Here is a 57671-nt window from a genome sequence, read left to right on the forward strand (position 1 = left end):
ACAATTATTAATTATAAACTAAAAAATTTTTTAAATAAATAATTTTAAAATTAATATTAAAAAAACAAATAAATATTATAACTAATTTTTTACTTATAATAAATATGGATTATTAAGATAAAAAACTTAATAATCCATATTGTCATAGTATTTTTATTTATTACTTCAAACTACCATAATATTATAAAAACTTTAAACCATAATTTTATTTAACAATTATACTATAATCTTCTTTATCTATTACTTTTCCAACAACCCAAGCTTTTATATTTTTTTCTTTAAATTCTTTTAATATTTTATTTCCTTCATCTTCACTACAAGAAAATAAAAGTCCACCTGAAGTTTGTGGATCAAATAATATGTCCTCAAGCCAATTTGGAATATTCTCTAATTTATATTTATCTTTAATGTAATATTTATTTTCATATGCACCTTTAGGAATAAGTCCATAATTTGCATACTCCTTAGCTTCTTTTATGTATGGTATACTTTCTTTATAAAATTCAAATGTTTTATTTGAACCTTCAGCCATTTCATATCCATGACCTATAAGTCCAAAACCAGTTATATCAGTACAAGCAGATATATTATAATTTTTTATGATTTCACCAGCATACTTATTAAGAAGTGCCATCCACTTTATAGCTTCATCTAATGCTTCTTTTGATGCCATTTCTCCCTTTGCAGCTGTATTTACAATTCCTACCCCTAATGGTTTTGTAAGTATTAAAATATCTCCTTCTTCTGATCCACAATTTTTTAATATTTTCCTTGGATGTACAACACCTGAAACAGAAAGTCCATATTTTGGTTCATCATCTTGAACAGAGTGACCTCCAATTACAACTGCACCTGCTTCTAATACTTTATCTGCTCCACCTCTAAGTATCTCTCCAAGTATTTTTTTATCTAAACAATTTGGAAAACATACTATATTTAAAGCTACCTTAGGTTCTCCACCCATTGCATATACATCACTTAAAGAATTTGCAGCTGCTATTTGACCAAAGGTATAGGGATCATCTACAACTGGTGTAAAAAAGTCTAAAGTTTGTATAAGTGCTATATCATCACTTAGTTTATATACTGCACCATCATCTGAAGTATCAATTCCTACTAATAAATTTTCATCTACCATATTAGGTATACTTTTTAAAATATTTGAAAGAGCACCCGGCTCTATTTTAGCTGCTCAACCAGCAGTTTTTGCGTAACTTGTTAACTTAATCACGTCTATCATCCCTTCTCCCCTAGGATTATTATCTATTTGTTCTACATAATTATTGTAACACATGAGAATAATTTATACACAGATGGAATCTTTTATTTTTAAAAATGTACCTTCTCCAATTCCACTTACATTTTTAATATCTTCAATTGATTTAAAATCTCCATTTTCTTCCCTATAAGTTATTATTGCTTTTGCTTTTGAAGGTCCAATTCCATTTATTTTATTAAGTTCACTTTCATCTGCTGTATTTATATTTATCTTTCCTTCTTTTTTTGAATTAATATCACTTGATTTGTGATTTGAAATTGATAAAGTTTCTTTACTTTCTTTTTCTAGCTTCTTAATATTCTCTTTATTAGGAATTATGACACACATATTGTTTTTTAATTTTTCTGCTCTATTTACATAATCTAAAGCTGCTTTTTTTGTTAATCCACCAGCCTCATTTATTAAATCTTCTATAATACTTCCCTCTTCTAAATAATATACTCCTTCTTTTTTAACTTCTCCTTTTATATCAACAACAATCTTATTATCTTTTAAATTAATAATTTCTTCTTTATCATTATCTTGCAAATTAATTTTTTCATTTTTATTATTATTTTCTTCACTATTATCATTATAATGGGAATTGTCTTTATTTTCTTCTACAAATATATTTTCCTTATTATTTTTATCCAAGTTTTCTTTACCATTAAATAGGTAGGTTCCAAAAACTATTCCTCCAAAAATTAATCCTATTAAAATCAATCCAATACTTTTTTTCTTTATATCCATTTCTTTCTCCTAATATAGTTTTTTCTAAATTATTAACAGTATTCTTTAAAATTATCCTTATGTTGTGGAAAATTAAAGAATTTTTTGATAAAATAAAAAAGGTAATTTACTAAAAAAGGAGAACTTATGAGAAGATTTTTAAATACTATTATAAAATATTTATTATTTATCCCTATCTTCTATAGTTTAATTTTAAGTACTGCACAAGCTACAGAAAAACCACCTAAAATAAATGCAGAATCTTCAATATTAATGGATGCAAATACAGGTCAAGTACTTTATTCTAAAGAAGAAAACGCTAAACATTTTCCAGCTTCAACTACAAAGATTCTTACAGCATTAGTTGTATTAGATAATTCAAATTTAAAAGATATTGTAACTATAGGACATAATCCACCTTTAGCAGATGGTAGTTCTATTGGATTAAAAGAAGGGGAAAAATTTACTGTTGAAACACTTCTTACAGGACTTTTACTTGAATCTGGTAATGATTGTGCTGAAGCCTTAGCAGAACATGTTGGTGGATCTATTAATAATTTTGTAAAAATGATGAATGAAAAGGCAAAAGCGTTAGGATGTAATGATTCAAACTTTGAAAACCCAAGTGGGCTACCAAATGATAAACATGTAACAACAGCTCATGATTTGGCTTTAATAATGAAAGCTGCATTAAAAAATCCTGAGTATGTTAGAATATCAAGAATTATATGTACTCAATTACCAGCTAGCAATTTAAATGGAGAAAAAAGATGGGTAAACAATCACAACCATTTACTTGATAAAAACTCAAAATACTATTATAAATATACTCTTGCTGGAAAGAGTGGTTATACAAATGTTGCAAAACATACATTTGTTATTTCAGGAGAAAAAAATGGTGAAAAATTAATAGCTGTATTTTTGAAAGCTAATAATAAAATTAAAAATTATGAAGACATGGCTAAATTATTAGACTATGGATTCAACAATTTTAAAGAAGTAAAACTTTACTCAAAAGGTTACAAAGTTGATGACTTAAAAATAACAAATGATTTAAATATTCCAATAGTGCTAGGTAATAATGTACTATTTACTACTGAAAAGTCAAAAGATACACACATAGATAAATCATTAAAATATAATTTACCTAAAGATATAAAAAGAAGGGAATTAAAAAAAGGTGATGTAATATGTGAAGCTGATGTTATAGTAAATGGTAAAAAAGTATCCACTGTAAACTTATTAAGTGGAGGAAATCATGCCTATAATTTTAAAATTGGTGTTTATGAATTTATATCTAATAATTTAATTGCAGTAATTATAGCTTCAATAATTATACTTATAACTATAATATCTACGATTATATTTATCATAAAAAAAAGAAAGAAAAAGAAATTCCAAAAAAAGTGGAAACACGTTATAAATAGAAAAAAATAAAAGGTATAGATTATTTTAAAATAATCTATACCTTAATTTTTATTTAATTTTTTCAATTAAGTTTTTTAAATCCTCTGGAAGATCTGCTCTTAGACTAAGCATTTCTCCACTTCTTGGAGATTTAAAATCTAATCCATAAGCATGAAGTGCTTGTCTCTCTATTAATTCCTTTTCTTCATCTCCATTTCCATAAAGGAAATCTCCATATATAGGATGACCTAAATAGGATAAGTGAACTCTTATTTGATGAGTTCTTCCAGTTTCTAATAGACATTCAACTACATCTCCATTACTAAAACTTTCTAACACTTTATAATGAGTTATACTTTTTTGTCCTCTTTCATCAACTACTCTTTTTATACTATTAAATCCATCCTCTTTTTCTGGTCTATATATAGGAACATTTATAGTTCCTTCTTTTTCTTTAAGGTTTCCATGAACAATAGCAATATATCTTTTTTTCATATTGTTATTTTTCATTTCTTTTGATAATGCCATATGAGCATATTGATTTTTTCCTATTACAATTAGCCCTGAAGTATTCATATCAAGCCTACTTACAAGTCTAACTATACAATTTTGACCTGTTTCCTTAAAGTAATTTAAAACTCCATTAGCTAATGTTCCTGATTGATAACTTTTTGTTGGATGAACAACCATAAATGGTTTTTTATTTACTACTAATATATCTTCATCTTCATATACAATATCTAAATCCATTTTTTCAGGAGTTATATCTTGACTTTCTTCTCTATTTAAGTCAATTTTTACTTTGTCGTAAGATTTAAGTTTAAAATTCATTTTAACAGCTTCATCATTTACAAATATTCTTTTTTCAACTGAAGCTCTTCTTATAAGTCTTGAAGATAATTCAAGTTCTTCTTTTAAATATTCTCTAATTTTAACTCCATCATATTCTAATGGAACAATCTTTTCTAAGATGCTCATATTTTTTCTAAATCCTCCTAAGCTTCAAAATGTTTAATAACTTTTAGCATCATTTCCTAATATAACTACTACATCATAGCCAGCATCTGAATACTTAGAACTAATACTTTCATAATCTTTTATTGATTTAAATTTGTTTTTAAGAGTATTTTTTATATTTTCATTATCAACCATAATAACACTTTTTTCTCTAAGATCTGTATTTCCAGTGTCAACATTATTATATCCTAATTGTTTAAGCTGTATTTGATAAGTAGCTGCTAATCCACTTATTTTTGTTGCATTTAAAACTTTTATTTTTACATTTTCAGGATTTAAATTGCTACTTACTGAATTTCCAGAATGAAGTTTTTGAATTAGCCCTGCATTTTCATCTCTATCAAATACAAAGTATGATTGTCCCGCAATCATTTTTGCAGTTCCTTTAACTGTTGTCATTGATATATTACTTGGTTTTAATGTTACAGCCTTTAAGGCATATTTAAACATAGTTTTACCAGTCATATTAGTTTGAACATTTTGTTCTATAGTTTTTAATATTGCAGGTATTTTAAAAATAATTGATGGACTTGTGCATTTTTTCACTACTTGCTCTAAGAATAAGTGTTGGTTCTTAATTCTATCTATATCTCCATTTGGAAGACCTGTACCATCATTATTTTTTCTCCATCTAAAAAATTCTTCTGCTTTCTTTCCATCTAAATGAACTGTAGTTCCTTTATCAAATTTAATACGAAGATGTTGAGATTTATCAGTATAATCCATATTATGAGTTATCTTCATATCAACTCCACCTATTGAATCAATAAAATCTCTAAAGCCTTTATAATTTACCTTAGCTAAATAATTTATATTAATAGATAAAAGTTTCTCAACTTCCTGAATTACTCTTGCATCTCCTCCAATAGGATAAGCTGCATTTATCTTCCACCTATGTCCATTTATATTTATTAAAGTGTCTCTTGGTATTGAAACTATATTGACTTTTTTTGTCTTAGGATTAAAATTTAATACCATCATAGTATCTGTTCTTTTTAATGCTTCATTATTTGGATTATTTATATCTCCAACGTCCATTCCAAGAAGAAGTATGTTTACAGTTTGATCCATAGGAACTGTAACTGGAGCTATCATGTTATCTGTACTTATATTAGATAAAAGCTTACCTATTCTCATTCCAGCAATAACAATAATAGCTATTAAAGCAATTGCAATTATTCCAAATATTTTCTTAAAAGATATTCTCTTTTTCTTTTTTTTCTTTCTAACAGCCCCATTTAAACTTCTAGGTCTTTTATTTGTTGCATTTAAAGATGGATCTCTTCTACCATCATTAAAATTCCCTTGTGATCTTCTTTCTTGCCTATCATCAACTCTTCTTCTTACATCATCAACAGGAATACTCGAAGATCTTCTTCTTCCATCTCTTCTTAGCTCTTCATTTCTTTTTGCAATACGCCTCTTTCTTCTTATGGCCTCTTCTCTTTCGCTTAGTCTTCTCTTTGATCTTCTATCATCAGCCAAACTTGTTACACCCCATCTCATGTATAAAATGTATGTTAATTATATTTTTTATTCATTATTAAATAATTTCTTGCTTTAACAGTATTTAGGTCAATAAGAGCCCCTCTAGTTAATAAATATTTTATTGTATGATTCATTCCCATAAGAACTCCTTCATCTAAATCCTCTAAAACTTTTTCTCTAATTTCATCCACTCCATCATATACTCTTGATGGTTCAATCATATCAGCAATATAAATAATTTTATCTAATTTGCTCATATTTTCTTTTCCTGTAGTATGCCATCTCATAGCAGATAACACTTCTTCATCATATATATCAAACTTTTCTTTAGCAACTATTTCTGATACTATTCCATGCCAAAGCTCTGGTGTTTTTTTCTCACTTAATGTTAATTCTATATTGTTATTTTTAATAATATTTGTTAATTCTTCTAAAGTTAAATTTTTTGCTACATCATGACATAAGGCAGCAAGTTCTGCTTTATCTTCATCTACTCCATTTAATTTTGCTAACTTTTTAGCTGTAGATACAACGCCTAATGTATGAATATATCTTTTAGGTTGTAGATTTTCTTTTAAATAATCATATATATACGTAATTTTCATTCTATTTACCTTCATTATAAAGATTTTCTCTATTTATTACATCTAATACTTTATTAGGTAAGAAAAAATCAACTCTATTCCCTTCTTTAATTCTCTTTCTAATTTCTGTTGAGGATATCTCTAAATCTAACACATTTAAAAATATAATCTCCCCATTATATTTTCTTTCAAGTCTATCTTTTTCACTTTTTAAATCTTCTTCTCTAAAACCTGGTCTTGTAAAAACCACTAACTTGCAAAATTCAAAAATTTCACTTACATTTTTCCATTTTTCTAAATCAATAAGACAATCTGCTCCTGTTATAAAGTATAATATTACATCATCTTTTTTAAAATGTTTTAATGTCTTATAAGTATAACTTAAACCACTTTTCTCTATTTCATAATCTGAAACCTCAAATTCCTTAAATCCTTCAATAGCCTTTAAAACCATCTCATATCTTAAAGAAGCCCCCGTAATAGGTTTTTCCTTCTTATGTGGGGGGCTTCCATTTGGTACAAAAATCACTTTATCTAAGCCTAATCTCTTCCTTGCCTCATAAGCTATATAAAGATGTGCATTGTGGATAGGATCAAAGGTTCCTCCAATAATCCCATACTTTTTCATACTACTTCTTCTGATTCTTAAATTTTCTTGGTAATTCTATTTTTGGTTTCTTTGAAGATCTTTTGTATAATACTATTTTACTTCCTATTGCTTGAACCCCTTCACATTTTAATTCTTTACATATAAAATCTGAAGCTTCTCTTGCTTCTAATCCACTATTTTCTAAAACTTTTATCTTTATAAGCTCTCTTGCTTCTAATGCATCTCTTACTTGATTTAAAAAGCTCTCCTCTATTCCATTTTTACCAATCTGAAATATTGGTTGAATATCATTAGCTAAGCCTCTTAAGTAAGCTCTTTGTTTTCCAATTAGCATTATTGTTCCTCCTATAATAAGTATTCAAATTCAAAATCATTAAGATTTACCATATCACCATCTTTAATTCCCATTTCTCTTAATTCATTAAGTACACCTTTATTACCTAATACTTTATGGAAATATCTTAAGGAGTCTGCATCATTTACATTAACTGCATCTAAAAGTCTATCTACGAAACTACCTTCAACAAAGTAAGTATCAAACTCTTCTCCTCTTTCAATTCTAATTTCATAAGTAAATCTCTTTTCTTCTGGAATATATCTTTCTTCATCTGAAATTTCAAGTCCTGTTATAGGAATTTCCTTAAGCATTTTAGCACATTCCTTAATTACATCATCTACACCTTCTCTAGTTGCAGCTGACATCTTATATACTTTATCAAAGCCTAATTCATTAACTTTCTTCTTAAAGTTTTCAAATACGCCTTCTTCAAATACTAAATCAGTTTTATTTGCTACTACTATTTGAGGTCTATCCCAAAGTTTAACTGAATATTTCTTAAGTTCTTCATTTATCTTTATGAAGTCTTCAACTGGATCTCTTCCTTCAAGTCCTGATATATCAACAACATGAACTAAAAGTCTAGTTCTTTCAATATGTCTTAAAAATTCAAGTCCAAGACCTATACCTTCACTAGCTCCCTCAATTATTCCTGGAATATCTGCCATAACAAAAGGCTCCACTCCATCTACTGCAACAACTCCTAAATTTGGTTTAAGTGTTGTAAAGTGATAGTTAGCTATCTTTGGCTTTGCTTTAGTTGTCATTGATAGAAATGTTGACTTACCTACATTTGGGAAGCCTAAAAGTCCAACATCTGCAAGTAATTTTAATTCTAAAATTATTGTCATTTCTTCTCCAGGCATTCCTGGTTCTGAAAAATCTGGCGCTTGTCTTGTAGGTGTACAGAATTTGCAATTACCCTTTCCACCTTTACCACCTTTTAAAAGAACATATTCATCATCTTTTTCTGAAAGATCACAAATAATTTTATTACTTTCAGCTTCTCTTATTATTGTTCCCATTGGTACTCTAATATAAAGGTCTTCACCATCTCTACCATAACATTTTGATCCAGCACCATTTTCTCCTGATGATGCCACAAATTTTCTTTTATATTTAAAATCCATTAATGTAGTAATTCCTGTATCTACTTTGAAGATGATGCTTCCGCCTCTACCACCATCTCCACCATCTGGTCCTCCAAGTGGAACATACTTTTCTCTTCTAAAAGAAATTGCTCCATCTCCACCTTTACCAGACTTTACAAATACTTTGGCCTTATCTATAAACATATAATCACCTTTCCTTTTGTAAAATCTACACATTCATATTATTCCTAATATAAAAATATTAAATCCATATATTAAAAAAATATTTTCTTCATTATAACATAATACTAATATATATAACGAAAAAAAACATTACAAAATACTATTATTTAAGGAAATATTTAATTTTTTACATTTAAAAAGCACCCAAATTCATGGGTGCTTTATATAAATAACTACTATTCAGCTATTTCTTCAACGTTTACTGGGTAAACAGAAGCTTTCTTCTTGTCTCTTCCCATTCTTTCGAACTTAACTACTCCATCAATCTTAGCAAATAGAGTATCATCCTTACCCTTTCCAACATTGTTTCCTGGGTGGATCTTAGTTCCTCTTTGTCTTACTATGATGTTTCCAGCAAGTACGAATTCTCCGTCAGCTGATTTAACACCTAGTCTCTTTGACTCAGAATCTCTACCATTCTTTGTACTACCCATTCCTTTTTTGTGGGCAAATAATTGAAGGTTCATTATCATCATGTCACTACACCTCCTCTTTTAATAATCTTATATATTCTCTACGTTTATTATTTCCAAACATGTCATCTAAGCTTAAAATTACACTCTCTAGACTTTTTTCAAAAGTTTTAAGTAAAACCTGTGATTTTTCTAATTCTTCTTCAGAAAAGTCAGATAAGTCTAGTTTTAAATATCCGTCTGCTACCTCGTATGTACAGTTAAGTTTTAAAACTTCATCTATACCTATAAGAACACTTTGTGATAAGACTGAAACTGAGTTACAAACCATATCAAAAGCTTCTCCTACCAATAAAACATCATTATTAAAATCTCTGTCTTCTGGCATTGCGTGGTTGTCAATAACGAACGCTATAATGTTATCATTTTTATAAAAAATCTTTGCATTAATCATAATACTATGCTTCGATCTTTTCGATAACTAACTTAGTGTAAGGTTGTCTGTGACCATTTTTTCTTCTATAGTCCTTCTTACGTTTGTACTTAAATACTGTTACCTTCTTAGCTTTTCCTTGTGCTAAAACCTTAGCTACAACCTTAGCTCCTTCAACCATTGGCTTACCAACTGTTAAAGTTTCTCCATTAGAAACAGCTAATACTTCTGTTAATTCAACTTGTGAATCAACTTCTGCGTTAAGTTTTTCAACGAATAATACGTCTCCTTCTTGAACTCTGTATTGTTTTCCTCCAGTTAATACTACTGCGTACATTAAAAACACCTCCTCATAACGGTCTCGCCACTACGGGTACAAAGAAAAAACTTTGTTTAATAAAAAACCCTATCGTGAGCGGTTTACTAAATAATATTAACACATACTATATTTTTTGTAAAGAAATTAATTAATATTTTTCAATTGATTTAACTTTATAATCTAATAAATTTTCTTTTTGATTTTTAAATATTAAAGGCTCTATTTTATATCCATCTATTCCATCAGAAAACTTTAAGAAAATCTCTTTATCTAAACCATCAATATTTTTAAGAAAATTAAATATATCTCCTTGAACTTTCTCTTTATAAATACTATCAAGTTCTATAAAAAAACTTTTAATTGTATTATCTTCAAAAGATTTTAATATATCATTTCTTATTAAATCTTCAATATAAGATAATTTAAGAATATTTCCACTTCCTTTACATAAAGGGCAACTTTCCTCTATAGAATCATAAATGCTCTTTCCTCTACGTCTTCTTGTAATTTGAACTAAATCAAGCTCTGTAAAAGGATATATTCTGCTATTTCCTTTATCATTTTTAAGGGCTTCTTTTAATTCTTTCATTATAGTAAATCTTTGATTTTGATCCCTCATATCAATAAAATCTATCAATATTATGCCACTTAGATTTCTAAGCATTATTTGCTTTCCAATTTCTTTTGTTGCTTCTAAATTTGTTTGAAATATTGTTTTGTCAAAACTTCTACCTTTTATATTTTTTCCACTATTTACATCTATAACATACATAGCTTCAGTTTTTTCAATTACAATATCTCCACCACAATTTAATTTAATTTTATTATGTCTAAGCTTTAATATTTCTTTTTCAATATTATAATAATCAAACAATGTACGAATTCCTTCATATAATACTATTTCAACATTGCCTTCGCCATCTAAAAAACTTCTAACATAAGCTTCATCTTCTTTATTATCAACATATATTTTAAGATTTCCTTTTGTAATATTATCTCTTAAAACTTTATTTAATGAAATATCTTCCCCATAAACCTTTGAAAGTTCTGTACTGAATTTAAGTTTTCTATTCATTTCATCTAGAATCTTTTTAAGCTTATCTCTTTCTGCCTTAAGCATATCAATTGAAACATTAGCTCCATCAGTTCTAACAATTATATTTATTCCTTCAACTTCATTAAGTTCTGCCAAAATAAGTTTCTTTTTTACTTCATCAGTTATTCTTTTAGAAAATGAAATTCCTGTTTCTCCATAATTAAACACAAGATATTTTCCTGGAATATTAAATTTATTAGTAAGCTTTGCTCCTTTTTCATTTAAAGGCTCTTTTAAAACTTCAACTAAAAATTCATCACCTTTTTTAATTCCTATTTTTTTAAGTTCATCACTATAATACATATAGCCTTCTTTTTCTAATCCAATATCTAAAAACAATGAATTTATTGCTGGTACTATATTTTTAACTCTTCCTTTATATATCTCTCCACAAACTGGTTCATTTCCTGCTTCTTCTATGAAACATTCTTCTAATTCATTATTGTCTCTAACTGCAATTCTTAAGGATTTTTCTCTTCTTTCAATAAAAATTTCTCTCATAGTTCCACTTCCTATACACATTCGTAAAGAGGTACTAAAGTTTCCCCTTTCATGAAATACATCTCTTCTCTTTTTATTTGAACGAAAGATTCTTCATTACAGTTAGTTGTATTATCTTTTATAAGTTTAACAAAAAGATCTGGTGATAAATGTTCCCTACTTCCTGAACTTATTAAAATATTTAATATAACTTCATTATTTTCTACACAGTAATTAACTTCATGAACTAAAGGTTTTATATCAACTTCTCTTTCACCCTTTTTAGTTCTTTTAATCATTACCCATTCTTTTTTTGCTAAAAGATTTTTAATCTCTTCTTCAAATTTTGATGTATCATTATATTCCATCTTTATTGTGTATCTTGCAGCGTCAATTAAAGCCATACCTTGAGGTAATTTTTTTTCATTAGGCTTTGGTGGTTCTACACCTACTGCCTTTAAAAATTTTATTCCACTTACAGTACTTTTATTTAATCTATCTATTATTTCATCTTCATTAACTTTATCTTTAAAAACTACATCCATATATTCTCCACTTGAGAATACTCCAACAGATAATGGTTGGGCTATTGATAGAGACATATGTGGATTAAATCCCTTTGAGTAATCTACTGGAAGTTCTGATCTTCTAATAACCCTTTGTATTGTTCTCATTAAATCTAAATGAGCAACAAATTTTATTTCTGGCTCTTTAGTAAACTTTATTAGATATCGCACCTTCAAAACACTTCCCTTCCTTAAAATTAACGTTTATTCCACATCCTGTACATCCTTTTCTACAGTTTTGAGTAAGTTCAACTTTTTTTGCCTTTTCATTTTCTCTAACTAAATATGATCTATTAACTCCAATGTCAATGAAATCCCAAGGAAGTATTTCATCATAGCTTCTTTCTCTATAAGCATAAAAATCTCCATCTACATTACACTCTTTTAAAGCTTCCATCCAAGCATCAAATTTAAAGTATTCTGACCAACCATCAAATTTACATCCTTTTTCAAAAGCTTTAATTAATACATCACAAAGTTTTCTATCTCCCCTTGCAAAAACAGCTTCCATATATGAAGTCTTTTGTTCATGATAATTGTACACTATACTTCTTGATTTAATAGAGCCTTTAACAGCCTTAATCTTTTCATTTACAACTTCCATCCTCTCCATAGGAGCCCATTGGAATGGTGTAAATGGTTTTGGTACAAGTATTGAAGTACTTACTGTAATTCTAAGTCCTTTTTTTCTAACATCCTTTGGTATTTCATAATATTCATTTACCATTTTTTCTGCAAGTTCTCCAATTGCAGCACAATCTTCTAACTTTTCATAAGGAAGTCCTATTATAAAGTAAAGCTTAATAGTGCTCCATCCATTTAAAAACGCACTCTTTGTAGCTTCAAGTATTCTCTCTTCAGTTAACCCTTTATTTATTACATCTCTCATTCTTTGAGAACCAGCCTCTGGTGCAAAAGTTAATCCTGTTTTTCTTACCTTTTGAATTTCCTTTATTAAGTCAACTGAAAAAGCATCAACTCTTATTGATGGAAGAGCAATACCTACTTTATTGCCTTCATGTTCTTCCATTAATCCATGTATAAGACCTTGAATATCTGAATGGTCACATATACTTAATGATGCTAATGATATTTCTTGATATCCTGTTGATTTAACTAATTCTCTAGCTTGCTTAATTAATGTTTCTCTAGTTTTTTCTCTAACTGGTCTATAAATCATTCCAGCTTGACAGAATCTACAGCCGTTAGTACATCCTCTTGCAGTTTCTAAAACTATTCTATCATGAACAACTTCTGTATAAGGTACTATCATATCTTCAATTGGAAATTCTACCTTATCAAAGTCTGTTACTATTCTCTTTTTAACAACTTTAGGCACATCATCATATTTTGGAGTAAATTCCTTTATTGTTCCATCTTCATTATAAGTTACATCATATAATGAAGGTACATATATACCTCTTATTTTGGAAATCTCTCTTAAGAATTCTTTTTTCTTACCCTTACCTTTATACTTAGCATATACATCTAAAACATCATTCATCATTTCTTCACCTTCACCAAGTTCAAAGAAATCAACAATGTCATATAAAGGTTCTGGATTATATGCACAAGGACCTCCAGCCATAACTATTGGCTCCTCTTCTCCTCTTTCTGATGCTCTAATTGTTATATTTGCCATATCAAGCATATTAAGTATGTTTGTATAACTCATTTCATATTGAAGAGTAAAACCTAAAATATCAAATTTATTTAATGAATCTTTAGTTTCTAAAGCATATAATTCTACATTGTTCTTTCTCATTTCTGCTTCCATATCTGGCCATGGTGCAAAAACTCTCTCACAATATGTGTCTTCTCTATTATTTATAGTATGATAAAGTATTCTTGTTCCTAAATGAGACATTCCTACTTCGTAAACATCTGGAAAACAAAAAGCAAATCTAATATCTACTTCTTTTGGATCTTTAATTACTTGGTTTAATTCTCCACCAATATATCTTGCTGGTTTTTCAACCTTACATAAGATGTTATCTGAAATTTTATTCATTAAATTACATCCTCCTAAAAATTACTATGTATATAGTTAAATTAAGTTATTCTCCATATACATCCCTATATTCTAGCATAAATTAAAATTTTGTTCTACTAAAAAACTAGTGTCTGTATCTTTGTTTAATTATAAGTTTATTTTTGTTTTGATATTTACAGTTTTCAATTGAATTTTAATTTATTCAAGTCGTGTATTTATATCATCACCTTTATAAATAAATTATCATATCTTTGCTATTTAATAATAAAAAAAATATGATATTCTTGTAACGAATATCATATTTTTAATTCTATAAAATTATATGTTTTTTTCATAAATTTATTTGATATACTTAAATTTAGCTATCCATTAAAGTTATTGTTCTCTATCGATTAAATTTTATAAAGAATACTAATTTATTTATCTAAATTTTACAAATATTTATATATTCTTCCAAAGTTATATTACCATAATTTTTAAGGCCTTCTAAAATTTCATCTTCATGAATTATCTTAAGAAGCTTTAACTCCTCATCTAATATATAAAATGTATTAAATTTACTTTTATCTAACATTCTCATTACATCGAGTAGCTCATTTTTATAGAATACTGATATTGTTTTATTTTCAATAAAATTATACTTTTCAAGCTTCCTTCTTTTTTTAATAATATCTCCCATTATTATATACATTGTCCACTTTTTTTCTAATATGGTAGAATAAATTATTAATATTCCAATTAAAAATAAGCTTATGTTTACTCTATGTAAAAATATCATTATGAGAAACAATATTATAAAACATGTGGAAAAAAAATAACTTACATATGTAGTTATTTTCTTTGATTTCATATATGAAATATATTTTGAAAATATCAACTCTAAAATTCTTGATCCATCTAAAGGATAAGCTGGAATTAAATTAAATATAAAAAGACTAAAATTAACACTATAACAAACCTCTAACAAGCTAAAAGATGTTACTTTATATAAACAAAACAAACTTACTCCTAAAAATAAATTCATAGTTGGACCGCTTAAATACAATATAAGTTTTTCCTTATCTAAAAGATCCTCAATATTTGTAATTTCAGCTTTTGCTCCAGTTAATCCAAACTCTAAAGCAGAAAGCTTGCATCCTAATCTATTTCCAACAAAAATATGTGTAAACTCATGAAGTATTATAGATATAACTCCAATTAAAACCTTACTTTCAAAACTAATTGCAAGTAATAATAGTATAAATTCTATAATAATTAATTTATAAGATTTTCTCATTTAAAACTCCAAACTTAAAATTCTTATATATCTTTTTTATTTTCAATTAGTTTTTTCTTAAATTCATTAAAAACATCAAAAACTTTAGACTCATCTAAATTATATCCACTTGCTATAACTTCCTTTGCATTTGAATAAACTTTATTTCCAGCATCATATGGTAAATGTTTCAAAGCCATCATTAAAACAAATAAAGTTAATGCCCCTATAAATTGAACTAATAATACATTTAATATGGTGCCCTTTCTTTTCCTTTTGTTTCCATAACCAATAGTTTTTATCCCTTTATTGTCAAAAGATTTATATCTATTATTTTTTCCTCTTAAGTTTTCATAATAATTTTCATATAATCTCTTATAACTTCCCATACATTCTCCTTTTCCTTGTTACTTCTATTACTTTATTTATATTTATTAAATATATGTTTTATGAAAATATATGCTTTAAAACTTATATCTTAAATGTGAAATATAATGTTTTATTTCTATTAATAATGTAAATGTATTATGTATTATATTGAATTAAAATAACATTAGTAATAAACTTTTGTTGTAAACGTTATCTGTGGAAAATAAAATACTAACCCTTTAAGGAAGTGGAATTATGTTAACTAAAAAAATATCTAAATTTATTGTAATGGCTTCAATAACCTTCGGCTGTTTATTAGGTCCATTAGCATTAAATGCTTTTGCTTGTACAACTGTAGTTGTAGGAAAATCTGCTACTGCAGATGGTTCAACTATCGCAGCTCGTAATGAAGATGCAAAGACTGCTTGGGATAAAAGATTTGTTGTACACAAAAGAAAAGTATCAAAAACACATAAAACTTATAAGTCAAATGGAAATGGATTTACATGTACTTTACCAAAGGTACAATACAAATATACAGCAACTCCTGAATGGACTCAAAAAGATGGCCAATATGAAGAAGATGGAATTAATGAATATGGAGTTGCAATGAGTGCTACTGAAAGTGCTACTGCAAATGATAAAGCATTAAAAGCTGATCCTTTAATAAAAAATGGAATAGGTGAAGATTCTATGGTATCTGTAATCTTACCTTACATAAAAAGTGCAAGAGAAGGTGTTGAAAGACTTGGTAAAATAGTAGAAAAAAAAGGTTCTGCTGAAGTTAATGGTGTTATCTTCTCTGATAAAAAAGAAGTTTGGTATATGGAGATAGGTTCAGGACATCATTGGGTTGCAGTAAGAGTTCCAGATTCTTGTTATGCTGTAATTCCAAATAAATTATGTATAGATAAAGTAAATTTAAATGATAAAAAGAACTTTTTAGGTTCAAAAGACTTAGTTAAGTTTGCGAAAGAAAAAGGATTATATAATCCTAAAGAAGATAAATATTTTAGTTTCAAAAAAGCCTTTGGAACTAATAATGCTGAAGATGCTCAATATAATAACCCAAGAATTTGGGATGGTCAAAGAATATTAACTCCTTCTGTAAAACAAAATATTACAGATAAAGATTTCAAGATGTTTATGAAACCAGATGAAAAAATAAAAATTTCTGATGTAGAAAAGGTTTTAAAATCTCACTTTAATGGAACTGAATATGACCCTTACGGAAAATATGTTGGTAAATATAGACCTATAAATGTTGCTTATACAATGGAATCTCATATTTTACAATGTAGACCAAATCTTCCAAGTGATATTGGATGTATTCATTGGTTAGCCCTTGGCATTCCAGAAACTAGTGTTTATGTTCCTTTTTATTCAGGAATAAAACAAACTCCAAAAGCATATAGAGAAGGAACAGATACACCTGATTTCACTTCTGCTTATTGGATTTATAGAACAACAGGTGCATTAACTACCCCTTATTATTCTGAATATTTAAGCAAATACACTAAACCACAATTAGATGCTATAGAAAATAAATTAACTTCTAGCCTAAAAGAAAGTGATGAACATGCATTAAAACTTTACAAGAGAAGTCATAAAAAAGCTGAGGATTATATGACTAGACATTGTACAAGAATGGCTGAATACTCACTAAAAAAAGTTAATGAATTAAATGGGACTTTAATTAAAGCAACAACTGCTAAAACTCCTGTTCATCATAATTCAAACCTATAACTTTTATAAATATGAAATTGCATAATATTTATCTAAATATTATATAATTTATAAAATTTTAAATATTAATATTATTAATTTTTAACTAAAACCTTTAGGCTGTAACAAAATAATTTTGTTGCAGCCTATATTTATAATCTAATTAACTCTATATTTAGATGGTGATACTCCAAATTTCTTTTTGAATACATAACTAAAATAATTTGCCTCTGTGTACCCAACCTTTTTAGCTATAATATAAAACTTATAATCAGTAGTATTTAATAAATTTAAGGCAGCATCTAAACGCACTGTATTTACGTAATCTGTAAAACTTGTACCTGCTTCACGTTTAAATATAGTAGAAAAATATGTTGGACTAACATACAAATGCTTACAAATCTTTTCTACTGATATATCGCTATTATTATAATTTTCACATATATACTGCTTAGCTTTTTCTATAATAAATTTAGAAGAATTTAAATGATCTTTTCTTATTAAATTATTTATTTTTATAGCTTTTTCTATAAACCATTCCTTAGCATTTTCTATTGAATTAAACTTGTCCAAATGACTATAACAATTAAAATCTTCATAAAAAATATTTTCTATATCTAAATTATATGTTTTTACAAGTTTTAATAAAGCTATAGTTATCTCTATTAAATATATTTTATATTTATTAAATGGCAAAAGTAAATTTTCTATTCTAAAAAATAGATTTTTTATTATTTCTTTAATTTCATTTGTTGATTTAACTTTAATTGCATTTAACAATTCCCTTTCGTCATTCTCATCAAATTGCAATTGTAATGACTTATTAAAATCAAAATCATTTATATAAATTGCTTTTCCACTTCCTAAAACTAACCTATAATGAATAGCAGATTTAGCTAATTTATAAGAAAATTTTAAACTTGAGTGATTTTCAATTACTTTACCAACTCCTGCCGATATGCTTTCCCCTATAATAGACTTAACTACTTTACACGTCTCATTAATTCCTTCAATAAACTTAAATACATCTTCTTTCTTATCAAAATTACATATTAAAACTACATCTCCCATATACATAAAACTTATACAGTTAATATACTTTTTCATAATATCATCGGATATTTGTTTAATTGATATATCTATTAAATTATCTTTCTTTGCAAATTCTTCATTATTTTCATATAAAAAATTATCAGCATGTATAACTGCTACTGAGTAAAATTTAGAATTAAATTTTATACCAACTTTTTTTCCTTCATCATTTAATCTTTCATAGATTATTCTTCCTTCTATTAATTCAATCAAAAACTTCTCTCTTAAAAGTGGTAAACTCTCAATATAATATTTATATAGTTTTTCTATATTTTTCTTTTCAGCATATTCTTTATCTAATTTATTTTTTAATTCTTCTAATATTTCTATTAACTCATTAAATTTTAAAGGTTTTAAAAGATAAGCTAAAGGATTTATCTTTATAGCCTTATGTATATACTCAAACTCATTTGAACATGATAAAATTATAATTTTTGTATTTGGCATAACTTCCTTTATCTTTTCTCCAAATTCTATTCCATCCATAAGTGGCATTTTTGTATCTGTTATTATTATATCCGGCTTAAGTATTTTTGCCTTTTCAAAAGCATCTATTCCATTTCTCCCTTCTCCAACAACTACAAATCCATATTTTCCCCAATCTATTTTATTTATAATATTTTTGCGAATCTCCCTCTCATCATCAACTATCAAAACCTTATATAACTCCATAACCTACCCCTTAGTATTTCATTTTATTTACATATAATTAAATTATTCCCACAGATAAATTATCCCATTATATTCCATATTATTCAATATTATATTTTATTTTAGACTAAATATTTTTTAATATGTATTTATTTTTATATAAACTAGCTGTTTTATATATTCTTAAATATACATATAAGATTTTATTAAAAATTCTAAAAATATTATGCATAAAATAAAAAGGTAGGTAAAATTTAAATTTTACCTACCTTAAATATTTTTATTATTTTTAAATTTAAAGAATAACTCCAAACATAATAGCTAACCCTAATGCTATTAGTAATCCAGTAATAACTTTGTCCATTGTTTCTACTGATACATCAATACTTCCATATAAAGTATCTCTAACTCCCTGCTTTTTATCATCGGAAGAATTTTCTAAAATCTCTTTTTGATTTTCTTTTTGCATATATTATCTCCCTTTGTTACTTTTTAGCTAAATATTTTCTTACATCAAGTGAAACTGCAACTATTATAATTAATCCTCTAATTATAAATTGCCAATAAGCATTAACCCCTATGAAGTTTAATCCATAGTTTATAACTTGAAGAAGCACTGTACCTATAAGAACTCCTGGTATAGTTCCAACTCCACCAGTAAATGATACTCCTCCAACTACACAAGCTGATATTGCATCAAGTTCATAGTTAAATCCTGTGCTAGTAGTTGTAGAACCAGCTCTTGCTGCTTCTAAAAATCCTGCCATACCATAAAGTATTCCTGAAATAATAAATATTATCATAATATTTTTAGCTAAGTTTACTCCAGATACTGCTGCAGCTTCTGGATTTCCACCAATAGCAAACATATTTTTTCCAAGTTTTGTTTTATTCCAAATAAACCACATAATTAATGCTATAATTGCTAAATAAAAAATTAAATATGGTATTTCAATTGCTCCTAAATTTAAAGATCCTGTTACAAAATTTGTATATCTTTCATCTAAGTTAGCAACTGGTTGTGCTCCAAGTGGTGGTCTATCAATATATAAACAAGATGCACCATAAGCAATAAGCTGAGTTCCTAAAGTAATTATAAATGCATGTACCTTTAATTTTGCAACACCAAACCCATTAATAGCACCAAATAATGCTCCTATTAAAATTGCTATAATTAATGGAACAACTAATGGTAACACCGGTAAGTCTGGATACATTCTTGCAGCATATGTTGAAGATTGTAATAATGAAGCTGAAACTATTGCAGTAAATCCTAAAATACGTCCTGCTGAAAGGTCAGTTCCTTGTAATACTATAAGACCTGCAACTCCTAATGCTAAAATACCACGAGTTGATGCCTGACTTAAAATATTAGTAAGATTTTTTAATGATAAAAATGATGGTTCTTTTATTACAAAGAAAACTATCATCATTGCTAACACTATATACAATGCATAATTAACCAAAAAATTGGTTACTTTTTCTTTATTAATTTTTGTGTTTTCCATACCTTCTCCCCCTAAAAGCTCTAAATGTACTTAGCAGCTAATTCCATAATTTTTTCTTGATCAAGATTATTTGTATCTTCTATACCTGCAACTTTACCATTTGACATAACAAGAATCCTATCACAAATTCCAAGTAATTCTGGCATTTCAGAAGAAACAACAATTATTCCCTTTCCCTTATTAGCTAAATCTATAATTAATTGATATATTTCATATTTAGCACCAACATCAATTCCTCTTGTAGGCTCATCTAATAATAATACTTCTGGATTAGTTAATAGCCATCTACCAATAATAACTTTTTGTTGATTTCCTCCAGATAAAGTTTTTATTTGAGTTTTTTGGCTAGGAGTTTTAACTCTCATACTATCAATAACCCATTTCGTATCATCTACCATTTTTTTATTGTTTAATACACCATATTTACTATAGTTATCTATATTTGCAATCATAGTATTAAATTTTATGTCAAGTCCTCCAAAAATTCCTGTTGATCTACGTTCCTCTGTTAATAAAGCAAATCCATTTTTTATAGCAGTTCTTGAATCTTTATTATTAACTGGCTTACCATGTAAAATAACTTCTCCATCACTATGACGTGCAATTCCAAAAATCGTTTCTAAAAGTTCTGTTCTTTTAGAACCTACAAGTCCAGCTACACCTAATATTTCACCTTTTCTTAGTTTAAAAGAAGCATTTTGAACAGAAGGCTGATATGTTCCTGTAAGATTTTTAACTTCCATTATAACTTCACTTGGTTTATTAGTTTTTGGTGGAAAACGATTAGTTAAATCTCTACCAACCATTAATTTTATTATTTTATCTGTAGTTAAATCCTTTGATGGAATGGTATCAATCCATTTTCCATCTCTCATAATTGTTACATCATCAGATATTTTTAATATTTCTTCCATTTTATGAGATATATATATAATTCCGCATCCTTTTTTTCTAAGTCTATTAATAATCTTAAAAAGATGATTTACCTCTTCTTGAGTTAATGATGAAGTAGGTTCATCAAGTACTAATATCTTAGCATTGTAAGAAGCTGCTTTTGCTATTTCTACCATCTGTCTTTGAGAAACAGATAACTTTGCCATTTTTATTTTAGGATCTATATCCATATCTAATTCTTCAAATATCTTCTTTGTTTCTTCATACATTTTTTTATGGTTTACAATACCCTTACTACCTGGATATCTTCCAAGCCAAATGTTATCCATTACATCTCTTTGTAATACTTGGTTTAATTCTTGATGTACCATGGATACTCCATTTTCCATTGCTTGTTTAGGATTTGAAAATTTGCATTTTTCTCCATTTATAAGTATTTCTCCATCATCTTCTATATAAACTCCAAAGAGACATTTCATTAAAGTTGATTTTCCTGCTCCATTTTCCCCCATCAAAGCATGTACAGTACCAGGACGTACTTTAAGTTGTACAGAATCTAAAGCTTTTACTCCAGGAAAGCTCTTGCATATGTTATTCATTTCTAATATATACTTTGTATTTTCCATAACTTTAGTTATCACCACTTTTCTGCTTATTTTAAGTTGCACTATATTAATTACTTAATATAGTGCAACTACTTCTTTAAACTATAAAATTATTTTTTAGTATATTCTTGATATGGTATACGTACTGCAACACCTGTGTCATCAAATTTATAATCTGTTCCTTCAATTGCACTCTTACCCTCTACTAAATTCATACCACATTTATAAAGAGCATTTGCCATTGCTGGAGCATCTTGAAGAACTGAACCTGTCATAAAACCTTTACCAATAAGATCTTGTGCTGCCTCTGTAGCATCAACTCCAACTACTGGAATTGTCTTTTTCTTGTCACCTTTGTTATAACCTTGAGCTTGTAATGCAGCAATAGCTCCTTGAGCCATACCGTCATTATTTGCAATTACAGCTTCAATTTTGTCACCATGTCTTGAAAGCCATGCTTCCATAGCATTTTGTGCTGCACCTTGTTCCCAATTACAAACTTGAAGAGCTAATTCTTTTGTTTTTATACCAGCATCATTAATTGTAGATACTGAGTATTTAGTTCTTGCAATAGCTTCTGGATTATCTGGTTCTCCTTTTAACATTACATATTGCATTACTCCATCGCCATTTTTATCTAATTTCTTATTATTTTTCCATTCATTTACAAGGATTTTACCTTGTAATATTCCAGCTTCTTTAGCATTTGTTCCAACAAACATAGATTTTTCATAAGATTTAACTGCATCTGGTGTAGCAGGCTCTCTGTTAAATAAAACTACTGGAACATCTTCAGCTTTAATTTTATCTATAACTGTTTGTGCTGCTCCTGTATCAACTAAATTAACCATTAAAAGATCAGTATCTTTTTGTAATAATGTATCTATACTATCATTTTGTGTAGCTTGGTCACCTTTTCCATCATAAAAAGTAAATTCTACCTTTCCTTCATTTTCTGATTGAATTTTTTCTAAGCTTTGACGAACTGTTGAAATATAAGTATCATCAAACTTATATAAACATACACCAACTTTTACAGGCTTGCCTGAACTAGCTGCTCCCTCTTCTGTTTTGCCTTTGTCTCCTCCACATCCAGCAAGGATGCCTCCAACCATCATTGTAGCCATTGCCATGGCAACTAATTTTTTAATTTTTCTCATACTAATCCCCCATTTAAATAATTATTTTTTAGTATTGTAACCCTTTTATTACGTTTTCATTATAGGAATTTTTTAACTATTATTCCATACAAAATTCTTAACACTTCTATCGAAATTCTACTGTATTTAATTATTTTTAATTAAAAAAGGTGATTTTTATATATAATAAAAATCACCTTTTTTATAATATTTCTAAAATCTAATTTTCTTTCTTCTCATACCTACATTTAAAACTAATCCTATTGACATTACTGTAGTAAGTAGTGAACTACCTCCATAACTTATAAGAGGTAATGTTATACCTGTTATTGGTAATAACCCTATTGTCATTCCAATATTTTGTAAAATAGCAAATAGGAAATATGAAACTATTCCAACACATATAATTGAACCAAATATATCCTTTGAAGTTCTTGCTATATTTATCATTCTGCTTATTAAAAATCCATAAAGAACTAATAATAATATAACTCCTATTAATCCCCATTGCTCTGCTATTGCTGCAAATATAAAATCAGTTTGTACTTCTGGAACATGTTGTGCTGCATATCCTGAAGTAGCATCATTTGCCATTGACGGCCTGTTTCCTAAAATTCCACCAGAACCAATAGCTATTAATGATTGACTTAAGTGATATCCTGACCCTGCCATATTTGCTTCTGGATTCATAAATGATGTTATTCTTGTTTTTTGGTAATTTTCTATAAGTCCTGAGTTCCACACAAGAACTATACCAATAACCAATGATAAAAGACCACCACCAATTACTTTAATATCTAATCCTGCAATATAAAATATTCCAAGAACTATAAAGAAACAAACCATTGTCATTCCCATATCTGGTTGTACAATAATGAAAACAACTGGAACTGCTGCATAAAAAACAAGGGTGAAGAAATTTCTTAAATTATTTATTTCCAAATCCATTTCTTCTAATTTTTTTGCAAGCATAAGTATCATACCTATCTTCGCAATTTCCGCTGGCTGGAGGGATACTGGACCGAATACAAGCCAACCCTTAGCTCCTCCTCTAACTGATCCTAAAAATCTTGTTGCAATAAGTAATAAAACTCCTCCCCAATAAAATATTGGTACATAATTATAAATTACTCTATAATCAACAGCCATAAATATGTAAAGTGCTATAAGAGATGCAACAAACCAAATTAACTGTCTTTTAGCAAAAAAGAAACCGCGCTCTCCTTTTGTACAAAGATATATATTTAAGATACCAAAAAGTACTAATGCTATTGTACAAAATAGTAATACTTTATCTATATCTCTTATTTTCTTAAAATCTAATTTGTATTTGTCATAACTTCCTCTTCTATCAAATAGCAAGTCTCCTCTTAACAAAATCTTTCACCTCCCGAAAAACCTGTATTTCTATTATATATCATAAAAGATTTATTCTCTATAATAAATCTTTTATAAAAAGAAAAAATAATAAATTTTTAATAATAACTATAAAAAAACTGTATATTTAAATATACAGTTTTTTAATTTAATATATTTTATTTTTTCCTTAACGTCCTCTTATATTTTTAATAGGAATATTTGCAACTAATGATGAAGCTGCTTCTCCCTCTTCAATATCACTTTTACTTACTGATATTTCTACATCTTCAGCTGAAATTTCTATATACTTTGAAAGTACCTCTAATATTTCCATTCTAATTTTCTCTAAAGTTTCTGCTGGAAGATTTCCTCTATCATGAATAAGTATTAACTTAAGCCTATCTTTAGCAATATCTTTTGGTTTAGGTCTATTTGTAAAACTACTAAAGAACCCCATTTCAAATACCCCCTATTTACGCTTGAATAACTTCATTATAGATCCAAAGAAACCTTGAGGTTCTTCATTTAAATCCATAAAAGGTACTTTTTCACCAGTTATTCTCTTTGCTATATTTCTAAAAGCTTCTCCAGCTCTTGCTGATTCTTCTAAAACTATTGGTTCTCCTTTATTTGTGGAAACAGTTATTTCCTTGTCATCAGGTACAACTCCAATAAGTTCAATTGAAAGTGTTTCAATTATATCACTTACATCAAGCATATCTCCTCTTTGAGTCATAGCATAATTCATTCTATTTATAATAACAGAATGATCCTCTAATCCTTTTGCATCAAGTTTACCAATTACTCTATCAGCATCTCTAACTGATGTTATTTCTGGATTTACTACAACTATTGCTTTATCAGCTCCAACTACTGAATTTTCAAAACCTTGTTCTATACCTGCAGGAGAATCTATTATTACATAATCAAAATCTTCCTTTAATTCTTTTACAATCTTAAGCATTTGTTGTGCACTTATATCATCTTTATCTCTTGTTTGAGCTGTTGGTAAAAGACATAAATTAGGAAATCTTTTATCCTTAATTAAGGCTTGCTTTAATCTACATCTTCCTTCTAAAACATCAATTATAGTATATACTATTCTATTTTCTAATCCCATTAATACATCTAAATTTCTAAGTCCTGTATCTCCATCAACAACAACAACTTTTTTGCCAAGTGCAGCTAATGCCGTACCAATATTAGCTGTTGTTGTAGTTTTTCCTACTCCACCTTTTCCTGATGTAATTACAATAGATACTCCCATTTAACAATCCCTCCAAGTTTTAATAAATATATTTATTCGGTAAATACGGTTCTACTATTATTGCCCCATCTTTTATTTTTGCCACTTCTGGGAACTCTGGCTTTTCTGTATCTGGTGATAATGCTATAACATCTGCAATTTTCAAAATTTCTGGTTGAAGACTAAAGGATGCAATTATCGCCTTGGAATTTCCATTAGAGCCTGCACTAACATTCCCCTTTATACTTCCTAAAACAATAATGTTTCCAGTTACTATAACTTCTGCTCCACTATTTACATCACCAACTATAACAATGTTTCCATTATAGTTTATACACTGTCCACTTCTTACTGTTTTTCTCAAAAACTTTGTTCTACCTTCATATACTCCTGAAAAAATTTTTTTCTCTTTATCTTTTTCTTTACATATTTCATCTTGTAATATAATGTCTTTTATTTCTATCTCATCAAACAACACTTCTTTAAGATGTGTTAGATTTTTCTCATTAATTGAATTTAGGCTAGTACTTATTGTTAAAGTTGAATTTTTATAAAAACGCTTTCCTTTTGATAGCTTTTCTATTAAATTTTCAAGCATTTCTTCAAAACTACTAAACTTATTCATATTTATAATAGCACTTAAACCACTTCTATTACCTTTTATAATTATTTTATCATCCATTATTGGTTTCCCTCCACCAATTTCTATCACTATACATTATTCTACAAAACATAATAAATTCCTTCTACTATTATAGCATTAAAATGTAAGTATTTGTAGTTTAGTTTTTTCTTTAAAGATAAAAAACAACATTAGATATATAGTAATCTAATGTTGTTTCTTGTTATTTTTAATCTTACTTATCTTTTGAGTTATCTACAGCTTTTTCTTTATCCTTTTCCTCTTGCTTCTTTTTGCTAGCCTCACTATTATCTTTTGGTGCATCTAATACATACTTCTTAAAAGTTGATGAGCTCTTTGCATATTCTGGATATTTTTTTAATATTTCATCTTTGAAATATGCTTCATAAGTTGCTTTTGCAACTGGAGCTGTATAAGAACCATGTCCACCATCATATATAACACCAACAAAAGCAATTTGTGGTTTATCAATTGGAGCAAAGCTGACATAAGTTGCATATGGTTCTCTACCATATTCTCTTTGATTATTATTATAATCCGCTGTACCTGTTTTACCAGCTGTTGGTATTGGGAATGAACTAAATATTGCAGAAGCTGTACCACCTTCAGCATCATTAGCTCTTCTCATACCAGCTTTAACCGCATCAATAGTAGACTTTTTAAGATTTATTTTTTCAAGTACTTTTGGTTTAAATTCTTCCACTATATTTCCTTGTGGATCTGTTATCTTATCAACTAAATGAAGAGAATATCTTGTTCCTCCATTTGCAAGAGTTGATATATATGCTCCAAGTTGAAGAGGAGTATAGTGATTTATACCTTGACCTATTCCTGCATAAATAAGCTGAGCTGGTGATGTCATTTCTGATGATTTATCAGTAACAACATATCTTGAAATTGCATTTGATACAATTGAAGCTTGTTCATCTATCTTTACTTGTTTATTATATTTACTTTCATATTTCTTAACATTATTTTTATAAAGATCTGAATTCTCCATTATGCCTTTAACATCTGGTAAAATACTTAATGCAAAAGCGTCTTGATTTGAAAGTGCTTTTCCAGTTCCTACTGCTTCAAATCTATCTTTAATTTTTTGTTTTAAATCTACTTTAAATTCTTTTAATTTTTCAGAGTCATCATCTCTATAAGAGAAATCAAAAGGAACAAAAGTATATGTGCCTAAATAACTTGCAACATCTGAGCCATTTGATGTTTCTTTTTCTAAATAACCTGCTAATTCAAAATTTGAAAGAGCAATTGTATTTTCTTTTACTGAATCAAAATTGTATGTTTGACCACTAGTATTTTCTTCTATCTCTATTCCTGTTGAAGGATTTGTTTTACTATTTGGATCAACACCAAGTCCAAATTTCCAAGCATATTTTGCAATAGCATTTAATGATTCTGGCCTATTAGTATCTCCTCCATTTTTCATATATAGCCTATAAGCTGTTTCGTAGAAGAAAAAGTTACATGAAACTTGAAGAGCCTTTTCAACATTAGTAGGTCCATGGCTTCCTGGATATATCCAACATACTGGACCGAATCCTTTACCAAATGTTTCAGGATGAATATTAAATTTACCTGTTGCATTTACAACAGTATCTGGATTAATTACTCCTTCTTCAAGTCCAGCAACAGCTGTTAATGGCTTAAATATTGATCCTGGAGGTAATGTACCAAGTGTTGCATAATTATAAAATGGCTTTGGATACAAGTCATAAGGATCTGTTCTATATCCATTTTTATCTTTAGGGAATAACTGATCTACAGATTTTTTTACTCCTGTCTTTCTTATAAGTTCCTTACCAAACTTTTCAAGGTTAGGTGAAAAATATTTTTCTGTTTGATCCTTTGTAAGTTGACCTGGAATTGCAAAAAGATTAGGATCAAAATCTGGATAACTTGCAAGAGCAAGTATTTTACCAGTATTAACATCTATAGCAAGTGCTGCCCCTCTTGTAGCATTTGGAAAACCATGTCCATCACTAGAAGCAGATGTTCTAACATGATTTATTGTATCCTTTAATGCTTCTTGCATTGCATATTGAACATTTTTATCTATTGTTAAATTTACATTATTTCCTGGATATGATTCTAACTTAAATAACTCTTCTGTTATTCTTCCCTCTGAATTAACCTTAACAGTCTTACCACCTTTAACTCCTTTAAGTTCATCTTCAAAAGCGGCTTCTATACCAGATTTACCAATAAGATCTGTTGAAGGATCATATCCTCTTAGTTTATAATCATCCTCTAATGAACTGTCAATTTGACCAACATATCCTATTACAGCAGATCCTAAATTTTTATAAGGATATTCTCTAACTGGTTGAAGCTCAACACCAATACCTGGAAGATCATTAAGTTTTTGATATATTATAAATGCTGTATCTTTCTTTATATTACTAGCAATAGTTACAGATTTATAGCCTTTAAAACTTTGCATCTTTATAGCATCTTTAACAACCATATAATTTCTTATATCCTGTAATGAATACTTTTTTAAAATAAGATTTGTTAGCTGCTCACCACTCATTTTTTTGTATTCTGACTTCTCTGCATCACTAGGATTTGGATTAACAAGTTCTATCATATTGTAGCTTTTTACCAAATAATAGAAAGCTTGTTGTGGAGTTACTTGTAATAATTTTTGATCTATTTCAGATATTTGATTATCTGTTAAGTCTTTACTATCTTCTCCAAAAAGTTCTTTTTGAACTTGTTCATTCATTCCTCTATCTTTTAAAAATCTAAGTTTTTCATATTGTTGATTGTCAGGAGAGGAATCTTTGTATGCGTAATAAAATTGACCTTTATCATCTACTTTTAAAAGTAAATCATCTTGAACACTTTCTCCATTACTATTTAAAATTTTAAAGATTGACGCCATAGTATTATAAAAATTTTTCTTTGCATCATCTGTTGTTGTATATGTTAATGTATAAGTCTGTCTATTAGTTGCTAATACATTACCATTTTTATCTAATATTTCTCCTCTTGGAGCTTTCTCAGCAATAAATCTAGTGGCGTTTTGGTTTGCTCTATCTTCATAATCATCATGCTTATATATTTGTAAATAAACAAGTTTCATAGTTATTGCAGAAAATATTATAAGCATTATTATAGTAAGTACTGTATATCTGGAAAGTTTTTTCTTTTTGTTTTTTGGCTTGTTAACTATCATCTAAACCTCCACTTATTGTTTACATCTTCAGTATTAGAAAACATTAATACAAATCTATATACTATGAATGCTACTATCGAATTATATATTGCAACTAGAAGTATATTATTTATAACTACCTTGTAATTCATAAGATAAAATATTACAAAGATAATTAAATGTTTTATAATTGTAAGTCCAAAGACAGTTGCTACAGGAACTAATTTTCTTTTCTTAAATACTCCGTTTCCTATATAAGCTGCTACTAAACATAGAAATAAATTAACTAAAGAATTTATTCCAAATCCACTTGAAAAAAATATATCCTGAAGTAATCCACTAACTACTCCAATAAAAACTGCATCATAATATCCATTTATTAATGAATATAAAATTGCAAAAGTAAATAGTAAACTAGGAAATGCATTATATATACCTATAAATGGCATTACTGCATTATCAAGTACTAATAAAAGTATTGATATTAAAACTACTATAACTTTTTTCATATCATCACCTCTTAATACTTAATATCACGTTTATCTTTAGGTACTACAATGAATAATTCTTCAAGTTTATTAAAATCTACATTAGGTTTAACAACTGCGTTTTTCATTACATTTACTTTATCTTCTTCAACTGATTCTACTTTTCCAATCATTATATCTTTAGGATATATTTGACCAAGTCCTGATGTAACTATTGTGTCTCCAACTTTTATATTAGAGTCCATTGGAAGATTTTCAACTTTACATACAGATGTTCCATCTGATTCTCTATACCCTCTTAATATTCCAGTATTTTCTTTTGTACTATCTACTTTAACACTTACTGCAACATTTTCATTTAAGATACTCTTTATTATTGACCAGTTACTAGCAACTGAAGTAACTTGACCAACTAATCCATTAGCAGCTATAACAATCATACCTTTTTCTATACCATCATTTTTGCCTTTATCTACAATATAACCATCTAATATATTACCTCCACTATAACCTATAATATTAGTAGCTATATAATTATAATCATCTCTTGAATCTTTAAATTTTAATACTTTTCTAAGCTCATCATTTTGCGCTTTTAAATCTGAGTATTCAAGTAACTTTTGTTTTAATTTTGCATTTTCAGCAGCCAAACTTTTGTTTTCAGCTTTAACTGTTGAAAAATTCAAACATAAATCCACAAACTCTTTAAGTTTTGAATTAGCTGTATATGCAATTTTTTGTATTGGATTTAATGCTGCACCTGCACCACTTTCAACTACATCCTTATTAGGGTTTTGAAATGTAAAAATAATTAATCCTAAAAATGCAACTGACAGCACTATTATAGTGACTGCCAGTTTGTTCTTAAGACGCTTCATGTCTCTATCTATCTTCCTTACTAATTTTGTCGAAATCTTCTAAAGCTTTTCCAGCTCCTAGAACAACACAATCTAATGGTGTTTCTGCAATATGTACAGGCATATTAGTTTCTTTCATTATTAAAACATCTAATCCCTTAAGCATTGCTCCTCCACCAGCTAACATTATTCCCTTTTCCATTATATCAGCCGCAAGTTCTGGTGGTGTTTTCTCAAGTGTTGTTTTAATTGATTCAATTATTGCATATACTGGCTCTTTTAGAGCTTCTCTAATTTGTGTTTCTGTTATTTCTACTACTTTAGGTAGTCCTGTAATTAAATCTCTACCTTTGATTTCCATATTTCTTTCTTCATCATCAACTTTATATGCTGAACCTATTTCCATTTTAACTTGTTCAGCAGTTCTTTCACCTATCATTAAATTAAATTCTTTTTTTATGTAAGCTATTATAGATTGGTCTAATTCATCACCAGCAACTCTTAAAGATCTACTTGTAACTATTCCACCAAGTGAAATAATTGCAACTTCAGTAGTACCTCCACCGATATCAACTATCATACTTCCTGTTGGTTCACTTACTGGAAGTCCTGCTCCAATTGCTGCTGCCATTGGTTCTTCCATTAATATAACTTCTCTTGCTCCTGCAAGCTTAGTTGCTTCTTCAATAGCTCTCTTTTCTACTTCAGTTACTCCAGAAGGATAACATACTATTATTCTTGGTGCTTTAAATGCACTTTTACTTGCTGCTTTTTCTATTAATGATTTTATCATTGTATGTGCAACATCAAAATCTGCAATTACACCATCTCTAAGTGGTCTTATTGCAATTATGTTTCCTGGTGTTCTACCTATCATCATCTTTGCTTCTGTACCAACTGCAAGTGGTTTTCTTGTTGTACTATTTATAGCTACAACTGATGGTTCTCTAAGAACTACACCTTTACCTTTTACAAATACAAGTGTATTAGCTGTTCCTAAATCTATTCCCATGTCTTTACTAGTTCCGAAAAATCCCATTTTTCATTCCCCTTTCGATTATAATATTCCTTTTTCTTTTAAACTTACGTAATTATTTCTACCTATTATAATGTGATCAATAAGATTAATTCCTATTATCTTTCCACTTTCATTAATTCTGGTAGTAACATTAATGTCTTCACTACTTGGAGTTGGGTCTCCTGATGGGTGATTATGACATATTATTATTGAAGCTGCACTATTTTTTATTGCTTCATTAAATATTTCTCTTGGATGAACAAGCGATGAATTTAAACTGCCTTTAAAAATATCTTTAATTTTAACAACTTCATTTTTAGTATTTAATGTTATTAATTTCAACACTTCTTGATTATCTGTTCCCATTTCACCATATAACATATTTGCGACATCTTTAGGTGAATTAATTCTCTTGATTTCATTAAAAGATTTATAGGTATTAAACCTTTTAAAAAGTTCTGCAATCGCAAGTATTTGTGATGCTTTTGCCTCTTTTACACCTTTTATTTTTGTCATCTCTTTCATAGATGCGTTTAAAATGCCATTTAATCCATCAAGTTTTGTAATTATTTTTTGGCTTAAATTTAATACATTTTCTCCTTTAGTACCAGTTCTTAGAATAACTGCTAATAGTTCTGGATTACTTAAAGATTCTGCACCATATCTTAATAATTTTTCTTTAGGTCTTTCACCTTCTGGCATATCTAATATTTTAAGATTATTCACTAAAATTCTCCTTATCTTTATTAGAATACCCATCCCCTATAAAAATTATTTCATTATTCTTTTAATCATCTTATATGTTGAATTAAGTGGTAATCCAACTACATTATAGTAACAACCTTTTATTCCTTCTACAAAAACTCCTCCATTATCTTGTATTCCATAAGCTCCCGCTTTATCAAGAGGACTTCCACTTTCAATGTATTCATTTATTTGGTCATCACTAATTTCTGAAAAAGTTACTTCTGTTTTAAAACTTTCACATAATATTTCTTTTGTTTTATTGTTTATAATACAAACTCCAGAGTAAACTTCATGAGTATTTTTGCTAAGCATTTTTAGCATTTTAAAAGCATCTTCTTCATCCTTAGGTTTTCCTAATATATTTCCATTAAAAGAAACGACTGTATCTGCTGATATTATTATGTCATCATCAGTTGCATTTTTAAGAATTGCTTTAGCTTTTCCTAATGCAATTTCCTCTACATACTTATTAATGTCACCTTTGAATTTCACATTATTTTCATCAAAATCGCTTACTATAATGCGAAAATCTTTTACTATTCTTTTTAATAGTTCCTGCCTTCTTGCAGAGGCTGATGCTAAAATAAACTTCATAATATCCCTCTTTGTTAAAATATGTAATTTATCTTTTGTATATTAATATATTCATTGATAAATTATCATATTTTTTAAATAATATTAGGTGTAGTATCCTTTAATAAAAAAGATTACTACACCTAATATAGTTTATCATTTTATAAGATCATAAACAAGTAAAAACCATCTATAAAAATAGAATTAATTTTTTTTTAAGAATTGCTTACTGTCTATGTTTTATAAGCATTTTATATATAAATTCTAAAGATTTTTTTGCACCCTTTCTATCTAACTCTTTAGGTAGCTTTTCTATATGTTTCTTTAAATTTATAATCTCTTGATTTTCTATTTTATTATTTGAATTTTTTAATAATTCACTCATCCATTTTTTAAATTCTGTTGTATTTACACTTCTTACTTGAGTATTTTCTAATTTATTTAAAATTTTCATAAATCCTGTAATAATTTCATAAGTAATTTTTTCATCTTTATCATTAATATAATAATTACAATTTATTTTTACATTAGTTATTTTTTTCTTATTTAATTCATCTGATATTTTATCTGCCTTTTCCTTTGGATATATTCCTGCTATTACTCTAAATTTTCCTTTTTCTTCAATTATTAATTTGTTAAAACTTGAAGGAATTTCACTTAAAGCATTCTCTGCATTTTTTATTTTGCTATAAACTCCACATTGAATAATAGTAAATTCTTTTTTTTCATCTTTTTTTAAAATTCCAGTTGAAGCTTCTGTATCCTTACTTTCTTCTGCATTAACATTTATCTTATCATTTTCTTTATTATATTCTTTATCTTCCACTATTACTTTATTTTCATCATCACCAACTGGAAATAAAACTTTTCCAAGAAGTAATCCAATGACTATAGCTAAAAGTATAATTATTACCCCTCCAAGAAAAAAGTTTCCACCTTGCTTTTTTCTTGGTTTATAATTATATCTTGTGTATCCCATTTTACCCCTCCTAAAATATTACTTAATTAAAATATATTAAAAGGGACTTAATAATATTCATTATGTAAAAAATACTCACCTAAAATAAGGTGAGTATTTTTTAATTAAATTTATAAAGATATTATTTTATTTCTTTTAGAACATTAACTAAATATTCCCAAACATTTTTAACTGATTTTATACTCATATGTTCTTGTGGAGTATGTGCATCATAAATATTTGGTCCAAAGCTTATCATATCTAAGTCTCCTATTCTTTCTTCAAATAGTCCACATTCAACGCCTGCATGAATTGCAACTACCTTTGGATCTTCTCTATACATTTTCTTATATACATCTTTACATATTTCTCTTATCTTTGATTCTTCTTTATATTCCCATGCTGGGTATGGAGCTTCTGTTATTAGTTCCCCACCTAATGTTTCTGTTAAAGTTTTGCTTCTTAAAACTATTTCATCATTTAATGATGGAACTGAACTTCTTACAGCACTAGCTATTCTAACTTTATCTCCGTCAGTTTCAACAACACCAATATTTGTTGAACTTTCAGGTAATCCGTGAATTGCTTTGCTCATTGTATTAATTCCATTTGGGTAAAGATATAAAAGTGTTATTACTTTTTTAGTAGATTCTTTATCAAAAGTCTTTTTAGTTCCTTCATGATCTACTACTTCTATAGTTAGATCTGGATCTTGAATCTTAAATTCATGTTTAAATATTTCTTCTAATTTAACGATTTCATTTTTTATATTATTAATATCTTCTTTTTTAGCAGTTATTATTGTTTCAGATTCTCTTGGAATAGCATTATCTTTAGCTCCACCTTCTATATAAGCTAATCTTATATCATATTTATCAGAAATACCTTTTAATAATCTTGCCATTATTTTATTTGAGTTTGCACGACCTTTAGTTATATCGCTTCCTGAATGTCCACCTTTTAAGCCTTTTATTTTAATTTCTAAAGCTTCTTGACAATCACATTTGTCTTCCCAAGTAATTGGCATTATTGCTCTAGTTCTTATACCACCTGCGCAACTTACTAAAAGTTCACCTTCTTCTTCTGAATCAATATTTAATAATATTTTTCCATCAATATTTTCTGGTGATATATTTTCAGCACCTGTCATTCCTGTTTCTTCATCTGTAGTTAATAAAACTTCAAGAGATGGATGTTCTATAGTATCATCAGCTAATATTGCCATACAGTATGCAACTGCAATTCCATCATCTCCACCTAAAGTTGTTCCATTTGCATATATATTATCTCCATCTATCTTTAGCTCTATTGGATCTTTTGTAAAATCATGTACTGTATCTTTATTTTTTTCACAAACCATATCCATATGACCTTGAAGAATAACTCCTGGAGCATTTTCATATCCCTTTGATGCAGGTTTTTTAATAACAATATTTAATACCTCATCTTGAATAACTTCTAATCCATGCTTTTTAGCAAATGAAACTAAATAGTCACTCATTTCCTTTTCATTTCCTGAACCTCTTGGAATATTTGAAATCTCCTCAAAATATTTGAAAACTAACTTTGGTTCAATATTTTCTAAAATACCCATTTCCTATCTACCTCCTATTATTTTATAATAAATTTATATTATGGATAATTTTAGTATATCACAGTATTACATTTTATTATATTTAAATTATAATTTTTAAATCTAATTTATATAAATTTGTATATACTAAAAAATATTATACTAAAGAATTTCTAATAAAAATTAAGAGGTGAATTTTATGCAAAAAACTAAAATGATTTTTACTATTGGACCTGCAAGTGACTCAAAAGAAGTTTTAAAAGAATTTATAAAAATAGGTATGAGTGCTGCACGACTTAATTTTTCCCATGGAACTCATGAAACTCATAAAGAAAAGATTGACTTAATTAAAAGTTTAAGAGAAGAAATGTGTTCATCTACTGCTATCATATTAGATATTAAAGGTCCTAAAATAAGAACTCATAAATTTAAAGGGGACGAAGCTATTTTAAAAGAAGGAAGTGAATTTTCTTTTATATGTGGAGAAGAAATACTTGGAGATAACACAAAATGTTCAGTTTCCTATGATGACCTTTATAAAGATGTTAAACCAGGTGGAACTATATTAGTTGATGATGGTCTTTTAGTTTTTAGAATTAAAGATATAAAAGGAAAATCAATTAATTGTATAGTGGAAGTTCCTGGAATAATAAAAAATCATAAAGGAGTAAATGTTCCAAATGTTAGCATAAATCTTCCATCTATTACTGAAAAAGATAAAGAAGATATAATATTTGGTTGTAAAAATGGTGTTGATTTTATTGCTGCATCTTTTATTAGAAAATCATCTGACATATTAGATATAAAAAATATATTGAAAAATGAAGGAAGTTCTAATATTAAAATAATTGCTAAAATCGAAAATCATGAAGGTGTTAAAAATATAGATTCAATAATAGAAGAAGCTGATGGTATAATGATAGCCCGTGGAGATATGGGAGTTGAAATTCCAATAGAAAAAGTTCCTATAATTCAAAAGAAAATAATAAAAAAATGTAATAAAGCTGGTAAAATAGTTATTACTGCAACTCAAATGCTAGATTCTATGATAAGAAATTCTATTCCAACTAGAGCTGAAGCTTGTGATATATGTAATGCAATTTTTGATGGAACTGATGCAATTATGCTTAGTGGTGAAAGTGCTTCTGGAAATTTTCCAATAGAAGCTGCTAAAACTATGGCTAAAATTGCAAAGGAAACTGAAGATAATTTAGATTATAGTCATTTACTATCTAAAGAACCTGAACCATCAAATACTTCATTTGCTGATGCAATAAGTTATTCAGCCTGTAAAACTTCGTATGCAATAGGTGCAAAAGCTATTGTTGCAGCAACAAAAAGTGGTGCTACTGCAAAGCTTCTTTCAAAGTATAGACCAAAACCTCCAATAATTGCAATTACACCTTTTGATTATGTAATGAGAGGTTTAGCACTTAACTTTGGGGTAATTCCAGCTAAATGCAAAATGTTTAATACAACAGATGAAATAATAGCAGAAGCTAAACAAAGAGCCAAAACTTATGATTTTGTAAAAGAAAATGATGAAATAGTAATTGCAGCTGGTATGCCAACAGCTCATATTGGTGGAACAAATATGTTAAAAATAGAAAGAGTATAATATTAAAATAAAGCTCCTTTAGTATATACTAAAGGAGCTTTTAAAAACTAATAACATTTTTTTGTATTAAAATAAATCCTTAAATAAGTCTCCAAGACTTACACCATCATCTTCATTATCTACATATTGTAAATAATCATTACTTTTTTCTACAGCATCTTTAATGCTTAATGCTAATTTCTTCTCATTTTTATCAACATTTAATACTTTAACCTTAACATTTTGACCTATCTTTAGAACGTCACTTGGTTTAGCTATATTTTCATCAGTTATTTCACTAATATGAACTAAGCCTTCTATTCCACTAAATACTTCAACAAAAGCTCCAAAACTTGTAAGTCTTACAACCTTTCCACTTAAAGTATCTCCTGTCTTTATTGAATCTCCATGGACTGTCCATGGTTCTTTATTTACATCTTTTAATATTAATGATACTTTTCTATTTTCTAAATCTATATCTCCAACATAAACACAAACTTCATCATTAACTTTAACAACGTCTTCAACTCTTTTAACTCTTTCCCAAGCTAAATCATTTATGTGAATTAATCCTTGTATTCCACCAATATCAACAAATGCTCCAAATTTAACTATATTTTTAACTATTCCTTTTCTCTTTTCTCCACTTTTTAGTTCTTTCCATAGCTCGTTTTGTTTCTTTTCATAAGCTTCCTCTTCAATAACTCTTCTTGAAGCTACAACTTTATTATTATTAAAATCTAACTCTATTATTTTAACTTCTAATTCTTTTCCTACTACTGTCTTTATATCTATCTTTTCTCTTGAAACAAGAGATGCTGGTATAAATACTCTAATTGATCCATAATATGCAACTAATCCGCCCTTAACTTCTTGTGAAACATTAACTTTTATTGTTTCTCCATTTTTAAAAGCTTTTCTTATTTCTTCTCTTTCTTCCTTTAATAAAGCTCTCTTTCTTGATAACTTTACAAATCCATCCCCATCATTTGGTGAAAGAACTACAACCTTAAATTCATCATCTGGCTTTACAACATCTAATGGATTTTTATCATCTACAGTAAGTTCTTCTCTTGAGATTATTCCATCAAAGGCATATTTTATATCAACTGTAACCTCTTTATCATTTACATCTATAACTCTACCGTTTAATATGTCCCCTTTATTTATTCTCTTTACATCATAAGAATCAAGTAACTGTCCCATAGTATTTTCATTTGCCATTTAAAATCACTCCTTATAACTTTCCAAGCTATACTTCAAATTTAATTTTAATCTATCATTAAATTTAATACAAGAAAAAGCCCATATTTAATATAAACATTATATCACTAATCATTCATATAGTAATTATATAAACAATATTCTTAAGTTATTGGAGGTAATTATGGAGATTTTAAAAAAATTAAACTTTAAAAGAAGATTGTCCATAAAAAAATATGAAGAAATAATTAATTTAAAAACTATTTTGGATGCTAGATCAAAGGATTTTTCTAATTTATTAGATAATTTATCTATTTTAAATGGAGATATGGAGTGGCTTAAAGATAGATCCTATGACCTTCACAATAAAATTAAAATTGCAATAGAAAAGGATAATATATCCCTTGCTAAAAGAGGCTTAAATAAAAAGTTCTCCTTTGATTTAGAAATAAAAGCTTTAGAAAAAAAAATTAATAAATTGGATAACTGTAAATCAAAAATACAAAATCTCTTAAAAAATTTAGAAGAAGAATATGACAATATAGTTTTAAACTATGAGAATAAACTAAATAGTAAAACTTTATTATGCATAAAAAATTTTTCAAAAATAGAAAAAAATTTAAGAAAAGAACTTATAATTACAGAAAACTTTATTACAAATACAGAATATGAAGATGAAGTGATAAATATAAATGAAGAATTAAAGAAATATCTTAATTAAAATTCATAGTTAATTAATTGAATAACTATTTTTTAAATGCTATGCTCATTTTAAATAAGTGAATTTGGTTATTTTTATAATATATTTTAAATCTAATCAACAATAATAGAGGTGATTTTATGTTCGAATTATTAAATGATTTAGTAGAACAAAATAAAAAATATATAAAAAATGGGCATGTAGCTACTTATATACCAGCACTTGCAAAAATTAATCCAAATCAACTAGGAATTGCAATTATAGATTTGCAAAATAACAATAAAGAATATTTTTCAGGAGATTATAACACAAGATTTGCAATTGAAAGTATATCAAAAGTTCCAACACTTATCCTTGCTGCTTTAGATAATGGACTAGATACAGTATTTGAAAATATAGATACAGAACCAACTGGATTTGCCTTTAATTCAATACTAAATATGGAAATAAACCATAGAAATAAACCAACTAATCCTTTTGTAAATGCAGGAGCAATAACTGCTACGTCTTTAGTAAAAGGCTTAAATAAAGAAGAAAGAAGTAATCGTATTTTAAAATTCTTCAGAAAAATCACTAATGATCCTGATATAAAATTAAATGAAGAAATCTATTTATCTGAAAAAAGAACAGGAGATATAAACAGATCTCTTGCATATTATTTAAAAGGAAATAACATGATTAAGGGTGAAATTTCAGAAGTTTTAGATTCTTACTTTAAGCAATGTTCCTTAGAGGTTACTGCACTAAGTCTAGCTAGACTTGGAGCTGTGCTTGCTAATAATGGTGTATTACCTTGGAATAACGAAAAATTAGTTTCAAAAGAAATATCCACAATAGTAAAATCTTTAATGGTTACCTGTGGATTATATGATGAATCTGGAACTTTTGGAGTTCATATTGGAATTCCTGCCAAAAGTGGTGTAGGTGGAGGAATATTAGCTGTTGTTCCTAAAAGATATGGCATAGGTATTTTTAGCCCAGCCTTAGATGAAAAAGGTAATAGCGTTGCTGGAATGCACCTATTACAAGACATCTCTCAAAAGTTTGATTTAAATATATTTGAATAACAAAAAAGGAGCAGTTTTTAATCTGCTCCTTTTTTGTTATTTAACTTCCTTAATTGATTTTAAATCATATCCTGCATCTTCAATTATTTCTTTTACAATTTCTTCAGTTAAATCTCCATATACAATTGCATCTCCAATGTTTACTTCATATCCTTTTACTCTTGAATCACCTGCAAATGCTTTTTCTACATTAGATACACACTTTTGGCATCCCATTCCATCAATTTTAATTTCAAATTTTGTCATAATAATCACTCCTTATTTATTTAATTTATATAAATTTATTTTTTGTCTTTTAGAATTTTGGTTTAAATCTTTTTAATCTTAAAGCATTTAATAAAACTGAAACTGAACTTAAGCTCATTGCAAAAGCTCCAATCATTGGATTTAAAAGAGGTCCTCCAAATAATTTTAGTATACCCATAGCAATTGGTATTCCTAAAACATTATAACCAAATGCCCAAAATAAATTTTCTTTTATATTTTTAATTGTTGCCCTACTTAATTGAATTGCAGTAACAACATCTAAAAGATCACTTCTCATAAGTACAATATCTGCTGATTCTATCGCAACATCAGTTCCAGAACCAATAGCTATACCAATTTCTGAAGTTACAAGTGCTGGAGCATCATTTATACCATCCCCAACCATAGCAACTTTTTTACCTTCACTTTGTATTTCTTTAACTACATTTGCCTTTCCTTCTGGCAATACATCTGATACTACTCTATCAATTCCAACTTCATTTGCAATTGCCTGTGCAGTTCCCTTATTATCACCAGTTAGCATAACAACTTCAATTCCCATATTATGAAGTGCTTTAACTGCCTTTGAACTGTTTTCTTTTACAGTATCTGCAACTGCAATTATTCCTCTAATGCTTCCATTAATTCCAACAAACATTGGAGTTTTTCCCTCTTTTGAAAAATTATTAGCCTTCTCTTCAATAGATGAAATATCAATATTATTTCTATCCATAATCTTTCTATTACCAATAACAATATGATTATTTTCAATAGTTGTATTAATTCCTTCTCCTGGAATTGATACAAAATCTTTTACAAGAGGTAATTCTATTTTTCTATCATTAGCTTCATTAACTATTGCTTCCCCTAAAGGATGTTCTGAGCCTTTTTCAGCAGCTGCTGCAACTTTAAGAAGTTCATCATCTTCAATGGAAATTCCTAAAATATCTGTTACCTTTGGTTTTCCTTCAGTAATTGTACCTGTTTTATCAAATATAATTGTATTTATTTTATGAGCCTCTTCAAGGGCAACTCCACTTTTTATAAGAACTCCATTTTCAGCTCCTTTACCTGTACTTACCATAATAGCTGTTGGTGTTGCTAATCCTAAAGCACAAGGACAAGCTATTACAAGAACAGATATTAATATATTTAATGAAAATTCTAAGTTTTCATTTCCAATAAAGTGCCAAGCAAGAGCTGATACTATTGCAAGTACTATTACTGCTGGTACAAAGTATCCTGAAATAACATCTGCAAGTCTTGCAATTGGTGCCTTTGTACCTTGAGCATCTTCAACTAAATTAATAATTTTTGAAAGAACTGTATCTTTACCAACTTTAGTTACTTTATATTTAAACATTCCATACTTATTAATACTTGCTCCAAAAACTTCATCTCCTGGATTTTTATCAACTGGAATACTTTCTCCTGTAAGCATAGATTCATCTATACTTGTTGTTCCTTCTACAACTTCTCCATCAACTGGTAGTCTCTCTCCTGGTTTTACTAATATAATGTCATTAACCCTAACATCTTCAATTCCTACTGTTTTCTCTTTTCCATCAACTATTATTGTAGCTGTCTTTGGTGCAAGACCCATAAGCTTATTTATTGCATCTGATGTTTTCCCTTTAGTTATAGCCTCTAAAAATTTACCAAGACTTATAAATGTAACAATCATACCTGCTGATTCAAAATATAAATGATGTGCAAAATGAGTCTCTCCACTAATTATCTTAACTAAAGCATATATTCCATAAATAGTAGCTGCACTACTTCCAAGGGCAATTAAAGTATCCATATTAGGACTTAAATGAAATAAGTTTCTAAATCCATGAATAAAAAATTCTCTACCTATAAAAATTATTATTAATGCTAATATTAATTGAATAAAGGCATAATTAAATGGATTAATATTTGGATCTATAATGCTAGGAACAGGAACTCCAATCATAGGTCCCATTGAAATAATCATAAGAGGAATTGCAAAAACTAAAGACCAAACAAATCTATTTCTAGCCTTCTTTACTTTTTCTTCTCCTTCTTTTTTATTATCATCTTTGTTGTCTTCTTTTATTTCAATAGCTTCATATCCAGCCTTTTTAACTGCATTTTCTATATCTTCTACCGAGATTTTTCTTCTATCATACTTTACATTCATATCTTCAACAGCTAAATTTACAGTAGCACTATTTACACCATCTAATTTATTAATAACTTTTTCAACTCTACTTGAACAAGAGGCACAAGTCATTCCATTAATTTTAAAATGTCCATGAGCTTCTGATGAAGTTTCATCCTCTAACTCCTCTGCACCATAACCTGCTTTTTTAATTTTATTTATAATATCCTCTGATGAAATTATATCTTTATCAAATTTTACAGTAGCCTTTTCTGTTGCAAGATTTACTACTGCATTTTCAACACCATCTGTTCTATTTAATACTTTTTCAATTCTACTTGAACAGGATGCACAAGTCATTCCATTTACTTTAAATTCTTTTTTCAAATCATTCCCCTCCTTTATGAATTTTTTATAACTTAGTTTTAAACTATATTTTTAAATTAAAATTTTATCTCAATATAAAAAATATTATTTATCTATAAGCTTTGTTAAAATGCTTATTATTTCTTCAATCTTTTTATCCTTTTCCTCTTCATTATTAAAAGCTTCCTTTACGCAGTGATGCATATGCTGTGTTAATACATGTTTATTAGCTTTTTTAAGTAATCCTTGGGATGCTATTATTTGATTTGATATATCAATACAATATCTTCCTTCTTCTAACATTTTTATAATTCCATCTATTTGTCCTCTACAAGTTTTTAGAACTTGTACTGCTTTTTTCTTATCTTCATTCATTATATATCATCTCCTTACCCCTCCCTATAGGGGTGTACTTATTGATTAAAAATATACTCTAATTGATGAACCTTGTCAACTACTTTAATTTTTATTTTAACTTTATTCATAAAAATTGTATTAAGTAAATTTTTCCAAAACAAAAGAACCTAACATTATTTTTTGTTAAGTTCTTAATTATAAACATATTTATTTCATTATCTCATTATAACAGTAATTTATTATATCACTTCTCTTTATAATCCCTATAAATATTCCTTCATCATCCACAACAGGAACAAAATTTTGATTAACTGCAAGGGATATTAAACTTTCAATATCTGCATTAATTGAAACACTTTTATGTTTTCTTCTTGTTTTTATATCTTTTACTTTTACACTTTCTGTATTCTTAAAATTAAGTTCTGGAGTGTTTTTAAGCTTCCATAACAAATCTCCTTCAGTTAAAGTAGAAACATACCTTCCATTCTTATCTATTAATGGAATTGCAGTATAGCCGTGATGTTCCATTCTCTCCATAACTTGTCTCATTGTAGATTCTAAATTCTCACAAACCACTTCATTTTTAGGTGTAAGAAAAAATGCTATATTCATAGTTATCCCTTTCCTTTTTATATTTTATTTATATACCTTATAATTCTATTTTATCATATTTTTATTAACATTGTTATAAAGCCTTCTCTTTCTTAAGAAAATATTTATCTAATTTATAACTATAATCTGAATAATCTAAATTATCTATAATAGTACCTATTTCAGAATATACAATATCTCCATGAAGTGTTTTTTTAATTATAATCTCACTTAGAACTGAGGCATTACACTTTGAGCACTTTCCAACAGATAAAAATCTCCATCTATATGGCATATATTCAAAATCTAAGTCCAAATTTTTATTACACCTTGGACATAAAGACTTAACTTTTGAATAATCTAATTTAACACCACTAAGTTCCTTTACTGTTATTGCTGGCATATCATATATATCATCTATTATATACTCTTTAACTATTCTATAATTATAAATTCTTTTAAAGACTTGAACAGTAAACTGTGCATCATTTAATGCATCATGAAGAAGCTTATTATCAATTTTTATATTTAATCTTTTAAGTGCATTTTTTAAACTTAGTGATTTTTTCATACCTAAAATCTTACTGGAATATTCTTGTACATCTAAATATTTTTTAATCCACTTTAAATCTTTAAACTTATGATAATGTGCATTTATAATAATTTGTGCAATATCATCCTTTGCCCAAGAACATACTACATCATCTTCTGCAAAATTTTTAAGTTGTCTAATTCCTTCTTCAAAACTTACTCCAAGCTTTAGGTCATCTTCTGTTATATTTGTTATTTCTGTTATTTCAGGATTTAATATAGGTATAATTGAAGGCTTAATATAAGTTTTAAGCCTCCCTATCACCTTCATATATTTATCCACTTTAATAGCACCAATTTCTATTATTTCATTTTGTATATTAAGTTCTTTTAATTCTGGATAATCATCATAAAAATTAGGATAATATTTTGTTATATTATTTAAGTTATTAAATTCTAAATCCATTATTATATATCCCATATAAAAGGTTCCTCTCTTTTCTCTCCTTTTTATTTAAATTCAATACCTGCAAGCTTCATAAGATGTATAGCATTTTGAGTTTCGCTCTTGCCTTTTCTTAACTTGTAATCAAACTTTATTTTATTATCTTCATAATATTCTCTAAAGTTATAATTTTCTATTCTACTATCAATCTCTTCTAAATCACATAACTCCAAATCATGTGTAGATACAAGACCAATAGCACCCCCGTTTATTAATTGTTTTATAAGTTCTGTTGCTCCAGTATGTCTATCTACTGAATTAGTTCCCTTAAATATTTCATCTAATAAGAAGAATACATTTTCTCCTTTTTTTGTTGCTTCTATTAATATTTTTATTCTAAGAATTTCAGCATAAAAAGATGATGTATTTTCTTCTAAATTATCCTTAGTTCTCATACATGTATATATGTTAAATATTCCGCAGGAAAATTCTTCACAAAATACAGGTGCTCCAATATAAGATAATAATAAATTAAGACCTATAGTTCTTAAAAATGTACTCTTTCCTGACATATTAGAACCAGTTATTAGAGTTACTCTTTTGTTATCTTTAAGCGAATAATCATTTCTAACTGCCTTTTCTCCAAGTAATGGATGACCTATTTTCTTTCCTTTAACTTCTTTTTTATCTAAAATATTTGGAAAAGTCCAATTTCTAAAATCAAAATATAAATTAGATATGCTATTTAATGCATCAATTTCACTCATAACCTCTATCCAATCTTCTAAATACTTAGAATTTTTCTTCTTCCAATCTTCTAAATTCTCAACTATAAATACATCAGAGAAAATAAATATATTAAGTATTAAGTAATAAGCGTTTCCTGAACTATCCCCTATCCAATCTAATAATTTTGATAATTTTCTCATTTCTTTGCTACAAGAACTATTACTATTATTTTTTAAGTTTTCTTTTATATCCCTTAAATATTGGGATTTAAAGTCTTCTTTTTCTATTGATTCTAATATTTCAGCATAGGATTTTATTGTATCCTTTATGCTATTAAACATATATAAATCTTCTCTTCTATCTTTTATTAAAAGTTTTATTACTGCAAAGTTAACCAATAAAACTAATAATATATAACTAGGTGGCATAATTTTAAGTATTGAAAAAACTATACTTAAAAATGTTATAAATATAAATATGTAAGCTATTATCTTCTTGCTTACTCCTCTTTTTTCATTTTTATCTTTACTCCAATTTAAGAACGCTTCTAGTTCATTTATTTCCTTATTTTTATTCTTTATTTTACTTTTCCCTTTAACTAGAAGGTTTTGTCTCCATTCTATCTTTTCTCCTAGTTCTTTAATTGCTTCCTGCTTATTTTCTATTAAGCTTTTTGATGGTAATATTTTTAAAGTTAAATTATCTACAAGTCTTTCCCTGCCTCCCTTTGTTAAAGTATCATTTATTAATTGAAATAAAGAGCTTTTTCCAAATATATCTATGTCTGAAGAAAATGGATGTGAATCATTTATAAATTCAACACCATCATCATCTATATTTTTAAACTCACCATTTATTCTTTTTACTCCCTTTTCATTTATCTCTAAAAATCTTTCTATGTTAGCTTTTTTATTTATTAATTTATTATGATAAATAACTACACAAATACCAATAGATATCAATATTATTTCACTAATAATTAAAAAAGGAATATTATTTTGCTTATACAAAACATATCCTAAAGCTACTATTACAATTACTATAAGGAGTCTTCCCCACCCAATAGTTGCAATCTTCTTATCAATATTATTTATTTCATTTTTACTCTTTTTTATATTATTTTTATAATATTCTAAGGCATTAATATTAACACGCCTCCTTTACTAATTTTTACATATATTATATCACATTAAATATAAAAAAAGGTTTGAATAGTTCTATTTTTTAACTAATTCAAACCCCTAAAAATTAATTTTCTTGTTCTAAGCATTTATAGATTACATTTAAATCATATTTCATACCTTCTAAATAAGTTTTATTATCTTCTAATGATTCTAATGTATATATCTTCTCAACTTTAGCTCCAGCTTCCCTAGCTAAAGTTTCTGAAGCTTTTGGTGATGCTAAACTTTCTGAAAATACTGTTTTTATTTTATTTTTCTTGCAGTATGCAGCAAGTTCTTCTAACTTCTTTGGAGTTGGTTCTCCATCTGCAAATAAATCATTAATTGATTTTTGAGTTAATCCAAATTCTCTACATAAGTATCCAAAAGCTGCATGTCCTGTTACAAAATCTTTATTTTTAAGTTTTTGGAATTTTGTTTTATACTCATTATTTAAATCGTTAAACTCTTTTTTTAAGTTTTCATAATTTTTTTCGTAATATTGTTTATTTGAAGGGTCTTTTTCTATTAATGCATTTTTTATATTATTAGCCTGAACTGTTGCTTCCTTTAAACTAAGCCAAGCATGTGGATCTGTCTTATCTCCATCTTTAATTACATTAATACCTTTACTTGCATCAATTATAGTAGTTTTACTGCTATCTATTTGTCCTTTTACATCATTAAACCAAGTTTCCATTCCAAGTCCATTACAAATAAATAAAGTACTACTTGTAAGATCTTTAAGTTGTGTTGGCTTTAACTCAAAGTCATGTGGTTCTTGTCCTGGCCCAACTAAAGTTTTAATATCTACTTTATCTCCACCAATCATTTTAGTAAATTGTTCTAGTGGATAAATTGAAACTGTAACCATTAATTTTCCGTCACTAGATTTTTTTGTTTCTTCTTTTCCATTTGCTGAACACCCAATTAATCCTATTGCTATAAGTAACGTCCCTACTATTCCAATAATTTTTTTCAAACTCCGCACCTCTTTTGCATATGATTTGCATTTGCATATATACAATTCTAATATAATTTAACATTATTGTCAATTTTAAATACAAATATAATTAAACTCTATATTATTATTTTTTAATATATTTTCTTCAATTGATTGGCATGTAAACATTAAAGTTTGTGCAAAATTTCTATCTTTTATAATGTTGATACTTTTTTCTCTTCTATTATCATCATATTGAACAAAAGAATCATCAAATATTACTGGCACTTCTTTATTTTTAAATATAAGTTCTATAAAAGCAATTCTAAGAGATAAATATAATTGATCATTAGCTCCATTACTTAAATAATCTCCACTAAATATATTAGAATTATCCCTAACTATCATTTCATAGTTTTCTCCAAGTTTAACTTCAGAATATTTATTATTAGTTATATCTTTGAAAATATTTAAAATTTTTTCATTTAATGCTGGACCAAATTCTTCTCTTATTTCTCGTCCTGCATTTTCTAAATTTTCTATTGCCATATTTATTGCTAATAACCTTTTCTCTAGTGTATTTATTCTTTCAATTATTCCTTCTAAATCTTCTTCAATTGAAATTATACTTCTCTTTCCTAAAAAACTTGTTTTAATATAATTTTCTAAATCTTTAATACATTTTTCAGATTCTATTAAAGCATTTGATTTTTCTTTAATTTCTTTTTCTATTTCTTCCTCTGATTCATAACTATAACTTATATCTTCAGTTAAAAAATCTTGAAGCTCTGATTTTATTCCTTCAATATCTCTATCTTTTAATAATACTTTATAAGTTTCTTCTACACTTTCAAGAGCCTTTTCTAAATCTTTTTTTTCTAATATTTTTTCCCTAAATTCCTTTAAATACATTTCTAAGTCAACTAATTGGATATGATCTAAATCCATAATTTTTAACTTTTCTTTTATATTTTTTTCTTTTTCTTCTAATTCAAAAATAAGTCTATCTAATTCTTTACTTTTAGATGTATACTCAATATTTAAGCGAGTTAAATTATCTTTAATTTCTTTATACTGCTCTAACTGAATATATATCTCATCTAATGTATCACATCCTGAAAGTTTCATTATTGATGAAATTATTTTTTTATTTTCATAATATTTCTCTTTATCTTTATTAAAGGACATACTTTCTAATTGTAATTTTCTCTCTTCTATTCTTAAATTAACTTTCTCTTCTAATGAATAAAAATTTTCTAATGAATTTATTGCCCTTAATAAATTTTTATAACTATTACAATTTATTAAATGCACATATTCATCTAGTTGTTCCTCAATATTTTTTATATCTTTATTTAAATTATCAACATTTTTTTCATTTTTTAATCTACTATTTATATTTTTTTGTTGATTATTTGAGGATAAAATGAAAAATATTCCCATCCCTAAAAATAATATTCCTATAACATATAATATATTTTTATTAAATAAAGCAATATTTAACCCCAATAATATACTATCAATTATTAAAAATATACTTAAGAATTTTCTGTTTAATATATTGTAATTATTTTTATTATTCACTTCTGACTTATAAGAAGTTTCTTCTATTGCTTCTTTTAACTCATGAAGCTTATTTTCATAATCCTTAAATAAAATCTTTATTTTGCTTATATAAGGCCCCAACTTAGTAATATCTCCTAAAAATTTTCTTTTTTTATCTAACTTTTTTTCTTCTTCATCTATTGAATTTAATATTTTTTTATTTATTTCTAATTTTTCTTTTAAATTTTCTTGTTCTATATTTAGCTTTATTAGTTTTTCTTTTAAATCATATTCCATAGATGAAAAAATCTCATATCCATTAAGTTTTATATTTTCTTCTTCAATTTTTTTAGAAATATTATTTAAGTTATATTCATTTTCATTTTTTAAATCTAATAATGTTAAATACCTTTTATTTTCTTCACTAAGGTCATTAATATAATCTTCACTTATAATTCCATTTTCTCTTTTTAATTCAGTTTCAATTTCTTCTTCTTGCCTTTTTAATAATTCACTTTTTTTAAGATATGTTGTTATTTCACCATATTCCTTTTGAAGCTTACTTTTTTTTAAGTACTGTTTAAATAATTCAAGTTTTTTTATTTCTTCTCTTATACTTTTTCTTTGTTCTTTTTTATTAATAAGTTCATTTTCTTTCTCTAAATTTCTTTCAGAAATTTTATAAGCTTCATACTTTTCTTCTATAACTTTAGAATATCTATTTTTTAATATATCAAGTTCTCCATTTTTTCTTGGAGTTGTAAGTTGTTTTTTACTATTTTTTAGTTTTTCTATTGCTTTATAAACAGAAACTTCTCCTTCTCCACAACCAAAAACATCTATTATTTTCTCCATAATTTGTTCTTCTTTATCCCTTGAAACTGAAACTCCAAGTTGTGGTATAAATAATGTTTTTATAAATGTATTACTATTTATTCCTAAGAAATATACTCCTGGCTCATCTTTATTTATGTCTTTTATTTCTTCACCTGTTAATCCATCATAAACAATAGAACTATCATCTTTTTTAGTTCCTCCAAAAGTTCTTTTTATTATATATTCTTTTCCTTTATATTCAACTAAAAGTTCTCCTTGCATTTTTTCTCCTGAAAAAGGAAGATATTTCTTTCTTAAATTATTTTTATTGCCTCTAGAATTTCCAAATCCAAAAAGCCAAGCTCTTATAAAATTTTGTATTGTACTTTTTCCTTTTTCATTCTCTCCATATATTAAATTAAGTCCTCTTTCAAAATTAATTTGTTTATCAATAATTCCACCAAAAGTCTTTATTCTAGCCTCTTTAATAATCATCTAAATTCACCTCCTCTTCTTTTAAACTTTGTAAACCTATTTTTAATGCAAGTTCAACTATTTCCTTTTCTTCATCATTTGCATCTATCAATTTTTTCTTTAAATTCTTCACAAAAAGTCCCTTTATTGAATTTTCATTTTCTAAACTATCAATATCTATTTTTATGTTTGTTTTATCTTTAACTTTAACAAAGTAGAAATCATTTGAAAGTTTTTCTTGTAAAATATCCTCATCTATTTTAAAGCTTGCATCTAATTCTCCAATTAGATTTAACTTAAATATATCTTTTTTTAAATTTAAATTTTTAAGATCACTTAGTATTTTTCTTTTTATTTCTCTATATCCAAAAAGCCCATTAATATTTACTTCTTCTTCCATATACTTTCTGATACAAGTTTTTTCAAACCTTAAGTTAACATAATCTTTTCCTATTTCTCCAACTAAAACTCCTTTTTCTCCTAATTCATCAAATCCTCTTCCTTGAGGACATCCACTATATGCATAACTAGTTTTTCCAACTCTACAAATCCCACTAAACTTATGTCTATGTCCTAATGCAACATAATCTAAATCACTCTTTTCAATATCACTAACATATATTGGGTTATATTCATTAGTTGATCCTTCATTAGCAATTTCTCCATGAATCACTAATAAATTTATTAAATCATTATCTACATTGATATTCTTAAAAATAGTAGAATTAACATAATTTTCGTTAAATGCCGCACCATAAACACATACCCCTTTATCCTCTAATATAACATTCTCCATTTCACCTTTAAAAACATGTACATTATCAGGCCATTCTACTAAATTATAAAATGATTTAAAATTGTAAGGATCATGATTTCCAGGACTTATAAATACTTTTGTATCTATTAACCTTTCTAAAGATTCTTTTATAAAAACTAATGTATTTCTACTTAATGTATAATTATCAAATATATCTCCTGCCAAAAGCATTATTTCTACTTCTTCTTTATTACATAAATCTATTATTTTACTAAAAACATCTTTTAACTCTTCTTTACTTCTAGTTGATAAATTATTTTTAAACTCTTTAAAAGGAGTATCAAAATGTATATCTGCACAATGAAGTATTTTTATTTTTTTCATAAATAAATCCCTTCCCATTTCACGAACTTTTGTTCTCATTTTATCATATATTTTAAACAAAAAGAAAGAGGATGATTTATAAAAATCATCCTCTTGGTTTTAGAATACTAATTCTTTTTTGTGGTGTAACTTCCGTAGGTTAATCTTTAACCATTTAGTAGGTGCTTACTTTAGAGAACTTTCGTATTCCTCTACCATTCTTTTAACCATTTCGCCACCTACGGATCCACATTGTCTTGAGCTTAAATCTCCATTATAATCTGTAAATGGCACTCCCAATTCCTTTGCTACTTCATTTTTGAATTTGCTTAATCCTTTTTTTGCTTCTGGAACTATTACTCTGTTTGACATCACTGGTCCCTCCTTAGGCTTACGGTATTGTAAGAAAAATGTTTTTTATTTATCTTACATCTATAGTTTATCCTCTAAGGAAATTTTAATTCATTGTAATTTAAGGCTTTTTATGAATTTTATTCTATATAAAAGCCTTAAATTTATATCCCTGTTCTTTAAGATTTACTACACCTTTTGGTAATTTATTTTTTAAATTTTCAGTTAGATTCTTATATTTTTCATCTATTATTATATAAAAAACTGCATCTTGTTTATCTAATTTATTTATATCCTCTTCTCTTTCTATTATTTTTAAATTATTTTTTTTAAAAATACTTTTTAAATTAAGATATTTAGGTAATACAGTATGTCCATTTTCTTCTATCATTTTTAGATAAGGCTTGTTTTTATCTAAAATATCATCGTTTTCTATAAAGGTTAATTTTATATTTAAATCCTTTGCTGTATGTAATACTTTGTTTATATTATTTTTTAAACATCCATTTTTAGCTTCAACTATAATATAACCTTTAGAATCATCTTTATTTACTAAAGATGTTATAGATTGATAATCTACATCTAATATAGTATTTACTACATCACTAATTCCATTTTGATTATTAGTGATAGACTCTTTATTTGGTTCTATAACCTTCTTTTGATTTTTTAAATTAAATAGTGTTAAAAATAAGCAAATAATAATAACTATAAGAATTGAAATAATGATTTTGAATTTTTTATTTTTATTCTCCATTTTTCTCCTCCTATCATGTTTCTTATATCTAAATTATAACATATTTTTTAAAAAATTATTAATAAATTTACTTTTTTATTAAATTATTTCTTTTATCCTTTATTTTTTAGGAATATTTATGAAATCAGTAAAATTTTATAACTTAATTTAAGTTTTTTTGTGTTTTTTTAAATTTTTGATATATTAGAATATTATTTTTGCAATAAAAAAATAAGATTATAAATAATATTTTATAATCTTATTTTTATTTAACCCTAAAAATATATATTTTTTGTAAATTAATAAATAAAAAAACACTTGATAATATACTATCAAGTGTTTTTGGCAGGGGCACTAGGACTTGAACCCAGAACCAATGGTTTTGGAGACCACTACTCTACCAATTGAGCCATACCCCTAAGACGTTTTTTATTTTATCATATTTTTTTACATTATGTCAACTATTTTTTATTTACATACATTATTGTTAATTTTTAATTTTTAGATTATAATATATTAAAAATATTTTGATTATCAAAATATTTAAAATTCAAATTAAACGAGGTGGATTTAATGAATATAAAACCTTTAAAAATAGGAAACTTAACATCTAGATTACCTATAATACAAGGTGGAATGGGTGTTGGTGTTTCTCTTTCAAATTTAGCTTCAGCAGTTACAAACTCCGGTGGTATAGGTATTATTTCTTCTGCTCAAATTGGATTTAAAGAAGATGACTTTGAAACTAATCCTCTAGAAGCTAATCTTAGAGCATTAAAAAAACATATAAAACTTGCAAAAGAAAAATGTAATAATGGAATAATTGGCGTAAATGTTATGGTTGCAACAAATGAATATGCCAAATATATAAAAACTGCTATAGAATCTGGAATAGATATTATTATATCTGGAGCTGGAATGACTACTATGCTTCCTAAAATTGCAAAAGGAAGTAAAGTAAAACTAGCTCCTATAGTATCTTCATTAAAAGGAGCTAAAGTTATACTAAAATTATGGGATAAACACGATAAAACAACTCCTGATATGATTGTAGTTGAAGGTCCTAAAGCTGGTGGACATTTAGGATTTAAAAAAGAAAATTTATCTGAAGCTTCAAAAAATTTTGATGCTGAAATAGTAGAAATAATAAACCATGTAAAAGAATATGAAAAAAAATATGATAAAGAAATACCTGTTATTGCAGCAGGAGGAATTTTTTTTGGAAAGGATATAGCTAAATATTTATCATTTGGTGCTTCTGGAGTTCAGATGGCAACGAGGTTTGTTGCCACAGAAGAATGTGATGCTTCTAAAGCTTTTAAAAATTCTTATATTAATGCAACTGCTGATGATGTTGGAATTATAAAAAGTCCTGTTGGTATGCCTGGAAGAGCTATAATTAATCCATTTATAAAAAAAACCTTTAAAGGAAATATTAAAGTTTCGAAATGCCTTAATTGTTTAATTCCTTGTAATCCTTCAAAAACTCCATATTGCATAACTGAAGCTCTTATAAATGCAGTAAATGGTGATATAGATAATGGCCTTATATTCTGTGGCGAAAATGTAAGTAAAATAAAAGAAATAACAACTGTAGAAAAACTCATGAAAGAATTAGAAAATGAAATTAAAATATTATAAAAAATAGGTATTTAGATTGTTTATCTAAATACCTATTTTTCCTTATATACTTTTATTTAATTTTTTAGAATTTTTATCTTGCCTTAAATAATCATCTATTAAATATAATTTGTTATCTTTAAATCTTTCTGATTTTTCTTTACTAGAAAATTCTAAATCATCTATAACCTTTATACTTAAATCTAATAAATTCTTACTTTCTTTAGCGCCACCATACTTTAAATCTTTATTTATATTATTATCTAAAACAATACTTACATTTGAAATATTTTTTATTATATTTTTATTACAACAAATAAATCTAAACCCTATTATAATAATCGGTAATAACATCAAAGTCATAAACTTCTTAAACACTACCATGGCATCACCTCTTACAATTGTTTATTTTTATTTATTGTAATCCATTGTATAAATTTTTCAATGTAATTTATAATATTGTAAGAAATTTTAAATAATATTTTGTAATAAAATCTTAAATTATTATTTTGTTAAATATAAATAGATTAGTTTCATAGTATTTTCTAAAGCACTATAATGTGTTCTTTCCATTCCATGAGAAGCATGTACTCCTGGTCCAATTAAAGCTCCTCTTATATTATTTCCTGCTGTAAGTGCAGCTCCAACATCAGAACCATATCTTGGATATATGTCTATTGCATAACTTAATCCATTTTCTTTTGCAAGATTAACAAGGTCTGTTGTCATATTGTAATCATAAGGTCCGCCTGAATCTTTTGCACATATTGAAACATCATATTCACTACAATTTAAGTCATCACCAATACATCCCATATCTACAGATAAAAGTTCTGTTATATCTTGTGGAATATATGATGAACCATGTCCAACTTCCTCATAAGTAGATATAAAGAATTTAGTTTTATAACTTGGTACAATATGTTCTCTCTTAAATAACTCTAAAATAGATAAAAGACATGTAACGCTTCCTTTATCATCAATAAATCTTGATTTAATAAATCCACTTTCTGTTATTGTAGTTTTTGGATCTATAAATACAAAATCACCAGCCTCAATTCCAAGTGCTTTAACATCATCTTTATTTTTAACTACTTCATCTATTCTAATTTCCATATTTTCTGGAGTTCTCTTTTTTGTAGATGCATCTTCATAAACATGAATAGCTGCACTTTCACTTAAAAATGTACCTGTATATTTCTTTCCATCTCTAGTTCTTATAGTACAATATTCACTATCTAAAGTTGGTACAATAGGTCCTCCAAGTAGTGTAAATTTAAGAGTTCCCTTTGATGTAATTGATCTTACCATAGCTCCTAAAGTATCAACATGAGATGAAAGACCTATAACCTTTTCATCACTTTTACCATCAATAGTAATTACTCCACACCCTTTATTTGTTCTTTCAAACTTATATCCTAGAGAATGAACTTTTTCCTCAATTAAGTCCATTATCTCAAAACAGAATCCAGTTGGGCTATTGAATTTTAATATTTCTTGTGCAGTATTTAATACATACTCCTTATTAATGTTAATCTCCATAAAACTCTCTCCTTTTTTCTATTAATTTAGTATATTTATACTAATTTTAAGCATTGTTATTTTATAATTTTTATACCATTAGTTAAAATCTGCTGGAAATTCTAGTCCTATTTGAGATCTTATTTTATCCATTAATTCAATTGCTATTAATGAATTTTTATGTGAATTTTTCATTGAATCTATTTCGTTATTATTGATAACATTTATAAATTCATCTAATTCGTAATACATATCATCTTCTCTTTGTTTTATAGAAATAACTTCTTCTTTTCCATTTCTATAAATAATTTTGACATTTTTAAATAATATACTATCTATTAATATAGTTCCATCTTCTCCTTGGATTTCTAGTGGTAATTTTGAATCACTTATCTTAGAGTACATTATTAAGCCACTAGTATCACCATAGCTAACCATAGCTGTTCCTTGCCCATCAATTCCGTTTTCTAAAAATACAGCTTGACTTACAATTCCATTTGGTTTTCCAAAGAGTGCAATCATAGGATGTATACAATAAACACCTATATCCATAAGAGCTCCATTTGAAAGTTCTCTCTTAAAAGCATTAAGAATAATTCCTTCTTTATACTTATCATATCTTGAAGAATATTGACAATATGATGCAAAATATCTTCTTATTTTTCCTATCTTATGTAAATTTTCTTTTACTCTTAAGAAGTTAGGTAGAACAGTAATTCTCATAGCTTCCATTAAGAGTACTCCCTTTTCTTCTGCTAAGGATGTCATTTTTTTAACTTCTCTAAGGTTTGATGCCATAGGTTTTTCGCATAATACATGCTTATTATTTTTTATGCACATAATTGCTTGTGATGAATGTAATGAATTAGGTGATGCTATATATACAGCATCTATATCTTCACATTTACTAAAACTTTCTAAGTTATCAAAGAATTTTTTTGCTCCATATTTTTCACCAAAATCTTTTGCCTTTTCTAAGATTCTTGAATACATTGCTACAAGCTCAAAGTTTTCATGAGTTAATGCTGCTTTTAAAAAATTATCAACAATTTTTCCCGTACCTATAACTCCAAATCTTATTTTTTTCATTAATACTACCACCTTTAAAATTTATTTTAATAAACTTCAGGAATTATTATCATTACACATTTTGCTCTTTTTACTACATGAGCAGTTACTGAACCTACAAGGGCAGTAAATTTCTTTCTTGTATTCTTTGCCATAAGTATAATATCTATATCATTTTCTTCTGCATATCTTACTATTTCATCTCCTGCATATCCAAATGAAAATTCCTTCTTGCAGTCAAACTCTTCTATTTTTTCTTTTACGTTATTTAATATTCTCTTTCCAATTGCTTCAGCATCTTTTACCTCTTCTGATACTGCCATTCCATTTACAAAAACTATTTCTCTTACATGCATTAATACTACTTCAACCTCTTCTGGTTTAAAGTTATCTTTTAAATAATTTAATGATATTAAGCTTCTAT

Annotated in this window: 55 protein-coding genes and 1 tRNA gene (1 of these 56 running past the window's edge); 6 read left to right on the forward strand and 50 right to left on the reverse strand. The window is 27.1% G+C overall.

The window, feature by feature from the left end; all coding sequences use genetic code 11:
- Positions 1 to 205 precede the first annotated feature (205 nt).
- Together selD and J2Z53_RS10085 are read right to left on the reverse strand one after the other, a co-directional pair.
- Complete coding sequence (gene selD, locus J2Z53_RS10080; protein ID WP_209797370.1) at positions 206 to 1240, reverse strand: selenide, water dikinase SelD; 1035 nt, start codon at positions 1238 to 1240, stop codon at positions 206 to 208.
- A 63-nt stretch (positions 1241 to 1303) separates the two neighbouring features.
- Positions 1304 to 2008, reverse strand: coding sequence for a helix-hairpin-helix domain-containing protein (locus J2Z53_RS10085; RefSeq protein WP_209797371.1), 705 nt, complete (start codon positions 2006 to 2008; stop codon positions 1304 to 1306).
- 126 nt (positions 2009 to 2134) lie between these two features.
- Here J2Z53_RS10085 and J2Z53_RS10090 point away from each other — a divergent pair, with 126 nt between their 5' ends.
- Entirely contained in the window at positions 2135 to 3424 is a 1290-nt protein-coding gene (locus tag J2Z53_RS10090) for a D-alanyl-D-alanine carboxypeptidase family protein (RefSeq protein ID WP_209797372.1), read from the forward strand.
- A gap of 39 nt (positions 3425 to 3463) precedes the next feature.
- Here J2Z53_RS10090 and J2Z53_RS10095 read toward each other — a convergent pair whose 3' ends face one another.
- The 14 genes from J2Z53_RS10095 to J2Z53_RS10160 all read right to left on the reverse strand — a co-directional run bounded on the left by J2Z53_RS10095 (position 3464) and on the right by J2Z53_RS10160 (position 15708).
- Positions 3464 to 4372, reverse strand: a complete 909-nt coding sequence (locus J2Z53_RS10095) for an RluA family pseudouridine synthase (RefSeq protein ID WP_209797373.1) — start codon at positions 4370 to 4372, stop codon at positions 3464 to 3466.
- Positions 4373 to 4405: 33 nt separating this feature from the next.
- Positions 4406 to 5896 (reverse strand): LCP family protein, encoded by a 1491-nt coding sequence (locus J2Z53_RS10100; RefSeq protein WP_209797374.1) that lies wholly within the window; start codon positions 5894 to 5896, stop codon positions 4406 to 4408.
- 35 nt (positions 5897 to 5931) lie between these two features.
- Positions 5932 to 6519, reverse strand: a complete 588-nt coding sequence (gene yqeK / locus J2Z53_RS10105) for a bis(5'-nucleosyl)-tetraphosphatase (symmetrical) YqeK (protein ID WP_234925836.1) — start codon at positions 6517 to 6519, stop codon at positions 5932 to 5934.
- Positions 6506 to 7111 carry a nicotinate-nucleotide adenylyltransferase gene (gene nadD / locus J2Z53_RS10110; protein WP_209797375.1) on the reverse strand — a complete coding sequence of 202 codons (606 nt, stop codon included), beginning with the start codon at positions 7109 to 7111 and terminating at the stop codon, positions 6506 to 6508. Before nadD ends, yqeK begins: the two co-directional genes overlap by 14 nt.
- Before the next feature lies 1 nt (position 7112).
- Entirely contained in the window at positions 7113 to 7427 is a 315-nt protein-coding gene (yhbY, locus tag J2Z53_RS10115) for a ribosome assembly RNA-binding protein YhbY (RefSeq protein WP_209797376.1), read from the reverse strand.
- Between the two features lie 11 nt (positions 7428 to 7438).
- Complete coding sequence (gene obgE, locus J2Z53_RS10120; RefSeq protein WP_209797377.1) at positions 7439 to 8725, reverse strand: GTPase ObgE; 1287 nt, start codon at positions 8723 to 8725, stop codon at positions 7439 to 7441.
- Between the two features lie 215 nt (positions 8726 to 8940).
- Positions 8941 to 9240, reverse strand: a complete 300-nt coding sequence (rpmA, locus tag J2Z53_RS10125) for a 50S ribosomal protein L27 (protein WP_209797378.1) — start codon at positions 9238 to 9240, stop codon at positions 8941 to 8943.
- A gap of 4 nt (positions 9241 to 9244) precedes the next feature.
- Positions 9245 to 9631, reverse strand: a complete 387-nt coding sequence (locus J2Z53_RS10130) for a ribosomal-processing cysteine protease Prp (RefSeq protein WP_209797379.1) — start codon at positions 9629 to 9631, stop codon at positions 9245 to 9247.
- Between the two features lie 4 nt (positions 9632 to 9635).
- A complete protein-coding gene (gene rplU / locus J2Z53_RS10135; protein ID WP_209797380.1) occupies positions 9636 to 9947 on the reverse strand; it encodes a 50S ribosomal protein L21 in 312 nt (103 codons plus the stop codon).
- 130 nt (positions 9948 to 10077) lie between these two features.
- Complete coding sequence (locus J2Z53_RS10140) at positions 10078 to 11526, reverse strand: ribonuclease E/G (protein ID WP_209797381.1); 1449 nt, start codon at positions 11524 to 11526, stop codon at positions 10078 to 10080.
- 11 nt (positions 11527 to 11537) lie between these two features.
- Positions 11538 to 12242: a TIGR03936 family radical SAM-associated protein gene (locus tag J2Z53_RS10145; RefSeq protein ID WP_209797472.1), complete on the reverse strand. Its 705-nt coding sequence runs from the start codon at positions 12240 to 12242 to the stop codon at positions 11538 to 11540.
- A complete protein-coding gene (locus J2Z53_RS10150; RefSeq protein ID WP_209797382.1) occupies positions 12217 to 14082 on the reverse strand; it encodes a TIGR03960 family B12-binding radical SAM protein in 1866 nt (621 codons plus the stop codon). Before J2Z53_RS10150 ends, J2Z53_RS10145 begins: the two co-directional genes overlap by 26 nt.
- A gap of 406 nt (positions 14083 to 14488) precedes the next feature.
- A complete protein-coding gene (locus J2Z53_RS10155; RefSeq protein WP_209797383.1) occupies positions 14489 to 15340 on the reverse strand; it encodes a site-2 protease family protein in 852 nt (283 codons plus the stop codon).
- Between the two features lie 23 nt (positions 15341 to 15363).
- Positions 15364 to 15708, reverse strand: a complete 345-nt coding sequence (locus J2Z53_RS10160; RefSeq protein ID WP_209797384.1) for a hypothetical protein — start codon at positions 15706 to 15708, stop codon at positions 15364 to 15366.
- 235 nt (positions 15709 to 15943) lie between these two features.
- On the opposite strand from J2Z53_RS10160, the gene J2Z53_RS10165 reads away from it, so the two are divergent.
- Positions 15944 to 17434, forward strand: coding sequence for a C69 family dipeptidase (locus J2Z53_RS10165; RefSeq protein WP_209797385.1), 1491 nt, complete (start codon positions 15944 to 15946; stop codon positions 17432 to 17434).
- A 138-nt stretch (positions 17435 to 17572) separates the two neighbouring features.
- Here J2Z53_RS10165 and J2Z53_RS10170 read toward each other — a convergent pair whose 3' ends face one another.
- The 17 genes from J2Z53_RS10170 to J2Z53_RS10250 form a co-directional block, all read right to left on the reverse strand.
- Positions 17573 to 19177 (reverse strand): response regulator, encoded by a 1605-nt coding sequence (locus J2Z53_RS10170; protein ID WP_209797386.1) that lies wholly within the window; start codon positions 19175 to 19177, stop codon positions 17573 to 17575.
- A gap of 274 nt (positions 19178 to 19451) precedes the next feature.
- On the reverse strand, positions 19452 to 19625 hold the full coding sequence (locus J2Z53_RS10175) for a hypothetical protein (protein ID WP_209797387.1): 174 nt from the start codon (positions 19623 to 19625) through the stop codon (positions 19452 to 19454).
- Between the two features lie 16 nt (positions 19626 to 19641).
- Positions 19642 to 20664 (reverse strand): galactose/methyl galactoside ABC transporter permease MglC, encoded by a 1023-nt coding sequence (gene mglC / locus J2Z53_RS10180; RefSeq protein ID WP_209797388.1) that lies wholly within the window; start codon positions 20662 to 20664, stop codon positions 19642 to 19644.
- Between the two features lie 20 nt (positions 20665 to 20684).
- Positions 20685 to 22184 carry a galactose/methyl galactoside ABC transporter ATP-binding protein MglA gene (mglA, locus tag J2Z53_RS10185; protein WP_209797473.1) on the reverse strand — a complete coding sequence of 500 codons (1500 nt, stop codon included), beginning with the start codon at positions 22182 to 22184 and terminating at the stop codon, positions 20685 to 20687.
- 89 nt (positions 22185 to 22273) lie between these two features.
- Complete coding sequence (locus J2Z53_RS10190; protein WP_209797389.1) at positions 22274 to 23323, reverse strand: galactose ABC transporter substrate-binding protein; 1050 nt, start codon at positions 23321 to 23323, stop codon at positions 22274 to 22276.
- Positions 23324 to 23515: 192 nt separating this feature from the next.
- A complete protein-coding gene (rodA, locus tag J2Z53_RS10195) occupies positions 23516 to 24679 on the reverse strand; it encodes a rod shape-determining protein RodA (protein WP_209797390.1) in 1164 nt (387 codons plus the stop codon).
- A 169-nt stretch (positions 24680 to 24848) separates the two neighbouring features.
- The gene (minE, locus tag J2Z53_RS10200; protein ID WP_209797391.1) at positions 24849 to 25118 is read right to left on the reverse strand and encodes a cell division topological specificity factor MinE; all 270 of its coding nucleotides are present in this window, start codon (positions 25116 to 25118) and stop codon (positions 24849 to 24851) included.
- Between the two features lie 12 nt (positions 25119 to 25130).
- Positions 25131 to 25928, reverse strand: coding sequence for a septum site-determining protein MinD (gene minD / locus J2Z53_RS10205; protein WP_209797392.1), 798 nt, complete (start codon positions 25926 to 25928; stop codon positions 25131 to 25133).
- A 19-nt stretch (positions 25929 to 25947) separates the two neighbouring features.
- Positions 25948 to 26592, reverse strand: a complete 645-nt coding sequence (minC, locus tag J2Z53_RS10210; protein WP_209797474.1) for a septum site-determining protein MinC — start codon at positions 26590 to 26592, stop codon at positions 25948 to 25950.
- A gap of 172 nt (positions 26593 to 26764) precedes the next feature.
- A complete protein-coding gene (locus tag J2Z53_RS10215; protein ID WP_209797393.1) occupies positions 26765 to 29740 on the reverse strand; it encodes a penicillin-binding transpeptidase domain-containing protein in 2976 nt (991 codons plus the stop codon).
- Positions 29737 to 30228, reverse strand: a complete 492-nt coding sequence (gene mreD, locus J2Z53_RS10220; RefSeq protein ID WP_209797394.1) for a rod shape-determining protein MreD — start codon at positions 30226 to 30228, stop codon at positions 29737 to 29739. The genes J2Z53_RS10215 and mreD overlap by 4 nt, the downstream gene beginning before the upstream one ends.
- Positions 30229 to 30239: 11 nt before the next feature.
- Positions 30240 to 31085, reverse strand: coding sequence for a rod shape-determining protein MreC (gene mreC / locus J2Z53_RS10225; protein WP_209797395.1), 846 nt, complete (start codon positions 31083 to 31085; stop codon positions 30240 to 30242).
- A gap of 4 nt (positions 31086 to 31089) precedes the next feature.
- Positions 31090 to 32103, reverse strand: coding sequence for a rod shape-determining protein (locus J2Z53_RS10230; RefSeq protein ID WP_209797396.1), 1014 nt, complete (start codon positions 32101 to 32103; stop codon positions 31090 to 31092).
- 18 nt (positions 32104 to 32121) lie between these two features.
- Entirely contained in the window at positions 32122 to 32841 is a 720-nt protein-coding gene (gene radC, locus J2Z53_RS10235; protein WP_209797397.1) for a RadC family protein, read from the reverse strand.
- 12 nt (positions 32842 to 32853) lie between these two features.
- Positions 32854 to 33423: a Maf-like protein gene (locus tag J2Z53_RS10240; RefSeq protein ID WP_209797398.1), complete on the reverse strand. Its 570-nt coding sequence runs from the start codon at positions 33421 to 33423 to the stop codon at positions 32854 to 32856.
- A 205-nt stretch (positions 33424 to 33628) separates the two neighbouring features.
- Positions 33629 to 34381 (reverse strand): SPOR domain-containing protein, encoded by a 753-nt coding sequence (locus J2Z53_RS10245; protein WP_209797399.1) that lies wholly within the window; start codon positions 34379 to 34381, stop codon positions 33629 to 33631.
- A gap of 121 nt (positions 34382 to 34502) precedes the next feature.
- Positions 34503 to 35954, reverse strand: coding sequence for an aminoacyl-histidine dipeptidase (locus J2Z53_RS10250; protein ID WP_209797400.1), 1452 nt, complete (start codon positions 35952 to 35954; stop codon positions 34503 to 34505).
- Positions 35955 to 36132: 178 nt separating this feature from the next.
- On the opposite strand from J2Z53_RS10250, the gene pyk reads away from it, so the two are divergent.
- Complete coding sequence (pyk, locus tag J2Z53_RS10255; protein WP_209797401.1) at positions 36133 to 37551, forward strand: pyruvate kinase; 1419 nt, start codon at positions 36133 to 36135, stop codon at positions 37549 to 37551.
- A 66-nt stretch (positions 37552 to 37617) separates the two neighbouring features.
- On the opposite strand, the gene rpsA is transcribed toward pyk, so the two are convergent.
- Positions 37618 to 38754: a 30S ribosomal protein S1 gene (gene rpsA, locus J2Z53_RS10260; RefSeq protein WP_209797402.1), complete on the reverse strand. Its 1137-nt coding sequence runs from the start codon at positions 38752 to 38754 to the stop codon at positions 37618 to 37620.
- Between the two features lie 163 nt (positions 38755 to 38917).
- On the opposite strand from rpsA, the gene J2Z53_RS10265 reads away from it, so the two are divergent.
- Both J2Z53_RS10265 and glsA read left to right on the forward strand, forming a co-directional pair.
- Positions 38918 to 39454: a hypothetical protein gene (locus J2Z53_RS10265; RefSeq protein WP_209797403.1), complete on the forward strand. Its 537-nt coding sequence runs from the start codon at positions 38918 to 38920 to the stop codon at positions 39452 to 39454.
- 119 nt (positions 39455 to 39573) lie between these two features.
- Positions 39574 to 40500 carry a glutaminase A gene (gene glsA, locus J2Z53_RS10270; RefSeq protein WP_209797404.1) on the forward strand — a complete coding sequence of 309 codons (927 nt, stop codon included), beginning with the start codon at positions 39574 to 39576 and terminating at the stop codon, positions 40498 to 40500.
- Between the two features lie 36 nt (positions 40501 to 40536).
- Here the strand turns inward: glsA and J2Z53_RS10275 are convergent, their stop codons facing one another.
- From J2Z53_RS10275 to J2Z53_RS10330, 12 genes are all read right to left on the reverse strand, one after another.
- Positions 40537 to 40746, reverse strand: coding sequence for a heavy-metal-associated domain-containing protein (locus J2Z53_RS10275; RefSeq protein ID WP_209797405.1), 210 nt, complete (start codon positions 40744 to 40746; stop codon positions 40537 to 40539).
- Between the two features lie 49 nt (positions 40747 to 40795).
- Positions 40796 to 43258, reverse strand: coding sequence for a heavy metal translocating P-type ATPase (locus J2Z53_RS10280; RefSeq protein WP_209797406.1), 2463 nt, complete (start codon positions 43256 to 43258; stop codon positions 40796 to 40798).
- 84 nt (positions 43259 to 43342) lie between these two features.
- Positions 43343 to 43612 (reverse strand): metal-sensing transcriptional repressor, encoded by a 270-nt coding sequence (locus tag J2Z53_RS10285; protein ID WP_209797407.1) that lies wholly within the window; start codon positions 43610 to 43612, stop codon positions 43343 to 43345.
- Positions 43613 to 43801: 189 nt separating this feature from the next.
- Entirely contained in the window at positions 43802 to 44206 is a 405-nt protein-coding gene (locus J2Z53_RS10290; protein ID WP_209797408.1) for a CBS domain-containing protein, read from the reverse strand.
- A gap of 73 nt (positions 44207 to 44279) precedes the next feature.
- The gene (locus J2Z53_RS10295) at positions 44280 to 45197 is read right to left on the reverse strand and encodes a 3'-5' exonuclease (protein ID WP_209797409.1); all 918 of its coding nucleotides are present in this window, start codon (positions 45195 to 45197) and stop codon (positions 44280 to 44282) included.
- A 29-nt stretch (positions 45198 to 45226) separates the two neighbouring features.
- On the reverse strand, positions 45227 to 47035 hold the full coding sequence (locus J2Z53_RS10300; RefSeq protein ID WP_209797475.1) for a MutS-related protein: 1809 nt from the start codon (positions 47033 to 47035) through the stop codon (positions 45227 to 45229).
- 103 nt (positions 47036 to 47138) lie between these two features.
- Positions 47139 to 48035 carry a metal ABC transporter solute-binding protein, Zn/Mn family gene (locus tag J2Z53_RS10305; protein ID WP_209797410.1) on the reverse strand — a complete coding sequence of 299 codons (897 nt, stop codon included), beginning with the start codon at positions 48033 to 48035 and terminating at the stop codon, positions 47139 to 47141.
- Positions 48036 to 48110: 75 nt separating this feature from the next.
- The gene (locus tag J2Z53_RS10310; protein WP_209797411.1) at positions 48111 to 50852 is read right to left on the reverse strand and encodes an AAA family ATPase; all 2742 of its coding nucleotides are present in this window, start codon (positions 50850 to 50852) and stop codon (positions 48111 to 48113) included.
- Positions 50842 to 51972, reverse strand: a complete 1131-nt coding sequence (locus tag J2Z53_RS10315; protein ID WP_209797412.1) for a metallophosphoesterase family protein — start codon at positions 51970 to 51972, stop codon at positions 50842 to 50844. Before J2Z53_RS10315 ends, J2Z53_RS10310 begins: the two co-directional genes overlap by 11 nt.
- A 165-nt stretch (positions 51973 to 52137) precedes the next feature.
- Positions 52138 to 52323, reverse strand: coding sequence for an alpha/beta-type small acid-soluble spore protein (locus J2Z53_RS10320; protein WP_209797413.1), 186 nt, complete (start codon positions 52321 to 52323; stop codon positions 52138 to 52140).
- A 124-nt stretch (positions 52324 to 52447) separates the two neighbouring features.
- Entirely contained in the window at positions 52448 to 53059 is a 612-nt protein-coding gene (locus J2Z53_RS10325; protein WP_209797414.1) for a hypothetical protein, read from the reverse strand.
- Positions 53060 to 53381: 322 nt separating this feature from the next.
- Positions 53382 to 53457, reverse strand: a tRNA-Trp gene (locus J2Z53_RS10330).
- Positions 53458 to 53611: 154 nt separating this feature from the next.
- Here J2Z53_RS10330 and J2Z53_RS10335 point away from each other — a divergent pair.
- Positions 53612 to 54679 carry an NAD(P)H-dependent flavin oxidoreductase gene (locus J2Z53_RS10335; protein WP_209797415.1) on the forward strand — a complete coding sequence of 356 codons (1068 nt, stop codon included), beginning with the start codon at positions 53612 to 53614 and terminating at the stop codon, positions 54677 to 54679.
- Between the two features lie 42 nt (positions 54680 to 54721).
- On the opposite strand, the gene J2Z53_RS10340 is transcribed toward J2Z53_RS10335, so the two are convergent.
- The 4 genes from J2Z53_RS10340 to J2Z53_RS10355 form a co-directional block, all read right to left on the reverse strand.
- Entirely contained in the window at positions 54722 to 55042 is a 321-nt protein-coding gene (locus tag J2Z53_RS10340) for a hypothetical protein (protein ID WP_209797416.1), read from the reverse strand.
- A 120-nt stretch (positions 55043 to 55162) separates the two neighbouring features.
- Positions 55163 to 56200, reverse strand: a complete 1038-nt coding sequence (locus J2Z53_RS10345; protein WP_209797417.1) for a M42 family metallopeptidase — start codon at positions 56198 to 56200, stop codon at positions 55163 to 55165.
- Positions 56201 to 56278: 78 nt separating this feature from the next.
- Positions 56279 to 57268, reverse strand: coding sequence for a Gfo/Idh/MocA family protein (locus J2Z53_RS10350; protein ID WP_209797418.1), 990 nt, complete (start codon positions 57266 to 57268; stop codon positions 56279 to 56281).
- 26 nt (positions 57269 to 57294) lie between these two features.
- Positions 57295 to 57671 carry the 3' portion of a universal stress protein gene (locus J2Z53_RS10355; protein WP_209797419.1) on the reverse strand. The gene runs 40 nt beyond the window's last position, so 377 of the gene's 417 nt are visible here — the last part of the coding sequence; its start codon lies beyond the right edge, outside the window; its stop codon occupies positions 57295 to 57297.

The organism is Clostridium moniliforme, assembly GCF_017873235.1.
GTDB lineage: Bacteria > Bacillota > Clostridia > Clostridiales > Clostridiaceae > Clostridium > Clostridium moniliforme.

Excerpts from the sequence above, each read along its gene's own strand:
- J2Z53_RS10085 (WP_209797371.1), bottom strand. The coding sequence starts at position 2,008 with ATGGATATAAAGAAAAAAAGTATTGGATTGATTTTAATAGGATTAATT.
- J2Z53_RS10090 (WP_209797372.1), top strand. The coding sequence starts at position 2,135 with ATGAGAAGATTTTTAAATACTATTATAAAATATTTATTATTTATCCCT.
- J2Z53_RS10095 (WP_209797373.1), bottom strand. The coding sequence starts at position 4,372 with ATGAGCATCTTAGAAAAGATTGTTCCATTAGAATATGATGGAGTTAAA.
- yqeK (WP_234925836.1), bottom strand. The coding sequence starts at position 6,519 with ATGAAGGTAAATAGAATGAAAATTACGTATATATATGATTATTTAAAA.
- nadD (WP_209797375.1), bottom strand. The coding sequence starts at position 7,111 with ATGAAAAAGTATGGGATTATTGGAGGAACCTTTGATCCTATCCACAAT.
- yhbY (WP_209797376.1), bottom strand. The coding sequence starts at position 7,427 with ATGCTAATTGGAAAACAAAGAGCTTACTTAAGAGGCTTAGCTAATGAT.
- obgE (WP_209797377.1), bottom strand. The coding sequence starts at position 8,725 with ATGTTTATAGATAAGGCCAAAGTATTTGTAAAGTCTGGTAAAGGTGGA.
- rpmA (WP_209797378.1), bottom strand. The coding sequence starts at position 9,240 with ATGATGATAATGAACCTTCAATTATTTGCCCACAAAAAAGGAATGGGT.
- J2Z53_RS10130 (WP_209797379.1), bottom strand. The coding sequence starts at position 9,631 with ATGATTAATGCAAAGATTTTTTATAAAAATGATAACATTATAGCGTTC.
- rplU (WP_209797380.1), bottom strand. The coding sequence starts at position 9,947 with ATGTACGCAGTAGTATTAACTGGAGGAAAACAATACAGAGTTCAAGAA.
- J2Z53_RS10140 (WP_209797381.1), bottom strand. The coding sequence starts at position 11,526 with ATGAGAGAAATTTTTATTGAAAGAAGAGAAAAATCCTTAAGAATTGCA.
- J2Z53_RS10150 (WP_209797382.1), bottom strand. The coding sequence starts at position 14,082 with ATGAATAAAATTTCAGATAACATCTTATGTAAGGTTGAAAAACCAGCA.
- J2Z53_RS10155 (WP_209797383.1), bottom strand. The coding sequence starts at position 15,340 with ATGAGAAAATCTTATAAATTAATTATTATAGAATTTATACTATTATTA.
- J2Z53_RS10160 (WP_209797384.1), bottom strand. The coding sequence starts at position 15,708 with ATGGGAAGTTATAAGAGATTATATGAAAATTATTATGAAAACTTAAGA.
- J2Z53_RS10165 (WP_209797385.1), top strand. The coding sequence starts at position 15,944 with ATGTTAACTAAAAAAATATCTAAATTTATTGTAATGGCTTCAATAACC.
- J2Z53_RS10170 (WP_209797386.1), bottom strand. The coding sequence starts at position 19,177 with ATGGAGTTATATAAGGTTTTGATAGTTGATGATGAGAGGGAGATTCGC.
- J2Z53_RS10175 (WP_209797387.1), bottom strand. The coding sequence starts at position 19,625 with ATGCAAAAAGAAAATCAAAAAGAGATTTTAGAAAATTCTTCCGATGAT.
- mglC (WP_209797388.1), bottom strand. The coding sequence starts at position 20,664 with ATGGAAAACACAAAAATTAATAAAGAAAAAGTAACCAATTTTTTGGTT.
- mglA (WP_209797473.1), bottom strand. The coding sequence starts at position 22,184 with ATGGAAAATACAAAGTATATATTAGAAATGAATAACATATGCAAGAGC.
- J2Z53_RS10190 (WP_209797389.1), bottom strand. The coding sequence starts at position 23,323 with ATGAGAAAAATTAAAAAATTAGTTGCCATGGCAATGGCTACAATGATG.
- minE (WP_209797391.1), bottom strand. The coding sequence starts at position 25,118 with ATGGGGTTCTTTAGTAGTTTTACAAATAGACCTAAACCAAAAGATATT.
- minD (WP_209797392.1), bottom strand. The coding sequence starts at position 25,928 with ATGGGAGTATCTATTGTAATTACATCAGGAAAAGGTGGAGTAGGAAAA.
- J2Z53_RS10215 (WP_209797393.1), bottom strand. The coding sequence starts at position 29,740 with ATGATAGTTAACAAGCCAAAAAACAAAAAGAAAAAACTTTCCAGATAT.
- mreD (WP_209797394.1), bottom strand. The coding sequence starts at position 30,228 with ATGAAAAAAGTTATAGTAGTTTTAATATCAATACTTTTATTAGTACTT.
- mreC (WP_209797395.1), bottom strand. The coding sequence starts at position 31,085 with ATGAAGCGTCTTAAGAACAAACTGGCAGTCACTATAATAGTGCTGTCA.
- J2Z53_RS10230 (WP_209797396.1), bottom strand. The coding sequence starts at position 32,103 with ATGGGATTTTTCGGAACTAGTAAAGACATGGGAATAGATTTAGGAACA.
- radC (WP_209797397.1), bottom strand. The coding sequence starts at position 32,841 with ATGGGTATTCTAATAAAGATAAGGAGAATTTTAGTGAATAATCTTAAA.
- J2Z53_RS10240 (WP_209797398.1), bottom strand. The coding sequence starts at position 33,423 with ATGAAGTTTATTTTAGCATCAGCCTCTGCAAGAAGGCAGGAACTATTA.
- J2Z53_RS10245 (WP_209797399.1), bottom strand. The coding sequence starts at position 34,381 with ATGGGATACACAAGATATAATTATAAACCAAGAAAAAAGCAAGGTGGA.
- J2Z53_RS10250 (WP_209797400.1), bottom strand. The coding sequence starts at position 35,954 with ATGGGTATTTTAGAAAATATTGAACCAAAGTTAGTTTTCAAATATTTT.
- pyk (WP_209797401.1), top strand. The coding sequence starts at position 36,133 with ATGCAAAAAACTAAAATGATTTTTACTATTGGACCTGCAAGTGACTCA.
- rpsA (WP_209797402.1), bottom strand. The coding sequence starts at position 38,754 with ATGGCAAATGAAAATACTATGGGACAGTTACTTGATTCTTATGATGTA.
- J2Z53_RS10265 (WP_209797403.1), top strand. The coding sequence starts at position 38,918 with ATGGAGATTTTAAAAAAATTAAACTTTAAAAGAAGATTGTCCATAAAA.
- glsA (WP_209797404.1), top strand. The coding sequence starts at position 39,574 with ATGTTCGAATTATTAAATGATTTAGTAGAACAAAATAAAAAATATATA.
- J2Z53_RS10275 (WP_209797405.1), bottom strand. The coding sequence starts at position 40,746 with ATGACAAAATTTGAAATTAAAATTGATGGAATGGGATGCCAAAAGTGT.
- J2Z53_RS10285 (WP_209797407.1), bottom strand. The coding sequence starts at position 43,612 with ATGAATGAAGATAAGAAAAAAGCAGTACAAGTTCTAAAAACTTGTAGA.
- J2Z53_RS10290 (WP_209797408.1), bottom strand. The coding sequence starts at position 44,206 with ATGAATATAGCATTTTTTCTTACACCTAAAAATGAAGTGGTTTGTGAG.
- J2Z53_RS10295 (WP_209797409.1), bottom strand. The coding sequence starts at position 45,197 with ATGGGATATATAATAATGGATTTAGAATTTAATAACTTAAATAATATA.
- J2Z53_RS10310 (WP_209797411.1), bottom strand. The coding sequence starts at position 50,852 with ATGATTATTAAAGAGGCTAGAATAAAGACTTTTGGTGGAATTATTGAT.
- J2Z53_RS10315 (WP_209797412.1), bottom strand. The coding sequence starts at position 51,972 with ATGAAAAAAATAAAAATACTTCATTGTGCAGATATACATTTTGATACT.
- J2Z53_RS10320 (WP_209797413.1), bottom strand. The coding sequence starts at position 52,323 with ATGTCAAACAGAGTAATAGTTCCAGAAGCAAAAAAAGGATTAAGCAAA.
- J2Z53_RS10325 (WP_209797414.1), bottom strand. The coding sequence starts at position 53,059 with ATGGAGAATAAAAATAAAAAATTCAAAATCATTATTTCAATTCTTATA.
- J2Z53_RS10335 (WP_209797415.1), top strand. The coding sequence starts at position 53,612 with ATGAATATAAAACCTTTAAAAATAGGAAACTTAACATCTAGATTACCT.
- J2Z53_RS10340 (WP_209797416.1), bottom strand. The coding sequence starts at position 55,042 with ATGGTAGTGTTTAAGAAGTTTATGACTTTGATGTTATTACCGATTATT.
- J2Z53_RS10345 (WP_209797417.1), bottom strand. The coding sequence starts at position 56,200 with ATGGAGATTAACATTAATAAGGAGTATGTATTAAATACTGCACAAGAA.
- J2Z53_RS10350 (WP_209797418.1), bottom strand. The coding sequence starts at position 57,268 with ATGAAAAAAATAAGATTTGGAGTTATAGGTACGGGAAAAATTGTTGAT.